51 protein-coding genes and 3 tRNA genes (2 of these 54 running past the window's edge) are annotated in these 56,404 nt (G+C 65.1%); 28 read left to right on the forward strand and 26 right to left on the reverse strand.

Annotated elements, in window-relative coordinates; genetic code table 11:
- Positions 1-968, reverse strand: the 5' portion of a protein-coding gene (locus ACIPV6_RS00285) for an ADP-ribosylglycohydrolase family protein (RefSeq protein WP_400269017.1). It extends 88 nt beyond the left edge of the window; 968 of the gene's 1,056 nt are visible here — the first part of the coding sequence; the start codon lies at positions 966-968; its stop codon lies off the left edge, out of view.
- An 80-nt stretch (positions 969-1,048) separates the two neighbouring features.
- Between ACIPV6_RS00285 and ACIPV6_RS00290 the strand changes: the two genes are divergently transcribed.
- The 6 genes from ACIPV6_RS00290 (at position 1,049) to ACIPV6_RS00315 (ending at position 8,482) form a co-directional block, all read left to right on the forward strand.
- A complete protein-coding gene (locus ACIPV6_RS00290; protein WP_400269018.1) occupies positions 1,049-1,405 on the forward strand; it encodes a YidH family protein in 357 nt (118 codons plus the stop codon).
- 25 nt (positions 1,406-1,430) lie between these two features.
- Entirely contained in the window at positions 1,431-1,775 is a 345-nt protein-coding gene (locus tag ACIPV6_RS00295; RefSeq protein ID WP_397322448.1) for a DUF202 domain-containing protein, read from the forward strand.
- A gap of 100 nt (positions 1,776-1,875) precedes the next feature.
- Positions 1,876-2,781, forward strand: a complete 906-nt coding sequence (locus ACIPV6_RS00300) for an MIP/aquaporin family protein (protein WP_400269019.1) — start codon at positions 1,876-1,878, stop codon at positions 2,779-2,781.
- Positions 2,782-2,849: 68 nt separating this feature from the next.
- A complete protein-coding gene (locus ACIPV6_RS00305) occupies positions 2,850-4,025 on the forward strand; it encodes an exonuclease SbcCD subunit D (RefSeq protein ID WP_400269020.1) in 1,176 nt (391 codons plus the stop codon).
- Entirely contained in the window at positions 4,022-7,045 is a 3,024-nt protein-coding gene (locus tag ACIPV6_RS00310; RefSeq protein ID WP_400269021.1) for an AAA family ATPase, read from the forward strand. Before ACIPV6_RS00305 ends, ACIPV6_RS00310 begins: the two co-directional genes overlap by 4 nt.
- Positions 7,046-7,132: 87 nt before the next feature.
- A complete protein-coding gene (locus ACIPV6_RS00315; protein ID WP_400269500.1) occupies positions 7,133-8,482 on the forward strand; it encodes an MFS transporter in 1,350 nt (449 codons plus the stop codon).
- Position 8,483: 1 nt separating this feature from the next.
- Here ACIPV6_RS00315 and ACIPV6_RS00320 read toward each other — a convergent pair whose 3' ends face one another.
- Positions 8,484-9,095 (reverse strand): TetR/AcrR family transcriptional regulator, encoded by a 612-nt coding sequence (locus ACIPV6_RS00320; RefSeq protein WP_400269022.1) that lies wholly within the window; start codon positions 9,093-9,095, stop codon positions 8,484-8,486.
- A gap of 226 nt (positions 9,096-9,321) precedes the next feature.
- Between ACIPV6_RS00320 and ACIPV6_RS00325 the strand changes: the two genes are divergently transcribed.
- From ACIPV6_RS00325 to ACIPV6_RS00350, 6 genes are read left to right on the forward strand one after another with little or no spacing between them, the layout of a single operon-like run.
- Complete coding sequence (locus ACIPV6_RS00325) at positions 9,322-11,049, forward strand: amidohydrolase (protein WP_400269023.1); 1,728 nt, start codon at positions 9,322-9,324, stop codon at positions 11,047-11,049.
- A gap of 16 nt (positions 11,050-11,065) precedes the next feature.
- The gene (locus ACIPV6_RS00330; RefSeq protein WP_400269024.1) at positions 11,066-12,058 is read left to right on the forward strand and encodes an ABC transporter substrate-binding protein; all 993 of its coding nucleotides are present in this window, start codon (positions 11,066-11,068) and stop codon (positions 12,056-12,058) included.
- Positions 12,059-12,085: 27 nt separating this feature from the next.
- Positions 12,086-12,859: an ABC transporter permease gene (locus tag ACIPV6_RS00335; protein ID WP_400269025.1), complete on the forward strand. Its 774-nt coding sequence runs from the start codon at positions 12,086-12,088 to the stop codon at positions 12,857-12,859.
- The gene (locus ACIPV6_RS00340) at positions 12,859-13,638 is read left to right on the forward strand and encodes an ABC transporter permease (protein WP_400269026.1); all 780 of its coding nucleotides are present in this window, start codon (positions 12,859-12,861) and stop codon (positions 13,636-13,638) included. The genes ACIPV6_RS00335 and ACIPV6_RS00340 overlap by 1 nt, the downstream gene beginning before the upstream one ends.
- Positions 13,635-14,516 carry an ABC transporter ATP-binding protein gene (locus ACIPV6_RS00345; RefSeq protein WP_400269027.1) on the forward strand — a complete coding sequence of 294 codons (882 nt, stop codon included), beginning with the start codon at positions 13,635-13,637 and terminating at the stop codon, positions 14,514-14,516. The genes ACIPV6_RS00340 and ACIPV6_RS00345 overlap by 4 nt, the downstream gene beginning before the upstream one ends.
- Positions 14,513-16,123, forward strand: a complete 1,611-nt coding sequence (locus ACIPV6_RS00350; RefSeq protein ID WP_400269028.1) for a sulfatase-like hydrolase/transferase — start codon at positions 14,513-14,515, stop codon at positions 16,121-16,123. Before ACIPV6_RS00345 ends, ACIPV6_RS00350 begins: the two co-directional genes overlap by 4 nt.
- Before the next feature lie 40 nt (positions 16,124-16,163).
- Here ACIPV6_RS00350 and ACIPV6_RS00355 read toward each other — a convergent pair whose 3' ends face one another.
- Complete coding sequence (locus tag ACIPV6_RS00355) at positions 16,164-17,123, reverse strand: helix-turn-helix domain-containing protein (protein WP_400269029.1); 960 nt, start codon at positions 17,121-17,123, stop codon at positions 16,164-16,166.
- Positions 17,124-17,356: 233 nt separating this feature from the next.
- Between ACIPV6_RS00355 and ACIPV6_RS00360 the strand changes: the two genes are divergently transcribed.
- Complete coding sequence (locus ACIPV6_RS00360; RefSeq protein WP_400269030.1) at positions 17,357-18,832, forward strand: APC family permease; 1,476 nt, start codon at positions 17,357-17,359, stop codon at positions 18,830-18,832.
- 76 nt (positions 18,833-18,908) lie between these two features.
- On the opposite strand, the gene ACIPV6_RS00365 is transcribed toward ACIPV6_RS00360, so the two are convergent.
- The gene (locus ACIPV6_RS00365; RefSeq protein ID WP_400269031.1) at positions 18,909-19,703 is read right to left on the reverse strand and encodes a MoaF C-terminal domain-containing protein; all 795 of its coding nucleotides are present in this window, start codon (positions 19,701-19,703) and stop codon (positions 18,909-18,911) included.
- A gap of 123 nt (positions 19,704-19,826) precedes the next feature.
- Positions 19,827-20,564, reverse strand: coding sequence for an IclR family transcriptional regulator (locus ACIPV6_RS00370; protein ID WP_400269032.1), 738 nt, complete (start codon positions 20,562-20,564; stop codon positions 19,827-19,829).
- A 129-nt stretch (positions 20,565-20,693) separates the two neighbouring features.
- Here ACIPV6_RS00370 and ACIPV6_RS00375 point away from each other — a divergent pair, with 129 nt between their 5' ends.
- Positions 20,694-22,028 carry an MFS transporter gene (locus tag ACIPV6_RS00375; protein ID WP_400269033.1) on the forward strand — a complete coding sequence of 445 codons (1,335 nt, stop codon included), beginning with the start codon at positions 20,694-20,696 and terminating at the stop codon, positions 22,026-22,028.
- A gap of 60 nt (positions 22,029-22,088) precedes the next feature.
- Here ACIPV6_RS00375 and ACIPV6_RS00380 read toward each other — a convergent pair whose 3' ends face one another.
- Positions 22,089-22,751, reverse strand: a complete 663-nt coding sequence (locus ACIPV6_RS00380; protein WP_400269034.1) for a phosphoribosyltransferase — start codon at positions 22,749-22,751, stop codon at positions 22,089-22,091.
- 85 nt (positions 22,752-22,836) lie between these two features.
- On the opposite strand from ACIPV6_RS00380, the gene ACIPV6_RS00385 reads away from it, so the two are divergent.
- The gene (locus tag ACIPV6_RS00385) at positions 22,837-23,250 is read left to right on the forward strand and encodes a MarR family transcriptional regulator (protein WP_400269035.1); all 414 of its coding nucleotides are present in this window, start codon (positions 22,837-22,839) and stop codon (positions 23,248-23,250) included.
- Positions 23,251-23,269: 19 nt separating this feature from the next.
- Here the strand turns inward: ACIPV6_RS00385 and ACIPV6_RS00390 are convergent, their stop codons facing one another.
- The 5 genes from ACIPV6_RS00390 to ACIPV6_RS00410 form a co-directional block, all read right to left on the reverse strand.
- Positions 23,270-24,094: an alpha/beta fold hydrolase gene (locus tag ACIPV6_RS00390; protein ID WP_400269036.1), complete on the reverse strand. Its 825-nt coding sequence runs from the start codon at positions 24,092-24,094 to the stop codon at positions 23,270-23,272.
- A 4-nt stretch (positions 24,095-24,098) separates the two neighbouring features.
- Positions 24,099-24,428, reverse strand: a complete 330-nt coding sequence (locus ACIPV6_RS00395) for a biotin/lipoyl-containing protein (protein WP_400269037.1) — start codon at positions 24,426-24,428, stop codon at positions 24,099-24,101.
- On the reverse strand, positions 24,421-25,461 hold the full coding sequence (locus tag ACIPV6_RS00400) for an alpha-ketoacid dehydrogenase subunit beta (protein WP_400269038.1): 1,041 nt from the start codon (positions 25,459-25,461) through the stop codon (positions 24,421-24,423). The genes ACIPV6_RS00395 and ACIPV6_RS00400 overlap by 8 nt, the downstream gene beginning before the upstream one ends.
- On the reverse strand, positions 25,454-26,494 hold the full coding sequence (locus ACIPV6_RS00405) for a thiamine pyrophosphate-dependent enzyme (RefSeq protein ID WP_400269039.1): 1,041 nt from the start codon (positions 26,492-26,494) through the stop codon (positions 25,454-25,456). Before ACIPV6_RS00405 ends, ACIPV6_RS00400 begins: the two co-directional genes overlap by 8 nt.
- 138 nt (positions 26,495-26,632) lie before the next feature.
- Positions 26,633-28,018, reverse strand: a complete 1,386-nt coding sequence (locus tag ACIPV6_RS00410) for an amino acid permease (RefSeq protein ID WP_400269040.1) — start codon at positions 28,016-28,018, stop codon at positions 26,633-26,635.
- Between the two features lie 176 nt (positions 28,019-28,194).
- Between ACIPV6_RS00410 and ACIPV6_RS00415 the strand changes: the two genes are divergently transcribed.
- The 6 genes from ACIPV6_RS00415 (at position 28,195) to ACIPV6_RS00440 (ending at position 34,709) form a co-directional block, all read left to right on the forward strand.
- On the forward strand, positions 28,195-28,668 hold the full coding sequence (locus ACIPV6_RS00415; RefSeq protein WP_397322473.1) for an Lrp/AsnC family transcriptional regulator: 474 nt from the start codon (positions 28,195-28,197) through the stop codon (positions 28,666-28,668).
- A 102-nt stretch (positions 28,669-28,770) separates the two neighbouring features.
- Complete coding sequence (locus ACIPV6_RS00420; protein WP_400269041.1) at positions 28,771-29,490, forward strand: NrtR DNA-binding winged helix domain-containing protein; 720 nt, start codon at positions 28,771-28,773, stop codon at positions 29,488-29,490.
- The gene (gene nadA, locus ACIPV6_RS00425; RefSeq protein ID WP_400269042.1) at positions 29,487-30,794 is read left to right on the forward strand and encodes a quinolinate synthase NadA; all 1,308 of its coding nucleotides are present in this window, start codon (positions 29,487-29,489) and stop codon (positions 30,792-30,794) included. Before ACIPV6_RS00420 ends, nadA begins: the two co-directional genes overlap by 4 nt.
- Positions 30,795-30,857: 63 nt before the next feature.
- Positions 30,858-32,684 carry an L-aspartate oxidase gene (gene nadB, locus ACIPV6_RS00430; RefSeq protein WP_400269043.1) on the forward strand — a complete coding sequence of 609 codons (1,827 nt, stop codon included), beginning with the start codon at positions 30,858-30,860 and terminating at the stop codon, positions 32,682-32,684.
- A complete protein-coding gene (gene nadC, locus ACIPV6_RS00435; protein ID WP_400269044.1) occupies positions 32,677-33,555 on the forward strand; it encodes a carboxylating nicotinate-nucleotide diphosphorylase in 879 nt (292 codons plus the stop codon). Before nadB ends, nadC begins: the two co-directional genes overlap by 8 nt.
- Positions 33,552-34,709 carry a cysteine desulfurase family protein gene (locus tag ACIPV6_RS00440; protein WP_400269045.1) on the forward strand — a complete coding sequence of 386 codons (1,158 nt, stop codon included), beginning with the start codon at positions 33,552-33,554 and terminating at the stop codon, positions 34,707-34,709. Before nadC ends, ACIPV6_RS00440 begins: the two co-directional genes overlap by 4 nt.
- A 6-nt stretch (positions 34,710-34,715) precedes the next feature.
- Here the strand turns inward: ACIPV6_RS00440 and ACIPV6_RS00445 are convergent, their stop codons facing one another.
- From ACIPV6_RS00445 to ACIPV6_RS00460, 4 genes are all read right to left on the reverse strand, one after another.
- Positions 34,716-35,213: a GtrA family protein gene (locus ACIPV6_RS00445; protein WP_400269046.1), complete on the reverse strand. Its 498-nt coding sequence runs from the start codon at positions 35,211-35,213 to the stop codon at positions 34,716-34,718.
- 17 nt (positions 35,214-35,230) lie between these two features.
- A complete protein-coding gene (locus tag ACIPV6_RS00450) occupies positions 35,231-36,079 on the reverse strand; it encodes a fumarylacetoacetate hydrolase family protein (protein WP_400269047.1) in 849 nt (282 codons plus the stop codon).
- 91 nt (positions 36,080-36,170) lie between these two features.
- Positions 36,171-36,734: a DM13 domain-containing protein gene (locus tag ACIPV6_RS00455; protein ID WP_400269048.1), complete on the reverse strand. Its 564-nt coding sequence runs from the start codon at positions 36,732-36,734 to the stop codon at positions 36,171-36,173.
- 71 nt (positions 36,735-36,805) lie between these two features.
- Positions 36,806-37,486, reverse strand: coding sequence for a DUF1684 domain-containing protein (locus ACIPV6_RS00460; RefSeq protein ID WP_400269049.1), 681 nt, complete (start codon positions 37,484-37,486; stop codon positions 36,806-36,808).
- A gap of 55 nt (positions 37,487-37,541) precedes the next feature.
- On the opposite strand from ACIPV6_RS00460, the gene ACIPV6_RS00465 reads away from it, so the two are divergent.
- Both ACIPV6_RS00465 and ACIPV6_RS00470 read left to right on the forward strand, forming a co-directional pair.
- The gene (locus tag ACIPV6_RS00465) at positions 37,542-38,393 is read left to right on the forward strand and encodes a hypothetical protein (protein ID WP_400269050.1); all 852 of its coding nucleotides are present in this window, start codon (positions 37,542-37,544) and stop codon (positions 38,391-38,393) included.
- A gap of 65 nt (positions 38,394-38,458) precedes the next feature.
- Positions 38,459-39,265: a transglutaminase family protein gene (locus ACIPV6_RS00470; RefSeq protein ID WP_400269051.1), complete on the forward strand. Its 807-nt coding sequence runs from the start codon at positions 38,459-38,461 to the stop codon at positions 39,263-39,265.
- A gap of 14 nt (positions 39,266-39,279) precedes the next feature.
- On the opposite strand, the gene ACIPV6_RS00475 is transcribed toward ACIPV6_RS00470, so the two are convergent.
- The 7 genes from ACIPV6_RS00475 to bcp form a co-directional block, all read right to left on the reverse strand.
- Complete coding sequence (locus ACIPV6_RS00475) at positions 39,280-39,747, reverse strand: MarR family winged helix-turn-helix transcriptional regulator (RefSeq protein ID WP_400269052.1); 468 nt, start codon at positions 39,745-39,747, stop codon at positions 39,280-39,282.
- Entirely contained in the window at positions 39,747-40,871 is a 1,125-nt protein-coding gene (locus ACIPV6_RS00480) for an LLM class flavin-dependent oxidoreductase (protein WP_400269053.1), read from the reverse strand. Before ACIPV6_RS00480 ends, ACIPV6_RS00475 begins: the two co-directional genes overlap by 1 nt.
- Positions 40,872-41,020: 149 nt before the next feature.
- Positions 41,021-44,218: an efflux RND transporter permease subunit gene (locus ACIPV6_RS00485; RefSeq protein WP_400269054.1), complete on the reverse strand. Its 3,198-nt coding sequence runs from the start codon at positions 44,216-44,218 to the stop codon at positions 41,021-41,023.
- 64 nt (positions 44,219-44,282) lie between these two features.
- Complete coding sequence (locus ACIPV6_RS00490) at positions 44,283-45,788, reverse strand: malate:quinone oxidoreductase (protein ID WP_400269055.1); 1,506 nt, start codon at positions 45,786-45,788, stop codon at positions 44,283-44,285.
- Positions 45,789-45,867: 79 nt separating this feature from the next.
- Positions 45,868-47,535, reverse strand: coding sequence for an ABC transporter substrate-binding protein (locus ACIPV6_RS00495; protein ID WP_400269056.1), 1,668 nt, complete (start codon positions 47,533-47,535; stop codon positions 45,868-45,870).
- A gap of 193 nt (positions 47,536-47,728) precedes the next feature.
- Positions 47,729-47,810: transfer RNA gene (locus ACIPV6_RS00500), tRNA-Leu, on the reverse strand.
- Positions 47,811-47,870: 60 nt separating this feature from the next.
- Complete coding sequence (bcp, locus tag ACIPV6_RS00505) at positions 47,871-48,344, reverse strand: thioredoxin-dependent thiol peroxidase (protein WP_400269057.1); 474 nt, start codon at positions 48,342-48,344, stop codon at positions 47,871-47,873.
- 85 nt (positions 48,345-48,429) lie between these two features.
- Here bcp and ACIPV6_RS00510 point away from each other — a divergent pair, with 85 nt between their 5' ends.
- On the forward strand, positions 48,430-48,882 hold the full coding sequence (locus ACIPV6_RS00510; protein ID WP_400269058.1) for a MarR family winged helix-turn-helix transcriptional regulator: 453 nt from the start codon (positions 48,430-48,432) through the stop codon (positions 48,880-48,882).
- Between the two features lie 82 nt (positions 48,883-48,964).
- Here ACIPV6_RS00510 and ACIPV6_RS00515 read toward each other — a convergent pair.
- From ACIPV6_RS00515 to ACIPV6_RS00530, 4 genes are all read right to left on the reverse strand, one after another.
- Positions 48,965-49,040, reverse strand: a tRNA-Lys gene (locus ACIPV6_RS00515).
- Between the two features lie 191 nt (positions 49,041-49,231).
- Positions 49,232-49,307 (reverse strand) — tRNA-Lys (locus tag ACIPV6_RS00520).
- A gap of 117 nt (positions 49,308-49,424) precedes the next feature.
- Positions 49,425-50,600: a PQQ-dependent sugar dehydrogenase gene (locus ACIPV6_RS00525; protein WP_400269059.1), complete on the reverse strand. Its 1,176-nt coding sequence runs from the start codon at positions 50,598-50,600 to the stop codon at positions 49,425-49,427.
- 37 nt (positions 50,601-50,637) lie between these two features.
- Entirely contained in the window at positions 50,638-51,657 is a 1,020-nt protein-coding gene (locus tag ACIPV6_RS00530) for a hypothetical protein (RefSeq protein ID WP_400269060.1), read from the reverse strand.
- 185 nt (positions 51,658-51,842) lie between these two features.
- On the opposite strand from ACIPV6_RS00530, the gene ilvD reads away from it, so the two are divergent.
- The 4 genes from ilvD to ilvC all read left to right on the forward strand — a co-directional run.
- On the forward strand, positions 51,843-53,561 hold the full coding sequence (gene ilvD / locus ACIPV6_RS00535) for a dihydroxy-acid dehydratase (RefSeq protein ID WP_400269061.1): 1,719 nt from the start codon (positions 51,843-51,845) through the stop codon (positions 53,559-53,561).
- A gap of 284 nt (positions 53,562-53,845) precedes the next feature.
- On the forward strand, positions 53,846-55,747 hold the full coding sequence (locus ACIPV6_RS00540; protein WP_400269062.1) for an acetolactate synthase large subunit: 1,902 nt from the start codon (positions 53,846-53,848) through the stop codon (positions 55,745-55,747).
- 2 nt (positions 55,748-55,749) lie between these two features.
- A complete protein-coding gene (gene ilvN, locus ACIPV6_RS00545) occupies positions 55,750-56,262 on the forward strand; it encodes an acetolactate synthase small subunit (RefSeq protein WP_021470923.1) in 513 nt (170 codons plus the stop codon).
- 63 nt (positions 56,263-56,325) lie between these two features.
- On the forward strand, positions 56,326-56,404 hold the start of the coding sequence (gene ilvC, locus ACIPV6_RS00550) for a ketol-acid reductoisomerase (RefSeq protein ID WP_397322507.1). It continues 947 nt past the right edge of the window; 79 of the gene's 1,026 nt are visible here — the first part of the coding sequence; the start codon lies at positions 56,326-56,328; its stop codon lies beyond the right edge, outside the window.

Genomic DNA, 56,404 nt, shown 5'->3' on the forward strand with positions numbered 1-56,404 from the left:
CACTCTTCGCCATAGAGGGCGCCAAGGATGTTCCCCGCGATTGACCCCGTGGAGTCGCTGTCGCCGCTGTGGTTGATGGCCACGGCGATGGCCCCTCGGAAATGCTCCGCCGGCGTGCCGCCCGAGGTCGAGAGCACTGCGTAAAGCCCGACGGCGAGGGCTTCTTCGGCGACCCAGCCCTCACCCAGCGCCGTGGTCAACTCTTCGGGACCGAGGGTGATGCCTTCAGCGGACAGCCGCAGCGCTTCCGTGATCCGCCCGCCCAACTCGGGGGCCTTCGCCGGGAGGGCGTCGACGTACTCCAACGCAGCCGTAGTGGCCGTGCGCACATCGCTGCCGGCCACGATGTGGTGGATCACGAGGCTGAACACGGCGGCCCCCAACCGGGCTGCAGGGTGCCCGTGGGTGAGGGAGGCGGCGTCCATGCTGAGCTTGGCCACGGCCTCGGGGGAGATATGCGGGATCAAGCCGAAGGGGGCTGAACGCATCACCGTGCCACAGCCCTTGGAATCGGGGTTGACCGGCCTGGCTGCCGTTCCCATTTCCCCGGAAGCGAGGCCACCCAGGCAGGCGTTGCCGGGTGCCCGGCGGTGCTTCAGGACTTCCTGCCCATCGATCCACCGGGGCTGCGGGACCGGTGCTGCCGGGGAAGCTGCAACGTCCTGGGTGGCCAGCCAGCGCAGGTACGCCAACCAGAGGCACGCGATCTCGTCGGCGGCCACGCCGTCGTTGGCCCATTCGAGCGCTTCCACCAGGCCATCCACGGTGTATAGCGTCATCTGCGTGTCGTCCGAAAAGTGGCTGCCGCCGTCGAGCTGGTCAAAAGAGGTGAGGCCCGCATCACCAAACCTCGCACGGATGGCGCGGAGGGCGTCGAACTCCACGGCGTATCCGAGGGAATCGCCCAAAGCGCCTCCCAACAGGGTGGCGTGGACGCGGGATTCGAAGGTAGGGGCTGCAACACTCATGCCAGTAACTTACCGTGCCCGCCAAGCCCCGCTGATATGGTGGGGAGGCTGCGCAGGCCTAGGGAAACTGGAGTAAGAACGTGCGTGAACCCGCTTGGCGACGGACCGGCAAAACGCCCGACTACAGATTCTCCCTTGCCAACGAGCGCACGTTCCTTGCCTGGATCAGGACCTCGCTGGCCCTGCTCGCCGGCGCTGTGGCGATTGACCAGCTTGCCCCGAACATTGCCCCGCAACCCGTCCGCCTGGTCCTTTGCGTGGTGTTGTCCGTCATCGGTGCCGGGCTCGCCGTCCTTTCCTACCGCCGCTGGGGCCAGATGGAAGCGGCCATGCGCAACGACCAGGCGCTGCCGTTCTCCCGCGTGATGCTTTTCATGACGATCGTGGTTGCCGTGGCCGCCTTCGCCTTTGCCGTCTTGATCCTGGTTGCCCGGTGATGGCTGCTGCTCCCCGGGTGCAGTTGTGAGCCTGGAAACCCGCGATCCCGGCCTGCAGCCGGAACGGACCACGCTGGCGTGGCGCCGAACGCTGATTTCGCTGGTGGTGGTGGACCTGTTCATCTGGCGCCGGTGGCTGTCCGCGGCGCCGGGTCCGCATGTTCCTGGCGTCCCGGGGCTCGATTACGAGGGTATTTGCGCGCTCATGGCCGCCGCCGCGACCATCGTCTGGGGTTGTGCGGTGTGGATCCGCTCACGGGAGTTGCACGCCGGCAACACCGCGCCGCCCGCGTGGTTGATGCTGCTCAGTACCGCCGCCGTGGTGGGACTCGGCGCTTCGGCCATCGCCGCCATTGCTTTGGGCGGGTAGGCTCAAAACGGCACCGCGGCCCGGACCACCCAGCATCTCCCCAGACTTCATTGGCAAGATACTCAAGGTTTTTGCCCCCAACCGTAAGGAATCCTTCGCCATGTCCTCACCCGTCCCAGCCCCCGCAGAGCATTCGCCCGGATTGATGGCCCGGCTGGGAGCCGAAGCCCTGGGAAGCATGTTCCTGGTGCTTGTGGCGGCCGGCGTGAAGATCTTCCTGAACCCGCAGTCCGGGCCCATGCCGGCCAGCTTGGCAACCGGCCTCGCGGTCGCCGCCGCGATGATTGCCTTCGGTTATGTTTCAGGCGGGCATTTCAACCCCGCCATCACCTTGGGAAACCTCATCGCCGGACGCATCCGTGCCGTCGCCGCCCTGGCCTATGTGGTGGCGCAGGTGGTGGGTGCCGTGATCGGTGCCGCCCTGGTCTACTTCGTGGTGTTGGCTACCCCCGTCCTGTCCGATCCCCGTGCGGCCCTTGGAACGGTTGCGGCAGGCTTCGGCGAGCACTCCGCTGCGCAGACCCAAATGGCGGGCGTGCTGCTGGTTGAGGTCATCGGTTCGGCCCTCCTGGTGGGCGTTTTCCTGGGCGCCACCGCAGGACGCCGGGCGGTTCCGGCGCTTGCCCCGTTCGCCGTGGGCCTCGCCACTGCCGTGCTGCTGCAGTTCGGCGAGGTTGTAGGCAACCTCCCGTTCAACCCCGCCCGCGCCACCGGGCAGGCGTTCTTCAGCCCCTCGTGGGCCCTTGAGGGCCTGTGGCTCTTCTGGGTGGCCCCGCTGCTGGGCGCCGCGCTCGCAGGCTTCGTGTTCCGTGGCTTCAGTGACGCCGCCGCCACCAAGCCAGCCATGGATGAGGCACCGGAGGCGGAAGACGGCGACGATGACCTGGACGTCCAGGACGATGGAACTCCCGTGGCCGCGCCCGCTGACGTTCCGGCCAAGCCGGCGGGCGCGGCACAGTCCGCGGACGACGCGCGCGACTTCTTCGACGGCAGGAAAGGCCAGTAACAGGACGGGTTCGACGGCGGGCGGCCAGCCTTCGCTTTATTGTCGGTGCCCACCGTTAGCTTGAAAATATGCGGTTACTTCATACCTCGGACTGGCACCTCGGGCGGTCCTTCCACGGCGTCGGCATGCTCGATTCCCAGCGCAGCTTCGTGGACCAACTGGTGGCCTGTGTGGAGGCCGAGTCAGTTGACGTCGTGCTGATCGCCGGTGATGTCTACGATCGCGCCTTGCCCGGGCTCGATGTAGTGAGCCTGCTGGACGAGGCCTTGGTCCGGATCACGGGGGCGGGAGCCAGCGTGGTGCTGACCAGCGGCAACCATGACTCCGCCATCAGGCTCGGCTTCGCTTCCCGCTTGCTGGAACGCGGGGGAGTGCACTTGAGGACGCGCATCGAGGACCTGGACACTCCAGTGGTACTGCCAGGCGCCCCCGGGTCGGAAGGGGAGGGGATAGTCGCCCTCTACGGCATCCCATACCTTGAGCCGCGCCTGGTGGCCGACCGCCTCGGCGTGGAGGATGCCAACCACTTCGACGTCACCAAGGCTGCAACGGACCGGATCCGCCAGGATATTGCGCAGCGCCGGAAGGCCGGCCCCGTGTTCCCTGTGGTTCTGGCGCACACCTTTGCCAGCGGGGGCATTGCCTCGGACAGCGAACGGGACCTCAGCATCGGTGGTCTCGGAGCCGTGCCGTTGGACCTGTTCGAGGATTTTGGGTACACCGCACTGGGCCATTTGCACGGCAGGCAGCAGTTGGCGCCACACGTGCGCTACTCCGGCTCACCTCTGGCGTATTCGTTTTCCGAGGCCAAGCACCGGAAGGGCGCCTGGCTTGTTGACGTGGATGCCCATGGCCTTGTGGATGTCCGCGAGGTGGTCTGGGACGCTCCACGGACCCTGGCCGTCCTTCGCGGAACGCTGACCGAACTGCTCGGGTCGCCGGACCACCAGTGGGCGGAAGGGGCGTTCTGCCAGATCACCCTCACCGATGCACAGCGTCCGGTCCAGGCCATGGAGCAGCTCCGTGCACGCTTCCCGGACACGCTGGTCCTGGCCTTCGATCCCCAGGGCGTGGAGGCAACAGCCCAGGCCACGTACAGCAGCCGTTTGGCCGCTGCGGAGGACGATCTTGGCGTCTGCTGCAGCTTCCTGGAGCACGTCCGCGGCCACGGTCCCGGAACCATCGAGGACGCGGCCTTGCGGGAAGCGCTTGAAGCTGTGCGTGTGGAGGAGGCAGAACTGTGAGAATCCATCGCCTGGAGATTGAAGCCTTCGGACCATTCGCCGAACCCCAGAGCATCGATTTCGATCACTTGGGTGCCCAGGGACTGTTCCTGCTCAACGGCGCCACGGGTGCGGGCAAGACCAGCATCCTGGACGCCATTTGCTTCGCCCTGTACGGTTCGGTGCCCGGCGCCCGCCAGGAAGGTAAACGGCTCCGGAGCGATCACGCTGCTCCGGCGGCGGAGCCACGGGTAGTGTGCGAGTTCTCCGCACGTGGGCGTCGGTTTGAAGTAACCCGTTCGCCCGCGTGGGACCGGCCCAGCGCGCGCGGCCGCAACGGCTACACGACGCAACAGGCCAAGACCCTCCTCCGGGAGCGCACAGGCGGAGCGTGGCAGGAAAAGTCCTCACGCAATGATGAAGTGGGCACCGAGCTGTCCGACGTCCTGGGCATGGACAGGGAACAGTTCACCCGGGTAGTGATGCTTCCCCAAGGGGACTTCGCTGCTTTCCTGCGTTCCAAGGCCTCGGACCGCCTGGACCTGCTGCAGAAGCTTTTTGGCACGGAGCGTTTCGAAGCCGTCGAAAAGCAGCTTGCCCGCATGGCTGCCGAGGCTGCCCGGGCCGTCGAGGACAACACGGCGGACTTGAAACTTTTGCTTGGCAGGGCCACTGCCGAATGCGAAGCGCTTGGCATGGAGCAGGACGTTCCGGAAGGAACCGGAGCCGCAGCGTCACCGGCGGACACCTCTCCTGAGGCTTGGCTCGAGGCCCTCGGCACGAAAACCGCCGCAGAACGGGACCGCCGTGGGCTCCAAGCCGAGGCAGCCGAGGCCCATGCGGCCCGATTGTCGGAGAAGCTCCGCGAGGACCAGGACAAGGCCCGGCGTCACGGAAGGCTGGCCGCGGCCATGCAACGGCGCGTCCTCCTGGAGCTTGCAGCACCCAGGGCGTTGGAAGACAAGGAGCGGCTCGGCAGGCACCGCCGGGCTGCAGTCCTCAAGGGGCAGCTCGACGCTGCGGACAACGCCGCGCGCGCCTGCCTGGCGGCCAGCGCCAGGTCTGGCGAAATTCATGGGCTGCTCCAGGAAGCGGGCCTCGGCGATGCGATCCCCGAGGTCGCACTCGAATCGACCAAGACCACCATTGCCCTGGTGGAGGCGCGAGTGTCCGATGAACAGCGCATGGAGGACATCGCCGGAAGGATAGCGGCCAAACGTGCAGAACGGACCACGTCCGACGCCGCGGCCGAACAAGCCCAGGAGGCGCTGAAGGCCCTGGCGGTCCAGGAGTCCGCGCTTCTTGCGGACATCGCACGACTGGAGCCCTTGGCCGCGAAGGCCGGCGACGCAGAACGGGCGGCCGCTGCTGCCCTGGAAGTGGTGGAGGTGGCGGGCCGCTATGCCCGGGCAGCAGCGGAACGTGATGCTGCCGAAGGACGGCACGCCCAAGCACGGACGGCATCGCAGGATCTCCGTCAAGGATGGCTGGACCTCCGTGAGGCCAGGCTGGCCAACGCAGCGGGCGAACTCGCCGCAGCCCTGGTGGACGGGGAAGCCTGCGCGGTGTGCGGCAGCGCGGAACACCCCCATCCTGCCTCGGCCGCGCAGTCAGCCCTGTCCCTCGCCCAGGACGAGGACGAGGCCCGCAAACGCTTTGAAGCCAGCGAGAAGGTCCTTGCCCGGCTGGCCGCCGAGTTGTCTTCCTCCGAACAGGAGCTTGCCGCATTGGCCGCCCGGGGCGGAGCCGTGGACGCCGCCGAAGCAGAGTCCCTCGCCGAGTCTGCCAAGGCAGAAGCATCGGCCACGCGGGAGGCTGCCCTGCAGTTGGAGTCCCAGCAGGACCGGCTGGAGCAGTTGCGCCGCCGGGCGGACGCGCACCGCGAAGAACATGGCTCATCAGTTGCAGCCGCTGAGCAGGCTGCCTCGCTTGCCGAGCTCCTCCAGGAACAACACACCGCGATCCAGACTGATCTGGCGGGCCTCAAGCAAGGCTTTCCGAGCCTGCGGACCCGGCTGGAGGCCCTCACGGAAGAACAGCGCCTCCTGCAGTCGGCCGTGGCCGCCGGGCAGGAAGTGGAACAGGCGCAGCGCGCCAGCGCCGACGCCCTCGCCGCACTGGACAAGGCCTTGCCCGAGGCCGGGTTCGGCTCGGCGGAGGACGCCCGGAGGGAACTTCTCACGCCATCCGACGTCCTTGCCCTTGAAACGGCGCTGTCCGATTTCGAGAATGAAACCGCCCGCCTGGAGGAATTGTTCGCGGCCGAAGACCTCATCCTGGCAGGCAAGGAGGCGAGTATTGGCGAACTGCCCCTTGCGGAGGCGGAGCTTGCCGGTGCCGCCGGGGAAGCCGCGCAGGCGGCCACCACCGCCAAGGAGCTCGCCGTGTCAGCCAGCCTCGCGGGGAAGGCTGTGCAGACGCTCGGCCGGATCAGGGACGAGTACCAGCAATTGACCCTCACCGGACAGGAGCCCCGTGAACGCGCCCGCCTCCTGGCGGGCCTGGCGGACACGCTGCGTGGTGCCGGGGAGAATACCTACCGCATGAGCTTGAACAGCTACGTGCTGGCCGCGCGGTTGGAGCAGGTGGCCGTTGCGGCATCGGAGCGCCTGGTGACCATGAGCGATGGCCGGTACACCCTCCACCACACCGATGCCAGGGCGGCCCGCAACCAAAAGTCCGGCCTGGGCCTGGAAGTGGTAGACGAGTGGACCGGCCAACGACGCGATACATCTACGTTGTCCGGGGGCGAATCGTTCATGGCCTCCTTGTCCCTGGCACTGGGTCTGGCCGATGTTGTGCAACAGGAAGCCGGGGGAGTGGACATCGAGACGCTCTTCGTTGACGAGGGTTTCGGAAGCCTGGACGAGCAGGCGCTGGAGCAGGTCATGGATGCGCTGGAAGGACTGCGCGACGGCGGCAGGGTTGTGGGCCTGGTCAGCCACGTCGCGGACATGAAGCAGCGGATCACCAGCCAGCTCCAAGTCGTCAAAGGCCGGCACGGCTCCAGCGTGAAGATCGTTGAGGCCATGCCCGTCTGAGGCAGTATCCGATAGACTTGGTTCGTTACACCGGGTTGCGCGCATCGGGAGGAGGGACGATGCGCAAACTTTAGCGAACCCGGAATGATGGAAAAATCTTCTTTGGCCTCCCAGCCGATGCCCGCGCCACACAGCACGCCCACACCGCGGCCTTCCCGCTTGCCCGGCCGTTTCGCCCGGCTTCCCGAGCTCGCAGGCCCCGGTTTCCTGCCGCTGGGCCTCTTTGCGAGGCTGCCCTTGGCGATGCTGACGGTCGGTACCCTGACCCTTGTCACGGCGGTGAGCCACTCCTATGCCATTGGCGGCATGGCTGCGGGAGCGGTGGGGATTGGTTCCGCCATAGGAGCCCCCGTGCTGGGTTCCCTCGCTGACCGGGCAGGCCAGCGAACCGTGTTGCTTGTTGCCGCAGTGATCAACACCCTGGCGGTTGCAGGACTCCTGGGCGCCGCCTATCTCACTCCCGCCTACGCCTCGCCCCTTGATGCCGTGGCTGTGCTGGTGGCAGCCTTCATTGCCGGTGCGAGCTGTCCCCAGGTGGGTCCCATGGCACGCGTGCGGTGGATGGCCCTCACCACGCGCAACCTCGCCGCGCCGGTTGCCGGCCATCGAAGCGTCGCTGCCAACCGCGCTGATCTGGACACCGCCCTGTCCTATGAGGGAACCGCCGACGAAATAACCTTCGTCCTGGGTCCTGCGCTCGTGGGTCTCCTCGCGAGCTTGGTGGCTCCGTGGCTGCCGTTGGCGCTCGCGGCCATCATGACCATCACCCTGGTCCCGGCGTTTGCCGTCCACCCGAGCCACCTCGCGGTGGTCCCGCACCCACGGAAGCCACGTTCCGGCGTCGTAAGCTCCGAACCACAGAACCGAAGCCGCCGCGCACTGGCCGTGGTGGCGGTTCCGGTGCTGCCCATGGTGTGCATGGGCACGTTTTTCGGGGCAACCCAGAACGGTTTGAGTGCCTTCGGGGCAGAGTTCGCCACGGCGGAGGTCGCCGGCCTCCTGTATGCCGTGATGGGCCTCAGTTCGGCCGTGGCCGCGTTGTCCGTGGCCTTCTGGCCGCAGCGTTTTGGACTCCCCGCGCGGTGGGTGGCTGCCGCGTTGGCAATGTGCGCCTTGTCACTCCTGCTGCTCCTGCCCACGGGAATGTGGTCCATGGTTGTGGTGCTGCTGGTGCTCGGCATTCCGGTGGGGCCGGTGATGGTGACCGTCTTCAGCATTGGTGGTCTGGTTGCACCGAATGGTCGCATGGCCACGGTGATGACGGCCCTTGCAAGCGGCATCGTGGCCGGAACAGCCTTGGGCGCCTACCTGGGTGGGCAATTGGCCCAGGACCAGGGACCAGGGGGAGCGTTCCTGGTGTCCATGGCCGCGGCACTCGGGTTGCTGGTGCTGGGGCTGGTGACGTGGCTGGTCCTGCGCCGCAAGAGCGCAGCCTGACTCAGCTGTAGTCCAGCCCGGCCGCCAATGAACGGGCCATGAGTTCCACCAGCCGCAGCGAACGGTCCTCATCGGGGTCCGCCAGGTGTTGCATGCTGATGCCGTCGATGCCGGAGATGAACAACCGGGTAATGTCTTCCAGGTTGTGCGGGAGCGGCTCGGCGGAGGCCTGGGCCGCGTTCCGGAACAGTTCCAGGGTGGAGTTGACCCAGCCGTCGTACATTGAACGGTTCATGAGCAGGGCCTGGGGCTGGTCTACAGCCTCCACACGGTACCGCCTGAGGAGCAGCTCGAAGGTGGTTACCTGCTCGTGCGGGTTTTCCAGCATGCGGCTCCAGATGCGCCTGGCATGTGCGGCGATCATGGGGCGCAGTCCCAGGCCGGGGTCCGCCACGGGTTCCAGGGCCTTGGCATAGTCCCTGCTCAGGAAGTTGTAGACCTCTTCGAGGAGTTCGTCCTTATTGCGGAAGCAATAGTGGAGCGCTGCCAGTGGGGCATCTGCCTCGCTGGCAATCCGCCGCGTGGTCGCTGAGGCCAGCCCGTCCTGGGCTATGACCCGTGCCGCTGCCTCCACGAACTGCAGTCGCCGTTCCTCGGCGGGAACCCTGGCCATGCTCGGCCCCTCTCCTCAAGTTCTGACCGGTCATGCCAACAGCCGGTCCCATCGATCCTAGGCGGTGTCCGCCCGGGCCCGCTTTCGGCGCCGCCGGGCAGGGTGGAAATGACCTCCAAAAGAAATTTTAGCCGAAAACCTAGTCAAGTGACCTAGTCAAGCGACATACTTCTTTCAGGAACGTTGCCTGCATCACATTTCGGATGCAGAAACCTGAGGAGACCCGATGCAAGAATTCGCCGATCTGGTGATCGTCAATGCAGACGTCCACACCATGGACCCGAGCAATCCCGGCAGCCTGTCCGACTCTGTCGCCATCAAAGACGGCCTGGTGGCCGCGCTGGGCCGCGAAGGCGTCGATGCCATGACCGGTCCTGGCACAGTGAAGGTCGACGCTGCAGGCGGAGCCGTGATTCCCGGCATCAACGACGCACACCTCCACTTCGTCTCCGCTGCCATGGCCTCCTATGGTTACCTCCGCCTGGACGCCACGGCGGCACCCGACTGGTCCGCCGTGGTCAAGGTCATCGAGTCCGCACCCGTGGGTGCGGACGGCTGGATCCGCGCCCACGGTTGGGACGAAGTGGTCCTCGGTGCGGCCAACGGGCAATTGCTCGACGCCCGGCCCGGGACGCCGGTGGTGGCGTTCGACCAAACCGGACACCAACTGCTGGCGAACAGCGAAGCGCTCCGGCTGGCGGGCGTCACTGCGGCCACCGCGGACGTCGACGGCGGCGTGGTGGTCCGGGCATCGGACGGCAGCCCCACCGGGTTGTTCCAGGACGGGGCCATGGAACTCATCTCCCGTGCCCTGCCTCCCGTGCCGGAGGAAACCCTGCGGCCCGCGTTGCTGCGCTTCCAGGAACACTTGCACTCGCTGGGTATCACGTCACTCACCGATCCCGGACTCGGTCCCGCCAGTGCCGGACTCATGGACGGGGCAGGCTCGACGGCGGCCCTGGGCTTGCTGGGCGACCTGGCCGTGGCGGAGCTGCTCACCCTGCGGATCAACGTCCTGATGCTGTTCGCGGGGACGGGCGGTGCTACCGCCCAAGCGGTGGAAGAGGGCCTGGGCAGCGGCCTGGCCGATGCCTATTCGGCCAGGGGAATCGACCCCCGCCAGTTGCGGATAGCCGGCGTGAAGGTCTTCGCCGACGGTATTCCGCGCAGCGGCACGGCATGGATGACCGAACCCTACGGAAAGGCCTGCACGCACGGACGCCTGGTGATCCAGGGCGGCACCGACGCTGAGAGGGTTGCCGAACTGCACCGGATCCTGCGCCTGATCGACACGGCAGGCCTTCAAGCCGGTATCCATGCCACGGGCGACGCCGCTACCGGCGCGGGAGTGGAGGCCATCCTCGCCGCGGGCAACCGTGCCGGGGATGCCAGGCACTACGTCATCCATGGGTCCTTCAGCGACTCCGGCACCCTCTCCACCATGGCGGACAACGGCATCGGCTACAGCACCAACCCGCTGATCCGGTCCGAGGCGGGGGACATCATGCGCGCAGTCCTGGGCGAGGAACGCTTTACCCGCCACCAACCCCTCCGCTCTGCCCTCCATGCCGGCCTGCAGTTCAACCTGGCCTCGGACGCGCCCGTGACCAGCCCCGACTGGCGGCGCACCATCGTGGCCGCCGTTCGAAGGGGAACGGCTTCAACCCCCGGCGATCCTGCCGACCCCGAACGGATCACCGGGCTGCAGGCCCTTGCCTCCATGACCGGCAAAGCGGCGTGGCAGGACCACGCAGAACATTTCAAAGGCTCGCTGTTGCCGGGAATGGTGGCAGACCTTTGCCTCTTGTCCCGTCCCTGGCCGGACGACGAGGAGATCGAAGCGCTCCTCCACGCCGGGACAAGGCTCACCGTGGCGGGCGGACGCATCGTCCACCAGTCCACCACCCCAGATACCGCTTCTGGGCAATTCTCCAGTTCTTCCAACCGTTCGTAACCCAAGGAGCATCCCCATGAAACGCACACTTCCGTTGGCTTTGGCCGCCCTGCTCTCCATGTCCCTGGCCGCCTGCGGCACCTCGTCCGGTCCGTCGGCAACCGCAGCGGCCGATGGCACCACCACGCTCAAGGTAGGGACCATCGGCATTGGTTCCGACGCAGGGATCAAGCTCGCCATCGACAAGGGCTTCTTCAAGGAACAGGGGCTCGACGTGGAGCTCTCTGTTATTGCCAACCCGCCCGCCGGCATCGCGGCAGCCCAAAGCGGCCAACTCGACCTGACGTACACGCCGTCGATTCCGTTGCTGAACGCCCTGAGCCAGAATGTGCCGCTCAAGGTGGTTGCTGCCGCCGATGGATACAAGGACGGAGCCAGCGAAGGCACCGAGCTGAACCGCGTGGATGACACCGGTCTCCTGGTCCAGAAGGCTTCCGGCATTTCCCGGCCGAAGGACCTGGAAGGCAAGAACGTCAGCGTACCGGCCCGCAAGGCCCAGCTCGAAGTCACGGTCAGCAAGCTCATCAAGGACGACGGCGGCGACCCCGCCAAAGTGAACTGGATGGTCCTTGATCCCTCCTCCGCGCTCCAGTCCTTGAACTCCGGTCGGGTTGACGCAGCCTCCCTCGTCGCGCCGTTTACCTCCAAGGCCGTCTCCGAAGGCAACCGCCTCCTTGCCTCGCCCGGAGTCAAGTTCTTCGAGGAAGGGGCAATCGGACTCTGGGTTTCCGGGGCGAACACCGTCAAGGGCAAGCAGAAAGCCCTGGAAGGCTTCAAGACCGCCATCTACAAGGCCAACGCCTACGCCAACGGCCACACGGACGAAGCCCAGCAGCTCAGCGCGGAGATCACCAAGACTCCCTTGGACGTGGTGAAGTCCGGTGCCGTCAACTACTGGCCGGAAGAGGTCCGCATCGAGGACATTGAGCGTGCCAACACCAACCTTGCCGACCTTGGCTTCCTCAGTGCGCCGGTAAAGCTGCCGGGCGACCTCATCTTTGGAAAGTAGGTCCGGCGGGGCAACGGGAGACTCACCATGAAAACGTCAATGCGGCCACTGGCCTACAGTGCGGCCGGAATTGCGGCAGCCTTGGTTGTGTGGCAAGTCCTGGCAACAGCCCAGGTGGCCGGGAACGCTTTGCCACAGGCCACAACGGTCTTCGCGATGCTGGCAGGGATACTCGGCTCGGGAACTTTCTGGTCCGCCCTTGGATCAACGGTGGGGATAGCACTCTTCGCCCTGGCTGTTTCAGCCGTAGCGGGCGTCATCCTCGGCCTGCTCGTGGGCAGCTTCGAGACCATCCGCTACGCCACCCTGGCGGTCCTTGAATTCCTCAAGCCCGTGCCGCCGATTGTGGTCCTGCCGCTGGCGGTGCTGGTCCTGGGACCCACCGCCCAAATGTCCTTGTTCCTGGTGGTGTTCGGCTGCTTCCTGCCGATCGTCATGCAGACCGTCGATGGGGTGCAGGGCACCGATCCCGTGGCCCGCGATACTGCCCGCAGCTACGGAATGTCCGGAGTCGAGATCCTTTTCCGCGTGGTCCTGCCCAGCGCCCTGCCCTACATCGGAACGGCCATGCGCGTGGCGGCTCCTGCAGCCCTGGTGGTCACGGTGGTTGCAGGGCTGCTTGGCGGCGGCCCGGGACTGGGACAGAGCATCTACCAGGCCCAGGCCGCCGGGGACTACGCCACGTTGTACGCGCTGGTGATCGTCCTGGGCATCCTCGGCCTGTTGTTCCAAGGTGCCACCAGGCTGGCGGAACGCCGGGTCCTGCACTGGCATGAGTCCTACCGGGAAGTGGTGCCCTGATGAAATCCCTGACCCTTCGAAACTGGTTGATCGGAGCCGGCACTCCGGTGCTCCTGCTGCTGGCATGGTGGTTCCTGTCCGCCGGCTCAATCGACCCCTTCTTCCCGCCCCTGCAGGACATCCTGGTGAGGTTCCAACAGCTGTGGCTCTTTGACCACTTCCAGTCGGATGTCCTGCTGAGCCTGGGCAACCTGTTCATCGGCTTCGTGATTGCGGCCGCGGGCGGGGTTGCCTTGGGATTTGCCACGGCGCTGCTCCCGAAGGTGCGCTGGATGGTGGATCCCCTGATCCACTTCCTGCGGGGCATTCCGCCCGTCGCCCTGGTACCGATCTTCATTTCGCTGATCGGCTTCGGTACCCAGATGCGCGTCACCAGCATCGCGTTGGCCGCACTGTTCCCCACCATGATCGCCACCGTGGACGGCATCCGCGGAGTCGGGAGTGACTTGAAGGATGTGGCCCGCGTGTACCGGCTGACCCGCAAGGAGCGGCTGGTCAACGTCCTCCTGCCTGCAGCCGCACCGCAGATCTTCTCCGGGCTCCAGGTGAGCCTGCAAGTGGCGTTCATCGTCATGATCGCCAGCGAAATGCTTGGCAGCTCCCAAGGTATCGGGGCCATGACCCTCCTTGCCCAGCAAAGCTTCATGACCGCCGATATGTGGGCCGGAATCCTGCTCCTGGGCGTCATCGGGTTCGTGGTCAACGTGGTCTTTGCGCTCATCAAGCGCAAGGTCCTGTCCTGGTACATCGGTTCCCGGGCCATGGCGCGTGCCGCATGAGCAACCGGCAGTCACCAACGCTTCCCCTCCAGAACAGAAAGTCAGCCATGCAGCAGCAACCAGAAGCCACCCGGCAACCAGAAGCAAGCCAGCAGCACAAAGCCTCCGCCGTACCACGGCTGGACGTTTCCCACCTCGCCAAGACCTACGGCAGCGGCGAGAAGGCCCGCACGGTCATCGAAGACCTCACCTTCACGGTGGATGCGGGCGAGATCGTCTGCATCGTGGGTCCCTCGGGCGTCGGCAAAACGACACTGCTCAAGTGCTTGGCCGGCCTGCACCCCGCCAGCAGTGGCCGGGCCGCCATCGATGGACGGACGATCAGCGGGCCGCCACCGGAAATGGCCCTGGTGTTCCAGGACTACAACCGTTCCCTCATGCCGTGGTTGACCGTCCGCAAGAACCTCGTGCTGCCGTTGAAGCACCTCAAGCTGCCCGCAGCGGAACTGAAGGAGCGCTGCGACAGTGCGCTGGCCGCCGTCGGGCTTTCCCACGCCCACAACCAATACCCGTGGCAACTGTCCGGAGGCATGCAACAGCGCGTGGCGATAGCCAGGGCACTGGCCTACCGGCCGGAGATCCTCATCATGGATGAACCGTTCGCCTCGGTGGACGCACAAACCAGGTTCGACCTGGAAGACCTGTGCCTGACCATCCGCCGGGATTTCAACATGACCATCCTGGTTGTCACCCACGACATCGACGAGGCCGTGTACCTCGCCGACCGGGTAGTGGTCCTCGGGTCCCGTCCGGCGCGGGTGCACCGGATCGTCGACGTCGACCTCCCGGCTCCGCGCGACCAAATCACCACGCGCTCGCTGCCGGCGTTCGCCCAGCAACGCACCGAGGTGCTGTCCATGATCAAGAGGCCCGCATGAGGGCCGCCACACCGGAGGGAACGCGGCGCCGGCCCAATGTGCTGTTCTTCATCGCGGACCAGCTCAGGGCGGACCACCTGGGCTTCGGCGGGAACGGCACGGTCCGCACGCCCAACCTCGATGCGCTCGCAGCCAGGAGCATGGTGTTCACGAATGCGACGGTGGCCAACCCCACGTGCATGCCCAACCGGGCCAGCCTCATGACCGGGCGCTGGCCATCGGCTCACGGAACCCGCTGCAACGGCATTACCCTGGACCCCCTGACGCAAACCGTGCCGGGGTCACTGGCCTCCGGGGGATACCGGACCATCGGCGTCGGCAAGCTCCACCACCAGAACATGGGCTGGGAGTTTGAACCGCACCAGGCAGAGGAGATCCGCCGGACGGATCCATTGCTCCTGGACAAGGCGGTGGGCGACGCCCGCGCCCGCAGCCTGGCGCCGGGCTGGGACCAGTGGGAAAACCGGGAAGCCCATGATGAGCGCTTCATCCCCCTGCCCGCGGACTACTACGGCTACCAGCATGTTGACCTGGTGATCGGCCATGGGGACCGTCCCGGCGGGCACTATGTGCATTGGGCGCGGGAACGTGGCGTGGACCCGGAGGCGTTGGGCGGTCCCGAAAGGTCCGCCAGCACCTTCACCGGCTGGGACCAGGTGTACCAAACGGCCATCCCCGCCGAAGCCCATCCCACGAGCTACGTCAGCGAGAAGGCCATTGAGCACCTCAAGGACGCGGCGGGCCAGGACCAGCCCTTCTTCATGTTCGTTTCCTTTCCGGATCCGCACCACCCCTTCTCCCCGCCGGTGGGGTACTCGGAGCTGTACGATCCCGAGGACATGCCGTTGCCGTTGGGCTTCGATCAGGACCACACGCGCTCACCGGGCCACATCCGGACCATGATCGAGCACCGGGGCACGCCGAACCCCGATCCCACCATGACCTGGGCCGCCACTGCCGAACAGTACAGGCACGCCGCAGCCGCCCAGTACGGCCTGATCACCATGATGGACGAGCACATTGGCCGGATCCTGGACGAACTCGAACGGCAGGGACTGGCCGAGGACACAATCGTCGTCTTCACGAGCGACCACGGCGATCTGTTCGGCGACCACGGGCTGATGCTGAAGCACTTTGTCCACTACCGGGCAGTGACCAATGTTCCCCTGGTGGTGCACGTTCCAGGAGCTGCCACCGGCCGCACGGACGCCCTGGTTTCCAGTGCGGACCTGGCCCCCACCGTGCTCGAACTCGCGGGGTCAACGGGTTTTCGGGGAATCCAGGGGCGTTCGTTGGCTCCGTTGCTGAATGGCAGCGTCCACGGGCACAGGCAGGCTTTGCTGGTGGAGGAAGAGCAGCCGTTCGGCTTGGACGGACTGCCGGGCCCTGTGCGGATGCGGACGGTGATCACCGAACAGGGCCGCCTGACGCGCTACTTCGGCACGGATGTGGTGGAACTCTACGATCACCGCTCCGATCCTGGTGAACTGGTGAACCTCGCCGGTGATCCTTCCGCCGGGGAGCTGGAGGCCCGGCTGCTGAAAACCATGGTGGAGGAAATGGCGGCACTGGCCGATGAAGGGACGGCGCCTACCGCAGCTGCCTAGCGGCAAACCGCCGGAACGGTTCGACGGCGGCGGTGGAACCTCAGTGGCTGCTCCGGTAGCCGGTGGGGGAGTTCCCGAAAGCGGCCCGGAAGATCCGGCTGAAGTGGGCCGCGTCGGTAAATCCCCACCGCGCCGCGATGGTGGTCACGGCACGGTCTGCCAGCACCGGGTCCAGCAGGTCCCTCCGGCAGCGTTCCAGACGGCGTTGCCGGATGGAAGCGGCAACGGTGGTGCCGATTTCCTGGAACAGGTCATGCAAATGCCGCGTGGAGATGTAGTGGGCGGCGGCGATGGTCCCAGGGGAGAGGCCCGGATCGCCGAGGTTGGCTTCGATGTAGTCGTGGATCCTGCCGAGCAGGAGCAGGTGCGGATCGCGGCCCGTTTCAATCAGCTGGTCCAGCTCGCCATTGAAGAGGGTGGTCACCAAGTCGAGGGCGTTGTGGACCAAACGGAGTCCGTTGGTTCCGGACAGCGCCTCAAGATTGTCCGCGAGCCGGACCAGGAAGGGGCTGATCAGTTCGCCCAGGCCTTCATCGCCGGGGATCCGCAAGGCTGTCACATGGCCCATGGCTTCGGCCGGCAAGTCCAGCAGGACGTGCGGGAACATCAGCACCAAAGTGCGGAAGTCGTCGTCGAACGTCAACTGGTACGGACGGGAGGTGTCGTAGATGGAAAGGTCACCCGGGTTGAGCACCGCCTCGCGCTCATCCTGGACCAATCGGCCTGTACCGGAGAGCTGGATGCTGAGCTTGAAGTAGCGTCCCGAGGAGCCGGCGATCAGTTCGGGGGTCCGCAGGACAGTGTGGGGTCCGGCGGTGACTTCCACCACGGAGATCTGGCCGAGGACCCTGGCACGCATGGTTCCGTGGAAGGTGGCCCCGCGGGGTCCCTTGGCCAGCAAAGGCACGAAGGAGGCAGAAATCGCCCGGCTCCATTCCTGGAACGAATCCGCGACGATGGTTTGCACGGTAGCTGGCCCGGTATCAGCCGCGACGGTCATCAAGCTCCCTTTCAATGGCCCGCCGTGCCGCTGGGTACCGGCAAGGGATGCCGCAGACCGGACGTGAGCTTGCCCACGATTCTACACCGCGTCCTTGCGCCACAGCGGCGTGCGTGGACAGACAACCACCTTGCCGTGTGAGACAAGTCACGCGCTGCCTGTCCGGTGGAAGATTGCGGAATGACCCACACCTACCGCGCCATCTCCCGCGGTATCGAGGCAGGAGCACATACATGAGCGTGGACAATCCCGTGAAAGGCCGGACCGCCGGGTCCGTCACCACCAAGAGGCGTCTGGGCGTTCCGGCCGTGACGTTCATGATCATAGCGGCTTCGGCGCCGCTCACCGTCCTGGCCGGTGGCGTGACCACCACGTTCGCGGTGACGGGCGTCACCGGCGTGCCGTTGTCCTTCCTCATCCTCGGCGGGATCCTGGCACTCTTTGCCGTGGGATACGCCGCCATGAGCCGCTATGTCACCAACGCCGGGGCCTTCTACGCCTACATTGCCCAGGGCATTTCCCGGCCCGCCGGGGTAGGCGCCTCCCTTGTAGCGCTGATGGCCTACAACCTGATGCAGGTGGGCATCTACGGACTCTTCGGCTTCACGGTGTCCTCGCTGCTCTCCGCACGTCTTGGCGTTACCGTTCCCTGGTGGATTCCCGTGCTGGTCTGCATCGCGATCGTCGGCTGGCTGGGTGTCAACCGAGTGGACCTTTCCGCCAAGGTCCTGGGCATCCTGGTGGCCCTGGAATTCCTGGTGGTCATTGTCTACGACATCATGAGCCTGGCCGTGGCCCCCGAAGGCGTCACCGCGGCGACCTTCAGCCCGGAAAGCCTGTTCGTTCCGGGCATCGGAGCGGTGCTTTCCTTTGGCATTGCGGCGTTCATGGGCTTCGAGTCGGCAGCCATCTATGGCGAGGAATCCAAGGACCCCAAGCGCACCGTTGCGCGGGCCACCTTTGCCGCCGTCGCCATCATCGCGCTCTTCTATGCCGTCTCCGCCTGGGCCATGACCGTGGGAGCGGGACCGTCCGCCGTCGTCGAGGCCGCCACCACCAGCGGCCCGGACATGATCTTCTCCTTCCTGGGAACCAACGGCGGCGTCCTCCTCAGCGACATCGCGCAGGTCCTCTTCGTCACGAGCCTTTTCGCCGCCTTGGTGAGCTTCCACAACGCCGTCGCCCGCTACTTCTTCTCCCTGGGCCGCGAGCAGGTTATTCCGGCAGCGCTCGCCGCGGTCCGTCCCGGCAGCGGGGCACCCTTTGCCGGTTCGCTGGCGCAGACGCTGATCGCCGTCGTCGTGACCGTTGCCTTCGCCATTGCCGGGAGCGGTTCCGAACTCGCGGAACTGTACCCCGTGCTCACCATGTTCACCTGGCTGACCAACAGCGGAGCCATGGGGCTGGTGCTGCTCATGACGGTTGTCTCCCTCGCCGTGATCGGCTTCTTCCGCAAGGAATCACACGGCGCCAGCCCGTGGGTCCGCGTGGTGGCACCGGCCCTCGGCTTCATCCTGCTGGCGGTGGTGTTCGTGCTGATCCTGGCGAACTTCAACGTCCTCCTGGGACAAACGGAGTCCACCACTGCCACCTTTGTCCTCCCGCTGGTGGTGCTGCTCCCGGGAGTGGTTGGCATTATCTGGGGCTTGCGGCTGCGGCGCTCGCGGCCGGCGCTCTATGCCCGGATCGGGCACGGTTCGGAAAGCTGAAATAACGCAGCTCGGAAAGCTGAAACCCCGCAGCAAAAAGGCGTCCCGGCAGATTCTGCCGGGACGCCTTTTTGCTTTAGAGTGCGGGGTCCAGTCCGGGGCTGTGGTGGCTGACGCTGATCAGCCGGCCATGGGCGCCGAACGTGAAGTGGACGGGTTCCACCCCGGATTCGTCCCAGCCGAAGAGGCTCCCATGGGAGCGGATGGCGTTGATGTCGCGGTGGTCGGCGATGGTTACCGATCCGCACGGAATCACCTTCTCGCGCCACGTGAAGACGAAGATGCCCGGCCTGATGTGGAAGACGGTGTTGGAATCGGTGTCCGCCAGTCCGCGTTCGGGACCCGCCAGACACTGCCAGGAGTACCAAGTGGGGCTGAGGTAGACGTGTTCGTACGCGTGGACCGGGCTGTAGACCCATTCCACGCGCCGGCCGATCAGGCCGGTGCTTTCCTGGATCGGTTCGCCGCCCGTCGCGTACCCCTCAAGGACGCCGGCCCGGAAATCGTGCTGCACTGCGGTGGTACCGGGAGTGGCCTGTCCCAACAGCGCGCCGATATACAGTGCGCGTCCGTTGGCCAGGTCCAGGATGAGGGATACCGCCAGTCCTGGCTCCACCGTGCTGTGCCATTGGGCGTAATAGAGATCCTCGGCCACCAGGAACGCTTCGTACTGCGCAGTGCCGGCTTGTCCCGCGGCCGCCCAGTTCACTTCTTCGTCGTCGAAGCTGAAGGTCATGGGGCCGCCGTCGCCATTGACGGTGAGGTGGCGGCCAGCCAGATCCTGGACGGTTGGGGCTTTGTTGGCGTCGAAGCCGGGGGCCAGGCCGTCCAGCGGCAGCCAGTTGGACGTGTCAAGGAGATTCACGCTCATGGGGTTCCTTCCGAAACTCTACGGAGGCAGGCCAAACGGTCCTGTCCTCCTACGAGTATTCGAAATCCCTTGGGCCGCGGTCTTGTGTGCTGGGGCACACTCCTTGGCCTGGAGGGAATGACTTCAGGCGAGCTGGCTTTCGATCCGCGCAGCGCTTGCCGCCAGTGCCTTGCCCACCTGGTCCGCGTCCTGGTCCAGGCGGATATAGACGACGGCGATCGCGGCCGGCCGTCCGCCGGGAACATGGATGGGGGCCGCCAGGGAAGACAACCCGGCAATGACTTCGTCATGGCTGGTGGCGTAGCCGACGCGCTTGGCTTCGTGTGCTTCAGCCCGGTACGGCACGCCTGGTCCTACTTGCTGCCAGCGTTCCTCGGTCATGGTCGACTGGATGGCGATGCCCGGCGCGCCGGTGCTGATGGGGTGGCGGGTTCCGGGGTGTTGGGCGAGTGCCGCGCCGGATTGGCGGGGTTCCACCGTGACCAGGGTGACGCATTCCTGGTGGTCCCACACGGCAACGAAGGCCGTCATGTGGAGTGTGTTGGCCAGTTGCGTGAGTTCGGGGAGGGCTGCGGCCTGCAGGTTGCGGGACACGCCGCGGGCCAAAACGGCCAGCCCGGCACCCGGTTGCACCCGGCCGGAGTCGTCACGGAACACGAGCGAGTGGTCCTCCAGCGTGCGCAGGATGCGGTAGGCGATGGAGCGGTGCACGCCCAGTGCTTCGGCGAGTTCGGCAATGGTCAGTGGCCGGTCGGCGGCCGCCAGGATCTCCAGTGCGCGGATTCCCCGGGAGAGGGTTTGCGACGGCGGAGCCTGGGTTGGTGCTTCCGTCGGTCCTTTGACGTCGCTGCGGGAACTCATGCCACCAATCCTATGTCCCGGAAGCTCTGTGCTTCCGGTCACAGTGTGTAGTACAGTTTCCTAACTGACCGTTCTGTCGGTTAATGCAAGTCACACGCCGACGAGTCACTCACACCCACTGGAGTTCCAATGACCGCAACCTCCTCTGTCGACTCCCTGTCAGGCCCCAGCAGCAAGCGCGAAGAGCGCCGCGTCCTGGCCGGGACCCTGGTAGGCACCACCATTGAGTGGTACGACTTCTTCATCTTTGCCCAGCTCACGGCCACCCTGTTGTCGCCGCTGTTCCTGACGCCGCTGGAGAAGTCCAACCCCGGAGTCGCGCAGATCCTCTCCTTCGCCACCATCGGGATCAGTTTCCTTTTCCGCCCCCTCGGGGCAACCATTGCCGGTCACCTGGGTGACAGGGTGGGCCGCAAGGCCGTCCTGGTCATGACGCTGGTGATGATGGGTGCCGCGACGGCCCTTATCGGCTTGCTGCCAACGTACGAAGCCATCGGCTTGTGGGCTCCGGTGCTCCTGATTTTCCTGCGCGTCGTCCAGGGATTCTCGGCCGGTGGTGAATGGGGCGGTGCGGCCCTCATGGCCGTGGAGCATGCGCCGATCACCAAGCGGGGGCTGTTCGGCGCCTATCCGCAGATTGGCGTACCGATCGGCATGATCCTCGCTACCGGCCTGCTGTTCTTCCTCCAGTCCGGCATGTCCAAGGAAGACTTCGCCGCTTGGGGCTGGCGCGTTCCGTTCCTGCTCTCCGTGGTGCTGATCGTGGTGGGCTACCTCATCCGGCGTGCGGTCGGCGAAAGCCCGGTGTTCAAGGAGATCGCCCAGCGCAAGGCCGAAAGCAAGGCTCCCCTCCGTGAGCTCTTCCGCCACAACACCAAGGAAGTGGTCCTCGCGGCCCTGATCTTCATCGCCAACAACGCCGCGGGCTACCTGCTGATCGCGTTCTTTATCTCCTACGCCACCAAGGCCTTGAAGATGCCCACGCCGCAGATCCTCCTTGCCACCACCATCGCCTCCTTCGGTTGGCTCATCTTCACCATGGTGGGCGGTTGGCTTTCGGACAAGATCGGCCGCGTCAAGACGTTCCTGCTGGGCTACGCCCTGGTGTTTGCCTGGATGATTCCGCTGTTCGCGCTCATCGACAGCAAGGACATCGTGCTGTATGGCTTGGCCCTCTTCGTCCTGACTATCGGCCTTGGACTGTCCTACGGGCCCATGTCCGCCATGTACGCCGAGATGTTCCCGCCGCAGGTCCGCTACTCCGGCATCTCCATCGGCTATGCCCTCGGCGCGATCCTCGGCGGTGCTTTCGCCCCGACCATTGCGCAGGCGCTGCTTGACCAGACCAAGTGGTCCGGTTCGGTGGGCATCTACATCATGGCCCTCTGCGTCATCTCCGCTGTAGGAGTGATCCTGGCCAAGGAAACCAAGGGCCGTCCGCTCGGCTTCAGCACACACCACTAGCCAAAACCAGCCAAAGAAGGGGGCGCAGCCGACACACCGGCTGCGCCCCTTCCTGCGTTGCTAGGAATGCCCTTCCGTGCCCTTCAGCAGTTCCATGACATCCTCGTCCGTCAATTGCTCGAAATGCCGGTAAAAAGCACCCACGGCGTGGAACTTGCCCGGGATGTGCAGACTGAACACGGCGTCGCACACCCGGGACAGCGACGTTGATGCTTCGAGCGACGCGACGGGGACTGCGGCGACGACGGCTGCGGCACCGGCCGCGCGGACGGATTCGACGGCGGCCCGCATGGTGGCGCCCGTGGCCAGGCCGTCGTCCACCAGGATGACGCTCTTGCCACGCAGATGATGGTTGATGCCCGGATACCCGGCGGCACGACGGCTGAGTTCAGCGCGTTCGGCGGCCTCCACCGCATCAAGGGAGGACTCGGTCATGCCTCGGGCCAGGAGCAGCGACTTCAACTGCCTGTTGACGATCCGGACAACGTCCCCCTGGCACCAGGCCAGGGCTCCGAAGGCTGTCTCATCACGGCCGGGAATGCCGAGCTTCCGCACCAGGATGGCGCCAAAAGGAAGATACAGTCCGGCTGCTGCCGCCGCCGCGATGGGTACGCCGCCGCGGGCAAGGCCCAGCACCACGGTGTCCGGCCGTTCCCTGAACTGGGGGAGTCCCTGGGCCAGGCGTTGCCCGGCCTCAGCCCGGTCCCTGAAGCGCATGCCCATTTGCTCCCATTCCCATGTTGTCCGGCGTGGTTCAAGCCTACAGTTCATCCTTGCCCGGGGATTGTCACACTGGAAGCATGGCCTTGTGAACAAGCCCATCGGTTATTGGATCAAGCGGCTCGATGCCGCCCTTGAAGTGCAACTGGACAGTACGCTTGCGCGGGTCAAGCTGAGCCGGCGGCAGTGGCAAACGCTCAATGCCTTGTCCGAGACGACCATGAAGCCGGACGAACTGCACCAGGTCCTGAGCCCGTTCTGGGGTACGGACGACCGCTTGCGGGAACGGGAGCTCGCCTCGCTGGTTGGCCGGGGATTGATCACCATGATCGATGACAGGCTCACCCTCAGCGACCGCGGCCGGGAGACCTTCCATCATGCCCAACGCCTGGTGGAGGAGGCCCGCCTGGACCTGTCCCTGGGCATCGGGATTGACGAGTACGCCATGGCCGTCAGCGTCCTGGAGCGAATGAGCCTGAACGCTGAGCGGCTGGCCCGGTAGGCCTGTCAGCCAAGCCCTGTCAGGCCCCGAGGAACTGCGCGGCGGCTTCCTTGAACGCGCGGCTGGTGATGACGTTGGTGTGGGTCCGGCCTGGAACCACCAGGGTTTCCACTGTGGCGCCGCGCTTCCGCGCCAGTTCTGCAAGTTGGGGCATGCTGGCTGCCCGTTCGTCCTTTTCGCCGGCTACGAGCAGGAGTGGGACGTTGGGTGCTGCCTCGGCAGGGTCGAAGGGTTCGCCCTTGATGGCCTCGATGAGGGACAACATGGCGAAGAGATTGTTGCTTGGCAGGAGCCGGGCCATTTTCAGCAGCCCGTCCGTGGACTGGTCTGCAATTGGCGTGCCGTCGGCCAGGTATCGCTGGGCCGCCGCGAGGTCGAACGCGGCGAGCGGGTCGGCGGCGCTCGGCCCGCCCAGCACCACGCGGTGCACCAGGTCCGGCTGCGTGGCGGCGAATTCCCAGGCCAGCCGCGAACCCAGCGAGTATCCAATGATGTCCAGGCCGCTGGCCGGGTTCCCGTCCCGCAGCGGCCGCGCCCCGGCGTCGAACACTATCTGGAGGAGGTCGGCGCGGATCCGGCTGGGCGTGTACGAATCCAGGTCCTCGGGGGAGTGGCTGCGGCCGTGGCCGGGCAGGTCAACGGTGATGACCCGCCGGCCTGCCTCCTGGAGGGCGGTGATCCAGCCGCTGTCGCCCCAGTTCAGCTTGCTGGAGGAGGAGAATCCGTGGATCAACAGCACGGGGCGCAGTCCGGCATCCGTGGCAGGTTCGTGGACTTCGACGAACAATTCGGGATCAGTGCCTTCAACGGTGTGCCGCTGTTCCACTGTGTGCCTGCCGGTCATCATGTCAGTCCTCATCGAGTACGGCGCTCAGGCGGACCCGGCGCTTGGGTGCTTCGTCCTTCGGAACAGTGCCCACGATCCCGGCGGTGTCATCCGGTACCTCGAACACAATCAGCGGCTCGCCGACGTTGATGGTCCCACCTGGCTCGCCGTGAATACGCACCACTTTACCCGCCTGCGGGCTGGGCAACTCGAGGGCTGACTTGCTGGTTTCCACCTCCACCAGGGGTTGGTTCCGTTCCACCTGCTGGCCCGGTTCCACGAGCCATTCCAGGACGGTTGCTTCGATGAGGCCCTCGCCGAGGTCGGGGAGGGGGAAGGAAATTTCAGCCACGGCGGTACTCCAGTACGCGTTGGATCCCATAGAGGATGCGGTCGATGGTGGGAAGGTATTCGTCCTCCAGGTCGCCGGAGGGGTAGGGCACGTCGAAGCCGGTGACGCGCTCCACGGGCGCCTTCAAGGTGTTGAAGCATTGCTGGGTGATGAGTTGGGCGACTTCGGCGCCCAGGCCTGAGGTCAGCGGCGCTTCATGGACGACGACGGCGCGGCGCGTCTTCCCGACGGACCTCGCCAGGGCCTCGGCATCGATGGGCTTGAGCCACCGCAGGTCCAGGACTTCCACGTCGATCCCGTCTTCGGAGGCCAGTTCGGCCACCTGCAGGCAGCGGGCCACCATGGCGCCCCAGGCTACGAGGGTCACGTGCCGTCCTGGCCGCGCCACGCGTGCCCCGGTGAGGCTGCCGCCGTCGTTCGCTTCCTCGGCGGGAACCGCTGTGGCGACGTCGACGGGTCCTTTCTGCCAGTAGCGGGACTTCGGTTCCATGAAGATCACCGGGTCAGGCCGGGAAGCGGCGTACTTGAGCAGGTGGTAGGCGTCGTGCGGGGTGGACGGCGAGACGACCTTGAGGCCCGGGACGTGGGCGAACAGGGCTTCGAGGCTTTCGCCGTGGTGCTCCGGTGCGCGGATGCCGCCGAAGCTGGGGACGCGGAGGGTGATGGGCATGGGCAGCGTGCCACGGCTGCGGTAGTTCATCCGGGCGATCTGGCAGACGATCTGGTTGATGGCCGGGTAGGCGAAGCCGTCGAACTGCACCTCGGGGATGGGATGGAAGCCGGCCATGGCCAAGCCGACGGACATGCCGAGGATGCCGGACTCGGCCAGCGGGGTGTCGAAGACCCGGTCTTCGCCGTGCTTGGCCTGCAGGCCGTCGGTGATCCGGAAAACGCCGCCCAGCTTGCCGCAGTCTTCGCCGAAGATGACGGCCTTCGGATCCTCCGCGAGGACGTCGTCCAAGGCCCGGTTGAGGGCCTGCTGCATGGACAGTTGCTCAACGTGGGTTCTGGTTTCCGTGAGCGTCTCAGACATGGTCGGACTCCTTCCGCCACGCGGTGGCCTGGGATTGCAGGGCGGGGGTGGGTTCCTGGAACACGAGGCTGAACATTTCAGCGCCGGGGCGGGGGCCGAGCGCTTCGATGCCGGCGCGGATGGCCTCTTCTTCTTTCTCTGCCTGGCGCTGGGCCTCATCGAAGAAGGACTGGTCCGCCACGCCGTCGGCCAGCAGCTGCTGCCGGAAGCGTGACAAGGGATCCTCGCCGGCGTCCAGCCGCTCCTCGTCCAACGTGCGGTACCGTCCGGGGTCGTCCGCCGTCGAGTGGGGTCCGCGGCGATAGGTCCTGGCTTCGATCACCACGGGGCCGTTGCCCGCGCGGCAGTGGGCCAGCGCCGAGCGGGTGGCCTCGTGGACCGCCACCACGTCGTTCCCGTCCACCTGCAGTGCCGGCATCCCGTAGCCGGCAGCGCGTGCCGCCACGGAACCGCCGGCCACCTGGCGTTCGGTGGGCACGGAAATGGCCCAACCGTTGTTCTGGATGAAGAAAACCACCGGGGCCTTCATGACGGCCGCAAAGTTCATGGCCTCGTGGACGTCGCCCTGGGACGAGGCGCCGTCGCCAAAGTACGTCAGTGCCACGCCCTTTTCCCCGGACAGCGTTTGGCCGTGGGCCCAGCCAACGGCATGGAGGACCGAACCTGCCACGACGGCCTGGATGGGCGCGAAGCGCGACTCGAGCGGGTTGTACATTCCGCCGTGCCAGGTGGCTTTGTGGGTGGACATGTAGCCCACCATGTCCAGGCCCATGGCCCGGGCAACACCCATCTCGCGGTAGGTGGGGAAGACGAAGTCCCGGGTGCGGTCCACGGCGTACCCGCTGCCAACCTGGGCGGCTTCCTGGCCCAGTTCCGGGGCGTAGCCGGGGATGATTCCCTGCCGCTGCCAGGCGACGGCGGCGGTATCCAGGTGGCGGACGGCGGCCATGAGTGTATACAGCTCCCGCAACTGGTGGTGCGTGAGCGGAGCCTCGTCTCCTTCGACGGCGGCAAGCACTGGTGTGGATGTCATGGCTGTGACACTAATCACCCGAATGTGGAGTGCGCAATCAGCCATATTTTTGTCGAACAGTTTGTACAAAATGGAAACAAAAAGAGGCTCCCTGCAGCACAAACTGCAAAGAGCCTCTTTTATTTGCTGGGCAAGTGGCTACTCGACGGAATGGCCCACCCGGCCCGCTTTGGCGCGGGCGTTGAGGTAGCAGCCCAGAGCTATCACGACGATCAGCGCCGCTGTGCCGAAGAGCTGGCCGGCGCTCTCCGGATTGGCGAAGCCAACAGCAAAGATGATGCCCAGGAGGACGAGGCCAAGGATGGTCAGGGCCGGGAACCCCTTCATGCGCAGGGGAAGTTCCGTGCCCTCGCGGTCGGCGCGTCGGCGCAGGATGAGCTGGGAAACCAGCGCCGTGCCCCAGACCACCAGGCACGTGGAACCCACCAGGTTCAGGAGGGCCGGCAGGACCTTGTCCGGGAACAGCAGTTCAAGCACCGTGGCGATGAAACCGAAGGCGACCGAAATTCCGACGGCGGCAACCGGCACCTTGGAGCCGCTGAGCCGCGACAGGAAGCGCGGCGCTTCGCCGCGCTCGGAGAGGGAGAACACCATGCGGGAAGCGCCGTAAAGGTTGGCGTTCAACGCTGACAGCAGGGCAACAACCGCTACGAGGGTGATGGCTGCTCCGGCACCCGGGATTCCCGCGAGGTCCAGTACGCCGGCAAACGGAGATTTCAGGCCGTCGGAGCCCACAGGGAGGATCGCTGCGATAACAAACACCGAGCCAATGTAGAACACCAGGATCCGCCACACGACGGTCCGGATGGCCTTGCCCACGCTGTGGGCCGGGTTCTCCGTTTCCGCGGCGGCGACGCTGACGATCTCGGTTCCACCGAAGGCGAAGATGACCACGAAGAGCGCTGCCGCGATGCCGCCGATTCCGTTGGGGGCGAAGTCGCCGAAAGCGGCAAGGCCCGGAGAGGTGACGTTCGGCAGCCAGCCGAACAGGAGGGCGGCGCCGATGAGGAGGAAGATGACGATTGCGGCCACCTTGAGGATGGCGAACCAGAACTCGAATTCACCGAAGTTGCGCACGCCCACCAGGTTGATGCCGGTGAAGACCACCATGAAGACCAGCGCGAGGACCCATACGGGAATGACCGGCCAGACAGAGAAGAGGAGCCCCGCGGCGCCGAGGGCTTCGGCCGCAATCACCACCACCAACTGCAGCCACCAAAGCCAACCGATGGTGCCGCCGGCGGTCTTGCCCATGGCCTTTTCGGCGTAGACGGAGAAAGCACCGCTGTTCGGGTTGGCTGCAGCCATCTCGCCGAGGGCCCACATCACCAGGATGATGAGGGTTCCGGCCACGAGATAGGAAATGAGGACCGCTGGACCGGCCGCTTGGACGCCTGCGCCCGAGCCGAGGAACAGGCCTGCTCCAATCGCGCTGCCCAGGCCCATCATGGTGAGCTGGCGTGGCTTGAGGGAGTGGCCGAGGCCGGAGGTTGGTGCAGGAGCCGCGATGGACTTCGTTGTCATACGTGTCTACCTTCTATGGATTTCATACGTGCGGTGGCGTGCCCGCTTTGTGGGCTGGGCGCGCGGGGCGTCGACGACGCAGCAAGAGCCGTGGAATAATTCTCGCAGTTTGTAAGATACATCACTTTTTGCTGTGGCGATGTGATGGGTAAGGCTCCCCGGGGACAGGAACTTTGATGCTGGTCGATGCTCTTGATGCAAAAATTGTACGTTTCTTCACGGATTCGCCGCGATCCTCCGTCCTGGAGGCGTCCCGGGTCCTGAAGGTGGCGCGGGCAACAGTGCAGTCCCGCATTGACCGCATGATCGAGAACGGCGTCATCGGCTCGTGGGTGCCGCAGCCGGACCCGGCAAACTTCGGATTCCCGGTGGTGGCGTTTTGCTCGGTCACCATTACGCAGGAGATCGGCCATGACGCCATCATCGAAGGCCTCAGCGCCATTCCGGAGATCATCGAAGTCCATACCGTCACCGGCAACTCGGATCTCATGGTCCGGATCGCCGCGCGTTCCAATCCGGACATGCAGCGGGTGCTGGACGCCATGATCGCCACCAAATCGGTGGTCCGCTGTTCCTCCGTGATCGTGTTGAACAGCCACATCCAGGGACGCACGCTGCCGCTCATGGAGTCAGCCGCCAAGCCTGTGTGACGGAAAGCATTTTGCCCTTCGTCCTTCGAGTCGTACCATTAGTTCTAGTCAATCTGACTTTAACTAAACCGGAACAGACGGTTCCAGCGGCGACGAAGCGAGGTGAACGCCGTGAACGTCAACTCAGCCAACGTCGCCGAGCGGCGGCTCGCACCGCCGTCGTTGGCCATATCCACGGTGATCTTCGCCCTCAGGCCCAGCGAGAAGACCGGCCGCCCAACGCTGTGGTTGCCGTTGGTGCGCCGGATCCGCGAACCGTACAAGGACCAGTGGGCCCTGCCCGGTGGACCGTTGGCCCACGACGAATCCCTCCAGGACGCCGCATCCCGCAACCTCCGCGACACCACAGGCCTGGCGCCCGAGTACCTTGAGCAGCTGTACGCCTTTGGGGGCTTGCACCGCTCGCCCAGCCAGCGTGTGGTCTCGATCGTCTACTGGGCCCTGGTCCAGCCCACCGAGGCCGCGCTCGCGGACGAGTCGGAGAACGTGAGATGGTTCCGGGCTGACCGTTTGGGGGAACTGGCCTTCGACCACAACGCGATTGTGGACTACGCCTTGTGGCGGCTCCGCAACAAAATGGCCTACGGTTCCATCGCCTACCACCTGCTGGGCGAGTTCTTCACGCTGGCGCAGGTCCGTGAGGTCTACGAGGCCGTCCTGGACCGCCAGCTCGATCCGGCGAACTTCCGCCGGCAAATCAAAGCCACACCGGACATCGAAGAAACCGGTGAATACCTGCAGGGCGGAAAGCACCGTCCGCCACGCCTCTACCGCTTCACCGGCACGCCCGGCCTCGGGCCAGATAACAGGAGTACACCATGAGCAGCGTCAATACTGCCGTCCAGCTGATCACGCGCGAAGAAGCCGAGAGCGGCCTGTCCCGTGCAGGAGCTACCTGCAGCCCGGCTCTGGCCAAGGGGCCTTGGGAGTACGACCTCGCCGAAGCCCTCGCGGGAGCCCCCGCCTATGGCCCGGGTGCCTCCAGCGGCGACGTGGCCCCGGCCGCGACTCCGCGCCAGGGACAGTTGCCCGAAGAGTACAAGCTGGCTTCGGAAGCCGAACTTGACCAGCGAATCCGCGCCGCCAAGGAGGCCCTGGGGGAGCGCGCCGTGATCCTGGGACACTTCTACCAGCGCGACGAAGTGGTCCAGTACGCGGACTTCGTGGGTGACTCCTTCCAGTTGGCCAACGCGGCCCTGACCAAGCCCGACGCCGAAGCCATCATCTTCTGCGGCGTCCACTTCATGGCCGAAACCGCGGACATCCTCTCCACGCCGGAACAGGCAGTCATCCTGCCCAACCTCGCCGCAGGCTGCTCCATGGCGGACATGGCCGACGAGGACTCCGTGGAGGAATGCTGGGAACAGCTCGAGGAAATCTTCGGTACGGAAACCGATGCCGATGGCCGCGTGCCGGTCATTCCCGTCACCTACATGAACTCCTCCGCCGCCCTTAAGGCATTCTGCGGCCGCAACGGCGGAATCGTCTGCACGTCCTCCAACGCCAAAGTGGTGCTGGAGTGGGCCTTCGAACGCGGCCAGCGGGTGCTGTTCTTCCCGGACCAGCACCTGGGCCGGAACACCGCGAAAGCCCTGGGCGTGCCGTTGGAGCAGATGCCCATGTGGAACCCCCGCAAGGAACTGGGCGGCAACGACGAGCAAACCCTCCTGGACTCCCGCGTGATCCTCTGGCACGGCTTCTGCTCCGTCCACAAGCGCTTCAACGTGGGCCAGATCGAGAAAGCCCGCCAGGAGTTCCCCGGCGTCAACGTGATCGTGCACCCCGAGTGCCCCATGGAAGTGGTGGACGCGGCCGACTCGGCAGGGTCCACCGACTTCATCAAGAAGGCCATCGCCGCCGCGACCGAACCCACCACGTTCGCGATCGGCACCGAGATCAACATGGTGAACCGGCTGGCCGCGGAAAACCCGCAGCACACCATCTTCTGCCTGGACCCCGTTATTTGCCCGTGCTCCACGATGTACCGCATCCACCCCGGCTACCTGGCCTGGGTACTTGAAGAACTCGTGGCAGGACGCATCGTCAACCGCATCACCGTGGACGACACCGTGCAGGACAACGCCAAGACCGCGCTTGAGCGCATGTTGGCCGCCAAGCCCGCATAAACGTGCCGCCTTCAGCAAGGCACAGGAACACCGGTTCACCGGACTAGCCGAATCGAGCCCCACATGACCTCGACACCCCGAACGTCGAGCCTCTCCGGCCCCTCCGCTCCACGGCGACTGGTCGTCGTCGGCAGCGGTATTGCGGGACTGTACGCCGCGTTGCTCGCTGCCGAAGCGGGAACCGACGTCGTCCTGCTCACCAAAGGCGCCTTGGAGGACAGCAACACCTGGTTCGCCCAAGGCGGCATCTCCGCCGTCCTGGACGAACCCGCCCCTGGAGACAGCGTGGCGGCCCACATCGCCGATACGCTCAAGGCCGGCGCGGGCCACTGCCACCCGGAAGCGGTCCGGGTGCTGTGCACTGAGGCGCGGCTGGACATGGCCGGCCTGGTCCGCTTCGGAGTCGGTTTCGACCTCGCCGACGACGGCGACCCCGCCTTGGGGCTCGAAGCTGCCCACTCCGCACCGCGCATCCTGCACGCCGGGGGCGACGCCACGGGCGCCCGGGTAGCGGAAGCCCTCATCCGCGCCGTGCTTGCGTTCCAATCCGACGGCAGGCTGACGGTCATTGGCCACGCACAGGTCACGGCGCTGCTCACCGATGAAGGCCCATCCGAGCTTACGGTGACAGGCCTCAGTTACCTGTGCGACGGGCGGGAATCCAGGCTCATGGCCGACGCCGTGCTCCTTGCCACCGGGGGCGCCGGGCAACTCTTCGCCCAGACCACAAACCCCTCCGTTGCCACCGCCGACGGCTTGGCCCTGGCCTGGCGCGCGGGCGCTGCGGTGACCGACCTGGAATTTTTCCAGTTCCACCCCACCTGCATGGTTCCTCCTGCCGGAACCCGGGCGGGCGCCGATCCGCTGTTGATTTCCGAAGCCGTCCGCGGTGAAGGCGCCATCCTGGTGGACGTCCACGGCCAGCGGTTCATGGGCGACTACCACCCCGATGCGGAGCTGGCCCCCCGGGACGTCGTCTCGCGCAGCATCGCCCTCCACCTGGCGGCCCTCGGAGACCCCAACGGACACGTCTACCTTGATGCCACCGTGGTGGAGAAAGAGCGGGGCGCCGGCTTCCTGGAGAAGCGTTTCCCCACCATCAGCCAACGGACCCGCCAGGCCGGCATCGACTGGACCAAGGAACCCGTACCCGTGGCACCGGCGGCGCACTACTGGATGGGTGGGGTGGTGACGGACCTGTTCGGCCGGACTACTGTTTCGGGGTTGTACGCTGCGGGTGAGGTTGCTTGTACCGGCGTGCAGGGGGCTAATCGTTTGGCCAGTAATTCGCTGCTTGAGGGGCTCGTGTTTGCGCGGCGCGCCGTGGAAGTATTCGTGGGGGCCTTCCGTGGGTCGGCTGACGCGATCCCTCTGCGTGCTAACTCGGCCGCGGGCGGCCTCGCTTTTACGCACGCTGCCGGGACCCCGTCAGCCGACGACGGCTCGTCAACCAAACCGGCGACAACGGCGCTTTCGGGGCCTCCAGCACCGCTGGGAGGCGCCTGGCAGTTGGAGTCGGTGCCCGGGCCTGGGCCGATCGAGGCTTCGTTTGCTGGAGGTGAGCCGTTTTCGCGGGGTGCCTTGCGGCGGTTGATGACCGCGAATGCCGGCGTGCTTCGCAGCGGGGCCTTGCTTCGGGAAGCCGCGGTGCAGTTGGCGGCCTGGACTGAAGAGGTTCTGCCTTTGGGCGGGGCTGGGTCCTTGGACGTGCGGGAGCATGAGGATGCCAACCTGCTGCTGGCGGCGCAATTGCTGGTGCATGCCGCGCAGGAGCGGCGGGCTTCCCTGGGGGCGCATTACCGCAACGACAGCGTGGCTGAAGCATCCGCCGTCGACGATTTTGACAAGCGTTACACCATGAGCCGGAAAGCGAGCCTCGTCCATGACTAACCTGACCCTCCCCGCCGCGGCCGTGCGGGACATCCTTGAGCGTGCCTTCGCCGAAGACGCGCCCAACGGGGACATCACCTCGCAGTTGCTGATCCCCGCAGATGCCCGGGCCACCGCGGTGCTCAATGCCCGCGTGGCCGGTGTGCTCAGTGGCGGCACCGTCTTCCGCGATGCCATGAAGCTCATCGACCCGGGGACGGATGCCCAGTTGCTGCTCGCAGACGGTGAAGCGTTCGACGCCGGTACGCACCTCGCCCGGGTCACCGGCAGCGCCCGCTCTGTGCTCCTTGCAGAACGCGTGGGGCTCAACCTGGTCCAGCGCATGAGTGCCATCGCCACCAAGACCGCAGAGTTCGTGCGGCTCGTGGAGGGCACCCGCGCAAGGATCACCGATACCCGCAAGACCACCCCCGGACTTCGTGTACTGGAACGCTACGCGGTGCGCTGCGGCGGGGGAGCGAACCACCGCTACAGCCTGTCCGACGCTGTCCTTGCCAAAGACAACCACCTGGCCGTCATGACCGGCGGTGATCCCACCAAGCTCACGGGACTGCTGCTCGCGGCCAAGGAGCAACTGGGCCACACCACCCACTTCGAAGTGGAGGTGGATCGTGCTGAACAAATCGAACCGGTCCTGGCCGCGGGCGTGGACACCATCATGCTGGACAACTTCACGGTGGACGAGCTCCGCGCAGGCGTGAAGCAAGTGGACGGCCGGGCGATCGTGGAGGCCAGCGGCAACGTCAACCAGCACACCGTCTCCGAAATCGCTGCGACGGGGGTTGACGTCATCTCCGTGGGCGGCCTCACGCACAGCGTAGCCGCCTTGGACCTTGGGCTGGACGTCGAGCTGGAGCTGAACCTGCCGTGATCTTCCTGGACGCGGCTGCCACCACTCCGGTCCGCCGTGAGGTGCTCGAGGCCATGTGGCCTTACCTCAGTGGTGACTTCGGAAACCCCTCGAGCCATCACAGTCTGGGAGAAGCAGCGGCGACAGCGCTCGCAGGGGCCCGCTCCGCCGTCGCAAGGGTCCTGAATTGCCGCGCCGGAGAGGTGACTTTCACCTCGGGTGGAACGGAAGCGGACAACCTGGCCGTCAAGGGCATTGCCCTGGCCAGGAAAGCCTCTGACGAAACTGTGAACCGGGTGGTGATCAGCGCCGTCGAGCATCCGGCGGTGGAGGAATCTGCCCGGTACCTGGAACGGGTCCATGGGTTCGCCTTGGACGTGGTCCCGGTTGACAAGGACGGGCTGGTCAGCCTGGGTGCGTTGCGGGCCGTCCTTCGCCCGGAGACGGCGTTGGTCAGCATCATGTACGCCAACAACGAGGTAGGCACAGTGCAGCCTGTTGCCGAACTGGCGGCTGCGGCCCACGAATTCGGCGTTCCGTTCCACACCGACGCTGTCCAGGCGGCGGGATGGCTGTCCCTGGATACCAAAGCGCTGGGGGTGGATGCGCTCAGCATGTCCGGGCACAAGCTCGGCGCACCGAAGGGCTCCGGAGTGCTCTTCACCAAGGGCAGACTGCGTCTTGAGCCGCTGGTCCACGGTGGCGGCCAGGAACGCGGGAAGCGTTCCGGGACCGAAAACGTGGCTGGAGCCGTAGCGCTGTCGACGGCGCTGACGCTTGCCTACGCAGAAAAAGACACGGCGGCGGAACAGGTCTCCGGGATGCGCGACCGGTTCATCGCTTCCATCCTCGCCGGAGTTCCCGGTGCCGTGCTCACCGGCCACCCGGCGCGCCGCTTGCCGTCGGTGGCGTCTTTCTGTTTCCCCGGAACCAGCGGCGAGTCGGTATTGCTGGAGCTCGAGAGGCTCGGCGTCATATGCTCCAGCGGATCAGCGTGTGCGGCCGGCTCGGATGCGCCCTCGCCCGTTTTGCTGGCGCTGGGCCTGGAACCGGAAACGGCGCAAACGGCTGTCCGGTTCAGCTTCACTCCTGCCATCACCGCGGCCGAGCTGGAGCAGGCAGCGGCAGCCGTGGCAACCGCCGTCGGGCGTGTCCGGAACCTGGCCCAGACGTAAGGGCCGCTAAACGTGGCGGGCGCGGCGGAAGATCCAATGCCGCAGGAGCGTGAACCGCACTGCGGTGGCAACAAACCCTGAAAGCGTGGTGGTCCAGAGTTCCTCGCCGACCGTGGCATCAGGCCGTAACAGGTGCAGGACGCCCAAACTGCCACCGGTGATGACCAGCGCAATGACAATCACGATCACGCCGTTCAGGTGGTCCTGGGCGCGCTTCTTGCCGCCGGTGATCTTGAAGGTCAGCCGCCGGTTCAGTGCGGTATTCATGAGCGAGGTCAGGATCAAGGCCACGGCGTTGGCGAGCTGGGGATCGATCCACGGACGGAGCAGGGCGTAGATGCCCAGTGAGCTCGCCGTGCAGATGATACCCACACCGGTGAAGCGGATGAGCTGACGGATTACTGGGTACTTGAAGAGGCCCCGGTGGCGTTTGCGGGGCTGTTTGACAGGCCGGGTACCAAGGGGAGGCGGGCGCAGTCCAGTGGCATCCGCGGCTGTCTCCATGGCTTAAGCCTGACACATTAAGCCGGCCGGTCCTCCCACGTGGCCTCGATCACCGGGTTGCGCAGTTCCCCGATGCCCTCCACCCGGCACACCACGACGTCGCCGGGCTGGATCCGCGCGCACTCGGCTGGAAAGCCCGTGAGTATCAGGTCGCCGGGGTGGAGGGTCATGAAGGACGTCAGGTAGGCCATGATTTCGTCCACCTTCCAGCCGAGGTCCGCCGAACTTGCGGCCTGCAGTTCCTTGCCGTTGTGGACGATCTGGATCGCGAGGTTTGAATCGGCCAGGTCGGTGACGATCCATGGTCCTGCCGGAGTGAAGGTGTCCTGGCTCTTGGCGCTGATCCAGAGTTCATCGGTTTTCTGGAGGTCGCGGGCGGAGACGTCGTTACCGATGGTGAACCCCAGGATGGCGGACCTCGCTGTCCCGGGGGTCAGTCCCCGCGCAGTACGGCCAACCACGATGGTCAGCTCGGCCTCCGGGTCCACGTAGCCCGCGGTGGAACTGAGCTGGATGGCCTCATCCGGCCCGATCACGCTCGTGGCTGCCTTGTGGAAGGCCTGGGGTGGCAGGTCGCGTCCGGGCTGGCCCGTGTTGTGGGCCATGCCGAACACGTTGGCCGGAACCGAGGGAGCCAGGAAGGTGAAGAGGTCCTGGTGCACCACCGTGCCGGTTTTCCAGCCGGGCCGGGCCGGACTGGCCGCGTTGGCGCGTGATCCGGGAAACGGGCTTTCGATGAGCGTCCACTGCTTTCCGGCCTCGGAATCGAAGTCCGTTTCATGGTTGGACGCGAAGAATTGCTCATCCGGAGTGTGGGCTTCCAGTGGCCGGATGCGGGCGATGCGGCGGGGATGCGAGGAGATCATGAAGACATCCTACGTCCTCCCACGTGTTGCGAGGCCCGCTTTACGCCCCAAGACGCAGCCGTGGCACGCAGTGCGGGCCACGCAAAGGAACTCAGGAGAGCGGGGCCGAGCCGAAGGCGACGCTGAAGCGGTCGCACCAAAGGACCACGGAGGTCAGTCCCGCCACATCGGTTCCGGCAGGAACAACGTAATTGTGGTTGCCGTGGGTGGCCTTGACCTGCCCCAGGTCCACATAGCGGCCGGAGCGGTACTTGAACCAGTCGCCGCCCGCCTCCAGGCTGCTCAACCACACCTTGACGTCCGGCCCATCGCTGCTGGCCAGATCCTCCAGCCGGAGCACATGGCTTCCATCCGGGAGCTTCAGCAACTGGGCTGCGCCCGTGGTCTCATGCTCCTGGGATTGGAAGGTGCCCGAGCTGACGACTATCGGATCGCCCGCCGTGGGCGTTCCAGCCGGGACTTCAGCGGCAGGAGTCACCGGCGACGCGCTCGCGGCCACCGGGGCGGCCGGCAGCGCTTCGTCCAGGCTGCTGCTGGTGAAGAGCCGCCAAGGCTGGAACAGGGCTGCCCCGACCACGATGGCCGCCAGCAGGGCTGTTCCTATCACAGCAGTGACTGTCCTGTGGGCCTGGACAAGCCTCCGGAATCTGGTCATGCTTCAAGGCTAGGCTTCGAGCGAGGTCCTTGGGGGCGTCATTGCTTACGGTCCTGTGACGCGGTTCCGTGCTAAGCGGGTAGATACAGCTCCCCGACGGGAATTTCAGAGGCGAGGCGGTTGGCCGGGCCGGCGAGCGGACACGCCCAAGCTTCGTTGTAGGCGCACGAGGGGTTGTAGGCGAAGTTGAAGTCCAAAACGAACTCCTGTTCCTCGCCACTGCGCCGGACTCCGTGGAAGGCTCCCTTGATGGTGTCCAGGAGGTACCGCCCCGCCCCGTAGCTCCCACCTTCCTTCCCTGCGGTGGTGTCCCGGAAAGGAACGAAGATCCCGCCGCCGTAGCTGCGCAGGCGCCAAGCGGCCAGGGAACCGATGCCGGGAAGTTCGAAAGTACCTATACGCACAAAGGGAACAACACCGTCCGTCCCCGTGGACACGTTCATTTCCTGACCTTCGCCCTCTGGCGTCAACGGGACATACAAACGGTAGGCGGGATCGTAGTCGGCGGTCCGCAGCCCGGAGAAGGACGCTTTGACGTCGTCCGTCAGCGCCGAGGCCGGGTGGGTGGCGAACATGCGGTCCCGCTCCTGCCGCCAGTAGTTGTGGGCGTCGAAGGGATCCTGTGCCGCCAACTGCCGCACATGGTGGTACAGCGCGAAGGTCCGCAGGCGCCAGTCGGCGATGTCCGCTGCGGACATGGTGGGGATGTCGTCGTCGAACCCGGAAAATTCGTCGGTACTTTCGGGAGCCATGTCCAAAGCCTAGTCCTGTGCGTGTCGCGGGACCTGCCCCGGATAGGCTTTCCCCATGGAGGGCATGACAAAACCCATCACCGTCCCCGGCCGGATCGCCGCCCTGGCTACCGCCGTCGTGGTCCTTGTGGCCGGCGCCACCGCCTGCACGGCCCAAAACAAGGGTCCCCAGGTTTCGGACACCGCCACGGCGCGGCCCAACAGTTCGGAGTCCGGAACCGCGCCAGCGTCGCCATCTGGCGAAAGCACGACGCCGGCACCTCCTTCCGGAGGCAGCCTGCCTTCCGCTGCTCCCGGGACTTCCGCGTCGCCGGAGGCCGTACCCACGGCACTGTCCTGGAAGACCTACACCGATCCGGCAAAGAGCGTCAGCTTCGAGGTGCCCCAGGACTGGATTGTCCAGTCCGTGGCTCCGGATGCGGGTTCCCTTCCTGGTGCCCTGAAGGTGGAGGTTAAGGATGCTGCGGGGAAGTATCTGGCAACGCTGCAAACAGGTTTGCCCGCTGCCGCTCCCGCGGATTGCCCCGCGGGCCAAGCCAGGCCCTATGTGGTGATCAGCAGTGTTCCCCTCGACGTGCCCCATTCCGGCGGTTCCGGCACGATCGAACCCCGCGTGGTGTTCAGGGTCATCCAGGGGTACAAGTTCTTCGGCTCGTTCGGCATCACCAACGTGGTGGCTGGCGCGGACGGACAATCCTGCGAGCTTCGCAACCGCGTGCAGGGGCCTGCCGGCAAGGGGGATATTGCCTTCGGGGACGTCACCGCGTTGCACGCGTTCGCCGTGGATGAGAAGGTGGCGCCCGCCAAGTCCTTCGACACCTTGGACCTGGCCGCAAAGTACGTGGCGCATGGTGCAGAATTCGCGAACGTCCAGCGGATGCTACTGTCTCTGAAGGTCAATCTGTAGTCCTGCTGTTGGCTGATACACGCACGGCGGCATGGGGTGTCCCGCCGCAACCATCCCGGAGATCAATGGAACGCAACGTAGCTGCCAAGCTCGTTTTCAAGACCGTCGCGAACACCAAGGTTGCCATGGCCATTGCCGTGGCCCGCAACCCCGGCTACGAATCCCTGAGCGAGACGCTCTCCATCACCAGCGACGGCAATAACGTCCCGTTCGCCGAGCTCGCGGACCATCACGGCGGACGCTTCCAGTACATGGAGTTCGCGGAGCCGAGCGAAGTCACCGTGGACTACCAGGCCACCGTTGTGGGCAGGGGAGAACCCGATGTCTCCGGGCCGATGGAACTGATCCGCTATGTCCGCCCGAGCCGGTACGCGGAGTCGGACAGGTTGCTGCCCACGTCCTACGCCGAGTTTGGCGGGCTGCACGGGACCGAACTCCTCTCAGCCGTGCGCAACTGGGTCCACGGAGAACTGCGTTACGTCAGTGGCTCTTCCCGGGGGACGGACGGTGCGGTGGAGACGCTCCTGCACCGCCGCGGTGTGTGCCGCGACTTCGCGCACCTGGCCATCGCCCTCCTGCGGTCCAAGGACGTGCCTGCGCGCCTGGCGGCCGTGTATGCTCCGGGCCTGAGCCCCATGGATTTCCATGCAGTGGCCGAGGCATATGTTGAGGGTGCGTGGCACATCATCGATCCCACGGGCCTGGCGCCACGCGAAGCCATGCTACGGATTACGGCCGGACGGGACTCTTCGGATACGGCGTTCCTGTCCACGGTTGGGGGCAGCCTGTCCCTGAAGACCTTGAAGGTCAGTGCAGAGGTTAACGGCGAGCTGCCCGGGGAAGACCCCGGGCAGCTCATCACCCTCTGCTAAGGAAACGCCGGCTGTCAGTGGCCGGCCACGGACGCCCGCAGCTTCTCCGTCAGGCGGAGGAGTTCCCGCTGTTCTTCGGCAGTCAAGGCAGGGGCCACCAGGTGCGCAATATCCCGCACGTGCTCGCGTCCGATGCTTTTTTGCAACTCCCGGCCCGCTTCGGTGAGGGAGAGCAGGACTCCCCGGCCGTCGTCGGGCGCTGTTGTCCGCTCAACCAGGCCACGCTTCTCCAAGCGGTCAATGAGCCGGCTCAAACTGGATTGGCTCAAGAGGACTTTGTCATTGATTTCGTTCTGGCGCAGCTGCCCCGAAGGGCAGCGCGAGAGCGTGAACAGGACGTCGTACTCCTTGACGGGCAGCGCCTTGAAGGCGGGACCCGATTGAAGTTTCCGCATCACCGCCACCTGGGACCGGAACAGCGACTCCCAGGTTTCGGCGGCGAGCCGGACGGCGGATGAGGCAGTGCCTGTTGCACCGGACATCAGGACTCCTGTCCCGCAGCCCCGGCCTGCGCCGCTTCGCTGACGCTTGCCTCCAGTGCGGCCGCGACGCGCGAAGCGTGCGTCGGGGCATCCGGCACGTGGGCGGGCTTCCGGGACTCGTATTCCTTGCGGAGGACCGGAAGGACCTCCTCGCCAAAGAGGTCCAGCTGCTCCAGGACCGTCTTCAGGGGTAGGCCGGCGTGGTCGATCAGGAACAGCTGCCGCTGGTAGTCACCGAAGAACTCCCGGAAGGTGAGGGTCTTCTCGATGACCTCCTGCGGGCTGCCCACCGTCAACGGCGTCTGGGAGGTGAAGTCCTCCAGTGACGGACCGTGGCCGTAGACCGGTGCGTTGTCGAAGTACGGGCGGAATTCCTTCACGGCGTCCTGCGAGTTCTTCCTCATGAAGAACTGGCCGCCCAGGCCGACGATCGCCTGGTCTGCCTTGCCGTGGCCGTAGTGTTCGTAGCGCTCACGGTAGAGGCCAATCAGCTGCTGGTAGTGCTCCTTGGGCCAGAAGATGTTGTTGGCGAAGAAACCGTCGCCGTAGTAGGCGGCCACTTCGGCGATCTGCGGCGTACGGATGGAGCCGTGCCACACGAAGGGAGCCACGCCGTCGAGCGGACGCGGGGTGGACGTGAAGTTCTGCAGCGGCGTGCGGAACTTGCCGGACCAGTTGACCGTGTCCTCGTCCCACAACTTGCGGAGCAGGCTGTAGTTTTCGATCGCGAGCTCGATCCCGTCCTGGATGTTCTTGCCGAACCAGGGGTAGACCGGGGCGGTGTTGCCGCGGCCAAGGACCAGGTCCACCCTGCCGTCGGACAAGTGCTGCAGCATCGCGAAGTCCTCGGCGATCTTCACGGGGTCGTTGGTGGTGATCAGCGTGGTTGCCGTGGAGAGCGTGATGCGCTCGGTCTGTGCTGCGATGTAGGCCAGCGTGGTGGTGGGGGAGGAGGAGAAGAATGGCCGGTTGTGGTGCTCGCCGATGGCGTAGACATCCATGCCGATTTCTTCGACCTTCCTGGCGATGGCCACGGAGGCCTTGATGCGCTCGTTCTCCGTGGGTGTGCGGCCCGTGGTGGGGTCAGTGGTGATGTCGCTGACGCTGAAAACGCCGATCTGCATGATGTGCCTTTCTCCCTGCCCGTGATCCCGGGCCCTGCTCAACAGTGTATCTGAAACTAGATGCATTTGCATCTATCACTGCCTGTAACAGGACAGGGCCGGGAAATGTTCCCGGCCCTGTCCAACTGTTGCGTGCTTGGAGAATGCGGCTATTCCGCGGGGTTGTGGGCGGCCCGCCTGCCGGTGACCCGCGGTACGGCTCCCGTGGTCCAATCGCCGAAGTCGCCGTCTCCACCGTTGCCCCTTGCCGGTTCAGGCTTCAGGTGCAGGGCTTTCCGGAGCTCCTTTTTCTCACGCCGGCCTTCCACCAGTTTGTAGAGGACCGGCACCAGGACCAGCGTCAGCGCCGTGGACGAGACCAGGCCACCGATCACCACAATGGCCAACGGCTGCGAAATGAAGCCCCCGCCGCCCGTCAGGCCCAGGGCCATGGGAGTCAGGGCGAACACCGTGGCCAGCGCCGTCATGAGGATGGGACGCAAGCGCTGCCGGGCACCATGGGTGATGGCGTCCGCGACGCTCATTCCCGGCCTTCCGTCGTGCGGTGTGCGGTATTGGTTGATCAGGTCGATCAGCACAATGGCGTTGGTCACCACGATACCTACCAGCATCAACATGCCGATCAGCGAGGGGAGGCCCAGCGGAACGCCCGTCAACAGCAGGAGCCCCACGGCCCCTGTTGCGGCGAAGGGCACCGAGACCAGCAGGATCAGAGGCTGGATGAGCGACTTGAAGGCCGCCACCATAATGACGTAGACAATCGCGATCGCCGCCAGGAGGGCCAGGCCCAGCTGCCGGAACGACTCGGCCTGCTGCGTCGTGGCCCCTCCGATGGCCGCCGTGACCCCGGCCGGAAGCTGTACGGAGGCCAGCCGCTCCTGCACCGCGGCACTGACGCTGCCCAGGTTGGAACCCGACGGAGTCACGGTCACCTTAGCGGTGCGTTGGCCGTTGCTGCTGGTGATGGACACCGGAGTGTCCACCTGCTCGACGGCGGCAATGGACTCCAGGGCGATGGGACCGCGCGCCGTGGGCAACTGGACCGCCTTGACCGCTGCAATGCTCGTGAAGCGGGTGCCCTTGCCGATCTGGACGGGGAAATCGTTGGTGCTGATGCGGACGGTCCCGGCGGGAATGGGGCTGACCGTCGAGGCGAGGAAGGCTCCTACCTGTTCCTCGGTCAGTCCTGCGGCCACGGTTTTGGCCCGGTCCACCCGGACCTGGACCACGGGTTGGCCGGCTGCGAGGTTGGTGGAGACTTCCGTGCTCCCCGGCACCCCGTCCATGGCTTTCACCATCGCGTCGCTGGCTGTCTGCAGATCGGCGGAATTGGCCGCCTTGATGGTGATGTCCACCGTGGAGGAAGTGCCGAAGCCACCCTGCTGGGAGCCAACGGTGATCTTGCCCGCGGCATCGGCCAGTTTGGCCCGGACCTCGTCCTGGAGCTTCTTCTGGTTGGCCTTCTCGTCGGTGACAATGGTGAAGGTCGAATTCGAAGCGCCGGTGGAGGTCAGGGCCGCAAAGCCTGTTTGGGCGTTGCCGGAGGTCACCTGGATGTCCTTGATGCCCTCCGTGCCCCGCAGGATGTCCTCCACTGTGCCGGCTTCCTGGCTGGTCGCCTCAAGGCTGGTGCCCGCCGGGAGGACCTGGCGCACCGTCATGCTGTTCTCGCCGGACCGACCCAGCAGGTCCGTGGCCAGCAGGGGAGATGCCGCAGCGGTGGCCACGAGGATCAGGACGGCGGCGGTAAGGGTGATGACCGGATGCTTCTGCGTCTTTGCAAGAATTGGCAGGTACCCACGCTGGAGCCGGGTCCGCTGCTCGGCTTCCCTGGCCCGCTCGGCAGTGTTGGCGGTTGGCTCCGCGGCTTCCCGGGCCGGCGCAGCGAGGAACCAGTAGGCCAGCACGGGAACGATCGTCAGCGAAACGAGCAGGGAGGACAACAGGGCGATGGTCACCGTCAAAGCGAACGGCCGGAACAGTTCGCCCGCCAGGTCGCCCACGAACGCAATGGGCAGGAATACGGCCACCGTGGTGAGCGTGGAAGCGGTGATGGCCCCGGCGACTTCCCGGATGGAGGTGACGATCGCTGTCAGCTTGGGCTCGCCGTAGCTCAAGTGTCGCTTGATGTTCTCAATGACCACGATCGAGTCGTCAACCACGCGGCCAATCGCAATGGTCAGCGCGCCGAGCGTCAGGATGTTCAGCGAGTAGCCCGTGGCCGAGATACCGATGAACGTGATCAGCAAGGACAACGGGATGGACACGGCAGTGACCAGGGTGGACCGGACTGACATGAGGAACACCAGGATCACGGCCACGGCAAAGCCGAGGCCCAGGAGACCCTCCGTGGTGAGGTCCTTGATGGACTTTTCGATGAACGGCGCTTGGTCGAAGACCGGGGTGAAGACCGCATTGTTGCCGAGCTCGTCCTGCATCGGGGCGATGGCGTCACGAACGGCACGCGAGATGGCGACGGTGTCGCCCTCGGGCTTCTTGGTCACGGACAGCGCGAGCGTGGGCTTGCCGTTGGTGCGCGTGATGGACGTGGCAGCGTCGTCCTCGATGCTCACATCGGCCACGGCTCCAATGGTTGCTGCGCCCTTGGCTCCTGTCAGCGGAAGGCCCTTGATGACGTCCAGCGAATCGACGGGACTGCCAAGCTGGAGGGAAAGTGTCTTGCCCTGGTCCTCGATGGTGCCCACCGGAACCAGTGTGCCGTTGTTCTTCAGGGCAGCGCTGATTGACTGGATTGAGGTCCCGGAGCTGGCCAGGTCCGCGGGGCGGGGCTGGATCAGGATGTGTTGGCTGGCGCCGCCCGTCACATCGGCGCCCCGGACGCCGTCGATCTTTTGCAAACGGGGCACGCTCAGGCGCTGGAGGTCGGCGTTCAGTTCGCTCAACGGCTTGTCCGAGGACACCGCCAGGAACACGATGGGGAAATCGCTGATGTTCCCGGCAATGGACTGGGGTTCGACGTCGGCGGGCAGCACCCGCTTGGCGTTGGAGATGGCCCGGTCGATCTGGTTCCTGGCCCTGTCCAGGTTGGACCCATAGGTGAACACCATGGTGATCTGCGAAACGCCGTTGCGCGAGGTGGAGGTGGTGGACTCAAGCCCCTCCACGCTGTTAAGGGCCGTTTCGAGGGGCCGGCTCAGTTGCTTGTCCACCACCTCGGGGGACGCGCCCGGCATGGACGTAACCACGGTGATCTGGGGGAACTCAATGGACGGGATGAGTTCCTGCTTAAGCGAACCCATGGTGATCACGCCGAACACCGCCGCAAAGACGGTGATCAGCGCGATCAGGGCCCGGTTTCCCAGGGACAGCGTGGCCAGGCGGAACATTGCATTGTCTCCTGAGGTCTACGGAAGTGTTCGGCTGACGGGAACCGGCCGCAGCCCCTGGATACTAGCTCTGGAGCGCGGGCGCAGTGTCCAATTGCAGGGAACGCGCCGTGCTGGCTTCGAGTTCCGCGGCAAGCTCCGGGTTCTCGTTGAGCTTGACGCCATAGCCCGGCATCATGTCCTTGAGCTTGGACTGCCAGCCCTTGAAGTTCTTCGGGAAGGATTTCTGCAACAGTTCGATCATGATCGGCACGGCAGTGGAGGCTCCAGGGGAGGCGCCAAGCAGTGCGCCGATCGAACCATCGCGGGAAGCGATGACCTCGGTGCCGAACTGCAGGATGCCCCCCTTTTGCGGGTGCTTCTTGATGATCTGTACGCGCTGTCCGGCGGTGATGAGTTCCCAGTCGCCACCGGCGGCCTCGGGGTAGTACTCGCGCAGGGATTCCACCTTGGCTTCGTGGCGCTTGGCCACTTCCTTGATGAGGTAGGCCGTGAGGTCCATGTTGTCCTTGGCCACCGCCAGCATGGGAATGATGTTTCCAGGGCGGATGGACAAGGGAAGGTCCAGGTAGCTGGAGGTCTTCAGGAAGTTTGTAGAGAAGCCCGCGTAGGGGCCGAAGAGGAGCGAACGCTTGCCGTCCACGTACCGGGTGTCCAGGTGGGGGACGGACATGGGCGGAGCGCCGACGGATGCCTGGCCATAGACCTTGGCGCTGTGCTGGGACGTGATGGCCTCATCGGTGCATCGGAAGAACTGTCCGGACACGGGGAATCCGCCGTAGCCCTTGCTCTCCGGAATGCCGGAGGCCTGCAGCAAGTGGAGGGCGCCGCCACCGGCCCCGACGAAGACGAACTTGGCATGGATCCTGCCGTGCTCCCCGGACTTTGCGTGCTTGAGGGACAGGTCCCAACCGCCGCCTGCGGCGCGGTTGATGTTGGTGACGTCATGGCCGTAGTTGACCTCTGCGCCGCTGCTGCGCAGGTAGCTGGTCAGTTCGCGGGTCAGTGCGCCAAAGTCGACATCGGTACCTTCTGCTGCGCGCGTCGCAGCGACACGCTGCTTGCGGTCGCGGCCCTTGACGATCAAGGGAGCCCATTTGGCGATCTGCGCTTGGTCCTCGGTGTATTCCATGCTCCGGAACAGGGTGTTGGGCTTGAGGGCCTCGTAGCGGGTCTTGAGGAAGTCCGCGTGGTCGTCGCCAATGACGAAGCTCATGTGCGGAACGGTGTTGATGAAGCCCTTGGGGGAGCCGATCACGTTGCTGTCCACCAGGTGGGACCAGAACTGGCGCGAAAGCTGGAACTGTTCGTTGATGTGGATGGCCTTGGCAGGATCCACCGAGCCGTCCTTGGCTGCGGGGGAGTAGTTGAGCTCGCACAATGCGGCATGCCCGGTGCCTGCGTTGTTCCAGGGGCCGGAGCTTTCCAGTCCAGCCTCGTCGAGGCGTTCGAACATGGAGATGGTCCAGGTGGGTTCAAGTTGCTTGATGAACGCACCCAGGGTGGCACTCATGATTCCGCCGCCAATAAGGACGACGTCGGCATGCTGAGTCTTGGAAATGAAGGTCACAATCAATCTCCGATAGCGGCGGCACTGGCTGTCACAGAATATCCCCGGGCGCACCCAATACTGAAATTGCCGGGAATCGTCAAGGCTTTAAGCGGACGTTTGTGAAAACTTCGTTCAAGACAGGCGATGCCGGGTAGCTTTCCACCTTGTTGGAGAGGGCCAGGGCGGAGATCGGGAAGGCTATGGGGACGGCGGGGACGGACGCCGCGATCTCTGCGTTGATGGACTGGTACTCCGTGTTCCGGGCGTCGCCGTTGGGGAGCGCACGGGCACGTTCGATCTTGTGGAAGACCTCCGCGTCCGAGTAGCCGAACTCGGGCCGCGCCTCGCCGAACAGCGGCCCGAGGAAGTTGTCGGCGTCCGCATAAGAGCCGTTCCAGCCCAGCAGGTGCAACGCGTGGTCGCCGGAGGACTGGACCTTTTGCAAGTAGCCGTCTTCCCAGTTGATGGGAACCGGTTTGACGTTGATTCCCACGGCGACGAGCTGGCGGCTGATCTCCGCATAGATCTTCTCCGGCGTGGGGAGATAGGCCCGTGTGGCGTTGAGGGGGTAGTAGAACTTGAGTTCTTCGCCGTTGTAGCCGGCCTTCTTGAGGAGTTCCTTCGCCTTGTCCGGGTTGTAGCCCAGCGACGGAGCGTTGTTGTTGAAACCACTGAGCTTCGGGGGAACGAACTGCGAGGCCTGGGCCGTGTTGTCGATGAAGAAACGGCGGATCAGCGTTTCCTTGTCGATGGACATTTCGATCGCTTGGCGGACCTCGAGCTTGTCCAGTGGAGCTACGGCCTGGTTGATGCCCAGGTACATCACGGAGAAGGGATCCCGCTGGATGATCTGGACTCCCTTTTTCACCAGCTGGTCGAACGTTCCGGACGTCACGAGGTCGTAGGCGTCGATCTTGCCGTCCAACAAGGCCTGCTGCCGCGTCTCAGCGCGGTCATAAGGAATGAAGTTGATCGTAGCGATCTGGCCCCTGTTGCCCCAGTAGGACCCATTGGTGGTCAGGGTGACCTTTTGCTCGTCCCATGAACCGAACGTGTAGGGCCCGGTGCCAACCGGGTGGGCAGCATATGCGGATATGGCCTGGCCGTTCCGGACGGTGTCAAGGACGTTCGCTTTCTGGTCCTCCAGGGCTTTGGGGGAGGAGATCGCGAAAGCGGGCAGGGTCAGGGCCTGGAGGAATCCGGTGAAGGGGCGCGTCAGGTTGATCTGCACATTGGTGGCCGAGACAACCTTGCAGTCCTTGTAGATGGAGAACACGGGTTCGTCGGAGTAGGCCTTGAAGACGCTTTGGAAGGAGATGCCCGGTGCCTGCTTGCGGAGGTCCGCCGGGAAGGTGAACCAGCGGTTGAAGTTGGCGCAAACAGCCGCGGCGTCGAACGGCGTGCCGTCGTGGAAGGTGACTTTTTCGCGAAGAGTGAAGTCATAGCTCAGCCCGTTGTTGCTGTCCTTCCATTCCGTGGCAAGCAACGGAGTGGTCTGACCGGTGGAGCCGTCCACTCCAACCAGGCCTTCGAGGACCTGCCGCGTCACCCTGTAGGCCTCGGAATCGGACGTCACGGCAGGGTCCAGGCCCAAGGGCATGGACGCCGTTCCAAAGTTGAAGGTGGCGGTGGGGGCTGCCGGGCCGGAACTTCCTGCGGAAGACGACGGCGAAGGGCCGGGGGTTCCCGTGCAGGCGGCCAGTCCCAAGGCCAGGACGACGGCACTGCATTGCTTGCCCAAGCGCCGTATCTTGCTGCTTGCCACTCTTGTCCCCTCAAGCCGGTTGGTATTGCGCGGCCGGCTTCGGCCAGGCCGCATTCCAGTGTAATTGAACGTCCTGCGAGCCCCGGTCCATTGCCCTGGTTGCAGGCACGCCGGAGGCGGCTCCCCATCTTCTTGAGGAAAACACCCCCGGTCAGGACCGGGGGTGTTTGAGGAATCCGTGGATGCACCACTGTGCGCAAGGGGGGACTTGAACCCCCACGCCCGAAGGCACAGGAACCTAAATCCTGCGTGTCTGCCAATTTCACCACTCGCGCTGGGCGGCCATGACCAACCCATGGAGGGTCACGGCCTTGTATCGGGCTCCAGTCTACCCGTTACTTATCGAGCTTGAGGTCCCGCCGCAGCTTGGCCACATGACCGGTGGCCCGGACGTTGTACTGGGCCAATTCCACCGTCCCCTCGGGATTGACAACGATCGTCGAGCGGATCAGCCCCATGTAGGTCTTGCCGTAGTTCTTCTTCTCTCCCCACGCTGCGTAGGCATCCGCTACGGCGTGGTCCTCGTCGGAGAGCAGAGGGAAGGTCAGCTCTTCCTCGTCGGCGAACTTGGCCAGTGCTGTGGTGGAGTCCGGCGAAATCCCCAGGACCTCGTAGCCGGCACCCTTGAGTGATGCCAGCGAGTCCCGGAAGTCGCACGCCTGTTTGGTACATCCGGGTGTGGAGGCCGCCGGATAGAAGTAGACGATTGTTTTCTTCCCTCGAAAGTCCGAGAGGCTGATCTTGCTGCCATCTTTGTCAGTCAGTGTGAAGTCCGGGGCTGGATCCCCGGGAATGAGTCGTTCCGCCAAAATTTGCTCCTAGATAACGTTCGCGGTTCCCCAGTTTAGTGTGCGCAAGCCACGGCAGCGGGTGGCCGCCGCATATACTGTCGGCATGCCTGATATGGAGAGATGGCCCACGACGCGACTGCTTTCGACCGCTGCGCGGCTCGTGGAAATCTCGTGGAACGAAAAATTAAAAGCGATTGGCCTGACCCATGCAGGCGTTATTGCCATGCAAGTCCTTGCGGTCAAAGGCCCCATCACCCAGGCAGCGCTTGCCGAAGTGGCGCGCGTCAAAGCCCAGACCATGGGCACCACCTTGGCACGGCTCGAACTCCACGGGCATGTAACCCGGCACCGCAGCGATTCGGACCGCCGGAGCCATGTGGTCACGCTCACTGATGCTGGACGCGAAGCGCTCTCGGAAGCCGTCAAGCTGGAGCAGGACGTGCTGGCTCCGGTAGCCGTGGATACTGCCAGGCTCCGTGACGAACTGCGGATCGTTGTCCGCGGGCTCATCGGAGCCCCCATCAAAGAAGAACCTACTGACGACATCAATCTCTAAGCGGCTCCTGGCTTCGGCCAGGAACGCTTCGGGCATAAAGAAAAGGCTTCGACCGTCATTGACGGTCGAAGCCTTTTCTTTATGGTGCACCCCCCGGGACTCGAACCCGGAACCCATTGATTAAGAGTCAATTGCTCTGCCAGTTGAGCTAGAGGTGCAGCTGCTGTTCCGGCTTCTCCGAGGAATTGTTTTCCTCGTTGACCTCCGCAACGACAAATAACTCTACACCACTTTGTGGGCGGTCATGACCACTCTGCCCAAAGAGTGACGGACCGCACAAAGCCGCAATTCGCGCCCTTGATGCACAGCAAAAAGCCCCGAAGCGGAATTGGCTTCGGGGCTTTCTCTGTGGTGCACCCCCCGGGACTCGAACCCGGAACCCATTGATTAAGAGTCAATTGCTCTGCCAGTTGAGCTAGAGGTGCAACTGTTGATTTCGACCAACCGCAGGGCTTTTAGTTCCTTGGCGATCTCCGCAACGACAAGTAACTCTACACGACTTCCCCCGAACTGTGAAATCGGCCGTGGGATGGCATTGCTGGTCACGGCGCAGGCTCCAAAACCAGCACGAAATCAGGGTTTCTGTTGTTGCTCACCACCCAAAGGGAGCCGTCGGGGGCCTTCGCCACGTCCCTGAGCCGTCCGTATTCCGCTGTGAAGAAAGCCACAGGGGTGCCTGCGGTTTCCCTGGTGAGCGGGACGGCCCACAAACGCTGTCCCCGAAGCGCGCCGGTGTAGGCCACGTCGTCGATGATTTCCAGTCCACTCGGTGACGCGTCCGCCGTCGAGGGCCACACCACCTTGGCATCCAGGAGGCCGCTCCGGCCGGGCGCTCCCGTGACGGTGGGCCAGCCGTAGTTACCGCCCGGGGTGATCAGGTTCAACTCGTCGTCCACGTCAGGTCCGAACTCGCTGGCCCAGAGCCGTCCGTCCGCGTCCCAGGCGAGTCCTTGGACGTTGCGGTGCCCGTAACTGTAGACGGGATTGTCGCCGAAGGGGTTGCCCGGAGCCGGCTTGCCATCGGGGGTCAGCCGCAGGATCTTGCCGCCCAGGGCCTGGACGTTCTGCGGTTGCTCGCGGCGTTGCGAGTCGCCCGTACCAACGTAGAGGAATCCGTCGGGGCCGAACCGGATCCGGCCCCCGTTGTGCGTTGAAGCCTTGGGGATTCCGGAAAATATGACGTTGGGTTCGCCGAGCGTGAGGCGGCCGCCGGCGTCGCGGGCCAGCTTCATCCGGGCGATGCGGTTATCCGTTCCCGAGGTGAAGTAGGCGTACAGCCACCGGTCCGAAGCGAATTCCGGGGACACGGCAAGCCCCAGCAAGCCGCCTTCTCCGCCAGGTTCGACGCCGGGGACCTCGCCAATGGTTGTGGCCCGGCCATCGCGGATTTCCTTGAGACGGGTCGAGTCGCGCTCTGAAATGATGGCGGCGCCGTCCGGCAGGAACGCCACCGACCACGGAAGCTGCAACCCGACGTCGAGCTTTTCCTTGAGCTGCGGGCTGGCGGGCGCGGTCGCCGCCGACGAGGAGCCCGACGTTCCGCTGCCGGTCGACGCCGTACCGCCTTCTTGCTGCGTGCCACCGGGTGTCGCGGCAGTTCCGGGTGATGATGGGCTGCCCGTGCAGGCGGCCAGGGCAGGCGCCAGCGCGCAAGCCAAAGCCAGCGCACGCACCCTCAGGGAGAGGCGTTGCGACGGCGTGGCCTTGGTCCGGTTCATCTCAGGTGCCGGGCACAGTTCACGGTTCGCCGTCCGGCTAGTGCCGGTTACGCCGCGGCGCGCGGAACCCGGCCGCTTCGGCGTGGGCGGCCGATTCGAACCAGACGTCGGCGGGAGCTTCGGCGTAGGTGGCGGCGTCTTCGTCGTGGTAGGTCATGGTGGTGGCATCGCCCTTGACGGGATATCCGTCCGGGCCGGTTCCATCCGCGGCCGCGCCCGCGGAGCCTACGCCGTAGGGGTGGTCGACGGCAAGGTGTCCTGAACCGGACGAGGACGGTTGATCAGACTCTTCCGCAGCAGCCGTTTCCGCCCCGGGAAGCGTGGGGGAGTGGGCATCCGTGTATTCGTGGTGGTGGACCGGAGTCCCGGCCGCATCGGTCCAGGAGGACTCCCATTCGGCCTTGTCGGCTGCGTCCCTGTCGGGTGTGTCCTTTTTGGCTGTGTCCTTGTTGGCTGTGTCCTTGTCCGCTTCGGCTTTGCCCGCTTCGTCTTTGCCCGTGGCCTCATCGGCGCGTGCGACGTCGTCGGCGGTCGGTCCTGCCTGCCAATCGTCGACGTCTCCGGCATCCGCCTTCTCCACCGAGGCATGGGTGTCCACCACCGGTTCGTCCACTATGGGCTCATCGAGCACCGGAGTTTCCACCACCGGTTCGTTAGGGATGGTCTGCCCGGTTCCCGGCGTGGAATCGACCGTGGCAGCGCCGGAAGGCCCGGCTGGGACGGCTTCCGTCCCCGTCCCGGGATCTGCTGCTGACGCCGAATCCGGCTCTTCCTCCGCGGCGGGTTCTGTTGGTCCACTGCCTTCGGCGGCAGCCTTCCCAAGATTGGTGACGCCCGCAATGCCGGCGACGCCCGAAACAGCGGCTCCGCTTTCAGGCATGGAGGAGACATCGCTGGGTTCCATCGCGGCCGGCGGGGTTGTCCCGGGCTGACCCGGTGTTCCGGTCCGGGAATCGTTCCCGGCAGGTGCCGAATTCCTTGCGGTGTTCCGGCTTGTGAGCCACCAAACAATGGCGACAACCAGCACAATAACAATGACCCAAATCAACCAATCCATGGTGATGCCCTTCTGCTTCCGGGGTTTGCAGCGTTCCAGTGAGTCGTGATTCCGACGTTACGTGGCTCCCTATTGACTGTCCAGCACTTCGAGTGGCCAGGGGATTACTGGAAATATTCCTCTTTTTGCGTTTTTCCCAGCCGGGGCCGGTTCCCGCGAGGGCGTGGACACATAGACTTTGGGGCATGAGTGAGACCAGCCAGATTGCAGATACCGCGCCGGACATCAAACCCCGCAGCCGGGTTGTTACTGACGGCATTCACGCCGCTCCCGCACGCGGAATGTTCCGCGCCGTGGGCATGGGCGACGACGATTTCGAAAAGCCCCAAATCGGCGTCGCCAGTTCCTGGAACGAAATCACCCCTTGCAACCTCTCCCTGAACCGGCTTGCCCAGGGCGCCAAGGAAGGCGTCCACGCCGGTGGCGGGTTCCCCATGCAATTCGGCACCATCTCCGTCTCGGACGGTATTTCCATGGGACACGAGGGCATGCACTTTTCCCTTGTGTCCCGCGAAGTCATTGCGGATTCCGTGGAAACCGTCATGCAGGCCGAACGGATTGACGGTTCGGTGCTCCTGGCAGGGTGCGACAAGTCGCTGCCGGGCATGCTGATGGCCGCGGCCCGCCTGGACCTTGCCAGCGTCTTCCTTTACGCAGGTTCGATCATGCCCGGCTGGGTCAAGCTGGAGGACGGTTCCGAGAAGGAAGTCACCCTCATTGATGCCTTCGAAGCCGTGGGGGCCTGCGCCGCGGGAAAGATGAGCCGCGAGGACCTCAACCGCATCGAGAAGGCCATCTGTCCCGGCGAGGGTGCCTGTGGCGGCATGTACACGGCCAACACCATGGCATGCATCGGGGAGGCCCTCGGAATGTCCCTTCCCGGGTCTGCGGCGCCACCTTCGGCAGACCGCCGTCGTGACGAGTTCGCGCGCAAGTCCGGCGAGGCCGTGGTCAACCTGCTCCGCCTCGGCATCACGGCGCGCGACATCATGACCAAGGAAGCCTTCGAGAATGCCATCGCCGTGACCATGGCCTTCGGTGGCTCCACCAACGCCGTCCTCCACCTGCTGGCCATCGCCCGGGAAGCCAACGTGGAGTTGACGCTGGCCGACTTCAACAGGATCGGGGACAAGATCCCGCACCTCGGCGACCTCAAGCCCTTCGGCCGGTACGTCATGACCGATGTGGACAGGATTGGCGGCGTGCCGGTCATCATGAAGGCACTGCTCGACGCCGGCCTGCTGCACGGCGACTGCCTCACCGTGACGGGCAAGACCCTCGCGGAGAACCTCGCGTCCATCAACCCGCCGGACCTCGACGGGAGGATCATCCGCGCCCTGGACAACCCCATCCACAAGACGGGCGGCATCACCATCCTCCACGGTTCGCTGGCGCCCGAGGGTGCCGTGGTCAAGAGTGCCGGCTTCGATGCCGATGTCTTCGAGGGAACAGCACGCGTCTTCGAGCGGGAGCAGGGTGCCCTGGACGCCCTGGACAACGGCGGGATCAAGAAGGGCGATGTGGTGGTGATCCGGTACGAAGGACCCAAGGGTGGCCCCGGAATGCGGGAGATGCTCGCGATCACCGGAGCCATCAAGGGTGCAGGCCTGGGCAAGGATGTCCTGCTCCTCACCGACGGCCGCTTCTCCGGTGGTACAACCGGCTTGTGCATCGGCCACGTCGCGCCGGAAGCGGTGGACGGCGGTCCCATCGCCTTCGTGAAGGATGGCGACCGCATCCGCGTGGACATTGCTGCAAGGTCCTTCGACCTCCTGGTGGACGAAGCCGAGCTGGAGGCCCGCAAAGTGGGCTGGAAACCGCTGCCGGCGAAGTTCACCAAGGGCGTGCTGGCCAAGTACGCCAAGCTCGTGCACAGCGCCTCCACGGGCGCCTACTGCGGCTAGCGGCAAGCCCGGACTCCGCCCGTTCCGCTGTGGCGGAGTCCGGCACTTGGACGCCGTTGTCCAAATAGTGGGATACGATGGTGCTCGATTGACACGTATCTCACTTAGAGGGAACACTGAACGCATGATCTCATTCGTTACCGTCGGCGTCGTCGTCCTTACCAAGCGCGTGGCTTAGCCCGACTGGTAACGAACTGTCACGCGCAAACCCCTCGAAGAGCCGGAAGGCTGAGGGGTTTTTTTATTCCCAAAGACCCATCAAAGATCCACTAAGGAAGAGTCCGATGAGCAAAGGATCGCCGATCAGCCCCTCGCTGATGGCTGCAAAGTCCGCTGGAGCCCCCAAAGCTCCGGAAAAGGTCGACCGTACGGCTGACACCGTCGTCGACGCTGCTGCACCTCTCTCTCCTGTACTTGGGCCGAACAACGTTGTACCCCCAACGGTGATGACCGGCTCGCAAGCAATTGTCCGTTCGCTCGAAGAACTCGGCGTGGACGATATTTTCGGTTTGCCCGGTGGCGCGATCCTGCCCACCTACGACCCCTTGATGGCCTCCAGCATGAATCACATCCTGGTCCGTCACGAACAGGGAGCCGGCCACGCCGCGCAAGGCTACGCCATGGTTACCGGACGGGTTGGTGTTTGCATCGCCACCTCGGGTCCCGGTGCCACCAACCTCGTCACCGCCATCATGGATGCCCACATGGACTCCGTGCCGATGGTGGCCATCACCGGCCAGGTGGCCAGTGGTGTCATTGGCACCGATGCCTTCCAGGAAGCCGACATCGTGGGCATCACCATGCCCATCACGAAGCATTCCTTCCTGGTGACGGACCCCAACGACATCCCCCACGTCATGGCTGAGGCCTTCCACCTCGCCTCAACGGGCCGTCCCGGTCCGGTGCTGGTGGACATCGCCAAAGACGCCCAGGTTGGCCAGATGACCTTCTCCTGGCCGCCGAAGGTCGACCTGCCCGGCTACCGCCCCGTGGTCCGTGGCCACAACAAGCAGGTGCGCGAAGCAGCCAAGCTGATTGCTGCCTCCAGCAAGCCCGTCCTGTACGTGGGCGGCGGCGTGGTCAAGGGCCATGCCTCGGCCGAACTCATGGAGCTCGCGCTGGCTACCGGGGCTCCTGTGGTCACCACCTTGATGGCCCGCGGCGCCTTCCCCGACTCGCACCCGCAGCACGTGGGCATGCCCGGCATGCACGGCTCCGTTTCCGCCGTTACTGCGCTGCAGCAGGCAGACCTCCTCATCACCCTGGGGGCACGCTTCGATGACCGCGTGACGGGCGTACTGAAGACGTTCGCTCCCTTCGCCAAGGTGATCCACGCTGACATTGACCCCGCCGAGATCTCCAAGAACCGCACGGCGGATGTTCCGATCGTTGGCTCGGTCAAGGAAATCATTCCGGAACTGACCGAGGCCGTGAAGGCCCAGTTCGAGCAGAGCGGTACCCCGGACCTGGACTCGTGGTGGGCGTTCCTGAACAACCTGCGTGAAACGTACCCCTTGGGCTGGACCGAGCCCGAAGACGGCCTGAGCGCACCGCAGCGCGTGCTCAAGCGCATCGGCGAACTCACCGGACCCGAAGGCATCTACGTCGCCGGCGTGGGCCAGCACCAGATGTGGGCAGCCCAGTTCATCAACTACGAACGCCCGCATGCCTGGCTGAACTCCGGTGGCGCAGGAACCATGGGATACTCGGTTCCGGCGGCCATGGGCGCCAAGGTGGGCGAGCCGGACCGTGTGGTCTGGGCCATCGACGGCGACGGCTGCTTCCAGATGACCAACCAGGAATTGGCCACCTGCGCCATCAACAACATTCCCATCAAGGTTGCCATCATCAACAACTCTTCGCTGGGCATGGTCCGCCAATGGCAGACCCTGTTCTACGAAGGCCGCTACTCCAACACGGACCTGAACACCGGCCACGACACCATCCGCATCCCGGACTTCGTCAAGCTGGCAGACGCTTACGGCTGCGCCGCACTTCGATGCGAGCGTGACGAGGACATCGACGCCACCATCCAGAAGGCCCTCGAGATCAACGACCGCCCCGTGGTCATCGACTTCGTGGTGAGCCCCAACTCGATGGTGTGGCCCATGGTGCCCGCCGGCGTCAGCAATGACCAGATCCAGGTTGCCCGCAACATGACCCCGGAATGGGAAGAGGAGGATTAGGCATGACCCGCCACACACTGTCCGTTCTGGTAGAAGACAAGCCCGGCGTTTTGACCCGCGTGGCCAGCCTCTTCGCCCGGCGTGCATTCAACATCAACTCCCTGGCCGTCGGACCCACCGAGGTACCCGGCATGTCCCGCATGACGGTCGTCGTCGATGCCGACGGCGACCTGATCGAGCAGGTCACCAAGCAGCTCAACAAGTTGGTCAACGTGATCAAGATTGTTGAACTGACTTCCGAATCTTCCGTACAACGCGACCACATCCTGGTCAAGGTACGTGCGGATGCCGCGACACGTCTGCAGGTTACCCAGGCTGCAGACCTGTTCCGCGCCGCTGTTGTCGACGTGTCCACAGACTCGTTGGTGATTGAGGCAACCGGTACCCCGGAGAAGCTCGCAGCGCTGCTTTCAGTGCTGGAGCCGTTCGGCATCCGTGAAATTGTGCAGTCCGGCACCTTGGCCGTTGGACGGGGATCCCGCTCCATGAGTGACAGGGCGCTCCGCTCCGCGTGAGCAGTGCCCCGTACCGCAGCACCACATCAATAACGAGAAATCCACTCAAGAGGAGTTACGCAAGTGACTGAAATGTTCTACGACGACGACGCAGACCTGTCGATCATCCAGGGTCGCAAGGTTGCCATTGTCGGCTACGGCT

Origin of the sequence: Paenarthrobacter sp. NPDC089988 (genome assembly GCF_044748465.1) — a bacterium.
Taxonomy (GTDB): Bacteria; Actinomycetota; Actinomycetes; order Actinomycetales; family Micrococcaceae; genus Arthrobacter.

Coding starts and splice junctions, on each gene's coding strand:
- ACIPV6_RS00300 (WP_400269019.1), top strand. CDS start 1,876: ATGTCCTCACCCGTCCCAGCCCCCGCAGAGCATTCGCCCGGATTGATG.
- ACIPV6_RS00305 (WP_400269020.1), top strand. CDS start 2,850: ATGCGGTTACTTCATACCTCGGACTGGCACCTCGGGCGGTCCTTCCAC.
- ACIPV6_RS00315 (WP_400269500.1), top strand. CDS start 7,133: ATGGAAAAATCTTCTTTGGCCTCCCAGCCGATGCCCGCGCCACACAGC.
- ACIPV6_RS00320 (WP_400269022.1), bottom strand. CDS start 9,095: ATGGCCAGGGTTCCCGCCGAGGAACGGCGACTGCAGTTCGTGGAGGCA.
- ACIPV6_RS00325 (WP_400269023.1), top strand. CDS start 9,322: ATGCAAGAATTCGCCGATCTGGTGATCGTCAATGCAGACGTCCACACC.
- ACIPV6_RS00330 (WP_400269024.1), top strand. CDS start 11,066: ATGAAACGCACACTTCCGTTGGCTTTGGCCGCCCTGCTCTCCATGTCC.
- ACIPV6_RS00335 (WP_400269025.1), top strand. CDS start 12,086: ATGAAAACGTCAATGCGGCCACTGGCCTACAGTGCGGCCGGAATTGCG.
- ACIPV6_RS00340 (WP_400269026.1), top strand. CDS start 12,859: ATGAAATCCCTGACCCTTCGAAACTGGTTGATCGGAGCCGGCACTCCG.
- ACIPV6_RS00345 (WP_400269027.1), top strand. CDS start 13,635: ATGAGCAACCGGCAGTCACCAACGCTTCCCCTCCAGAACAGAAAGTCA.
- ACIPV6_RS00350 (WP_400269028.1), top strand. CDS start 14,513: ATGAGGGCCGCCACACCGGAGGGAACGCGGCGCCGGCCCAATGTGCTG.
- ACIPV6_RS00355 (WP_400269029.1), bottom strand. CDS start 17,123: ATGACCGTCGCGGCTGATACCGGGCCAGCTACCGTGCAAACCATCGTC.
- ACIPV6_RS00360 (WP_400269030.1), top strand. CDS start 17,357: ATGAGCGTGGACAATCCCGTGAAAGGCCGGACCGCCGGGTCCGTCACC.
- ACIPV6_RS00365 (WP_400269031.1), bottom strand. CDS start 19,703: ATGAGCGTGAATCTCCTTGACACGTCCAACTGGCTGCCGCTGGACGGC.
- ACIPV6_RS00370 (WP_400269032.1), bottom strand. CDS start 20,564: ATGAGTTCCCGCAGCGACGTCAAAGGACCGACGGAAGCACCAACCCAG.
- ACIPV6_RS00375 (WP_400269033.1), top strand. CDS start 20,694: ATGACCGCAACCTCCTCTGTCGACTCCCTGTCAGGCCCCAGCAGCAAG.
- ACIPV6_RS00380 (WP_400269034.1), bottom strand. CDS start 22,751: ATGGGCATGCGCTTCAGGGACCGGGCTGAGGCCGGGCAACGCCTGGCC.
- ACIPV6_RS00390 (WP_400269036.1), bottom strand. CDS start 24,094: ATGACCGGCAGGCACACAGTGGAACAGCGGCACACCGTTGAAGGCACT.
- ACIPV6_RS00400 (WP_400269038.1), bottom strand. CDS start 25,461: ATGTCTGAGACGCTCACGGAAACCAGAACCCACGTTGAGCAACTGTCC.
- ACIPV6_RS00405 (WP_400269039.1), bottom strand. CDS start 26,494: ATGACATCCACACCAGTGCTTGCCGCCGTCGAAGGAGACGAGGCTCCG.
- ACIPV6_RS00410 (WP_400269040.1), bottom strand. CDS start 28,018: ATGACAACGAAGTCCATCGCGGCTCCTGCACCAACCTCCGGCCTCGGC.
- ACIPV6_RS00415 (WP_397322473.1), top strand. CDS start 28,195: ATGCTGGTCGATGCTCTTGATGCAAAAATTGTACGTTTCTTCACGGAT.
- nadA (WP_400269042.1), top strand. CDS start 29,487: ATGAGCAGCGTCAATACTGCCGTCCAGCTGATCACGCGCGAAGAAGCC.
- nadB (WP_400269043.1), top strand. CDS start 30,858: ATGACCTCGACACCCCGAACGTCGAGCCTCTCCGGCCCCTCCGCTCCA.
- nadC (WP_400269044.1), top strand. CDS start 32,677: ATGACTAACCTGACCCTCCCCGCCGCGGCCGTGCGGGACATCCTTGAG.
- ACIPV6_RS00445 (WP_400269046.1), bottom strand. CDS start 35,213: ATGGAGACAGCCGCGGATGCCACTGGACTGCGCCCGCCTCCCCTTGGT.
- ACIPV6_RS00450 (WP_400269047.1), bottom strand. CDS start 36,079: ATGATCTCCTCGCATCCCCGCCGCATCGCCCGCATCCGGCCACTGGAA.
- ACIPV6_RS00455 (WP_400269048.1), bottom strand. CDS start 36,734: ATGACCAGATTCCGGAGGCTTGTCCAGGCCCACAGGACAGTCACTGCT.
- ACIPV6_RS00460 (WP_400269049.1), bottom strand. CDS start 37,486: ATGGCTCCCGAAAGTACCGACGAATTTTCCGGGTTCGACGACGACATC.
- ACIPV6_RS00465 (WP_400269050.1), top strand. CDS start 37,542: ATGGAGGGCATGACAAAACCCATCACCGTCCCCGGCCGGATCGCCGCC.
- ACIPV6_RS00470 (WP_400269051.1), top strand. CDS start 38,459: ATGGAACGCAACGTAGCTGCCAAGCTCGTTTTCAAGACCGTCGCGAAC.
- ACIPV6_RS00475 (WP_400269052.1), bottom strand. CDS start 39,747: ATGTCCGGTGCAACAGGCACTGCCTCATCCGCCGTCCGGCTCGCCGCC.
- ACIPV6_RS00480 (WP_400269053.1), bottom strand. CDS start 40,871: ATGCAGATCGGCGTTTTCAGCGTCAGCGACATCACCACTGACCCCACC.
- ACIPV6_RS00485 (WP_400269054.1), bottom strand. CDS start 44,218: ATGTTCCGCCTGGCCACGCTGTCCCTGGGAAACCGGGCCCTGATCGCG.
- ACIPV6_RS00510 (WP_400269058.1), top strand. CDS start 48,430: ATGCCTGATATGGAGAGATGGCCCACGACGCGACTGCTTTCGACCGCT.
- ACIPV6_RS00525 (WP_400269059.1), bottom strand. CDS start 50,600: ATGAACCGGACCAAGGCCACGCCGTCGCAACGCCTCTCCCTGAGGGTG.
- ACIPV6_RS00530 (WP_400269060.1), bottom strand. CDS start 51,657: ATGGATTGGTTGATTTGGGTCATTGTTATTGTGCTGGTTGTCGCCATT.
- ilvD (WP_400269061.1), top strand. CDS start 51,843: ATGAGTGAGACCAGCCAGATTGCAGATACCGCGCCGGACATCAAACCC.
- ACIPV6_RS00540 (WP_400269062.1), top strand. CDS start 53,846: ATGAGCAAAGGATCGCCGATCAGCCCCTCGCTGATGGCTGCAAAGTCC.
- ilvN (WP_021470923.1), top strand. CDS start 55,750: ATGACCCGCCACACACTGTCCGTTCTGGTAGAAGACAAGCCCGGCGTT.